This is a genomic window from Photorhabdus aegyptia (assembly GCF_000612035.1).
GTDB lineage: Bacteria > Pseudomonadota > Gammaproteobacteria > Enterobacterales > Enterobacteriaceae > Photorhabdus > Photorhabdus akhurstii.
This window is the reverse complement of sequence record NZ_JFGV01000026.1, coordinates 1-57,671: the sequence shown is the minus strand read 5'-3', so window position 1 is coordinate 57,671 and position 57,671 is coordinate 1. Positions and strand designations below refer to the sequence as shown.

The 57,671-nt window shown below is 44.5% G+C and carries 47 protein-coding genes and 1 pseudogene (1 of these 48 running past the window's edge); 29 read left to right on the top strand and 19 right to left on the bottom strand.

The genetic code is table 11. The features are described from left to right. Positions 1–1,039 carry the 5' portion of a ShlB/FhaC/HecB family hemolysin secretion/activation protein gene (locus BA1DRAFT_RS10085; protein ID WP_036778459.1) on the bottom strand. The gene continues 641 nt to the left of window position 1, outside the view, so the window shows 1,039 of its 1,680 coding nt (coding positions 1–1,039); it begins with the start codon at positions 1,037–1,039; the stop codon falls past the left edge of the window. A 249-nt stretch (positions 1,040–1,288) separates the two neighbouring features. Here BA1DRAFT_RS10085 and BA1DRAFT_RS23080 point away from each other — a divergent pair. Next, positions 1,289–1,417, top strand: a pseudogene (locus tag BA1DRAFT_RS23080) (amino acid ABC transporter substrate-binding protein); the annotation flags it as partial. A 55-nt stretch (positions 1,418–1,472) separates the two neighbouring features. On the opposite strand, the gene BA1DRAFT_RS10080 reads toward BA1DRAFT_RS23080, so the two are convergent. Next, positions 1,473–2,936 carry an ArnT family glycosyltransferase gene (locus tag BA1DRAFT_RS10080; protein ID WP_036778456.1) on the bottom strand — a complete coding sequence of 488 codons (1,464 nt, stop codon included), beginning with the start codon at positions 2,934–2,936 and terminating at the stop codon, positions 1,473–1,475. Between the two features lie 192 nt (positions 2,937–3,128). Between BA1DRAFT_RS10080 and yihI the strand changes: the two genes are divergently transcribed. The 4 genes from yihI to BA1DRAFT_RS10050 all read left to right on the top strand — a co-directional run bounded on the left by yihI (position 3,129) and on the right by BA1DRAFT_RS10050 (position 11,191). After that, positions 3,129–3,638, top strand: a complete 510-nt coding sequence (gene yihI / locus BA1DRAFT_RS10075; protein WP_036778455.1) for a Der GTPase-activating protein YihI — start codon at positions 3,129–3,131, stop codon at positions 3,636–3,638. A gap of 193 nt (positions 3,639–3,831) precedes the next feature. After that, entirely contained in the window at positions 3,832–5,205 is a 1,374-nt protein-coding gene (gene hemN, locus BA1DRAFT_RS10065; RefSeq protein WP_036778453.1) for an oxygen-independent coproporphyrinogen III oxidase, read from the top strand. 1,466 nt (positions 5,206–6,671) lie between these two features. After that, positions 6,672–9,878 (top strand): Eco57I restriction-modification methylase domain-containing protein, encoded by a 3,207-nt coding sequence (locus BA1DRAFT_RS10055; protein WP_036778449.1) that lies wholly within the window; start codon positions 6,672–6,674, stop codon positions 9,876–9,878. 23 nt (positions 9,879–9,901) lie between these two features. Continuing rightward, the gene (locus tag BA1DRAFT_RS10050; RefSeq protein WP_036778447.1) at positions 9,902–11,191 is read left to right on the top strand and encodes an ISL3 family transposase; all 1,290 of its coding nucleotides are present in this window, start codon (positions 9,902–9,904) and stop codon (positions 11,189–11,191) included. A 65-nt stretch (positions 11,192–11,256) separates the two neighbouring features. Here the strand turns inward: BA1DRAFT_RS10050 and glnG are convergent, their stop codons facing one another. From glnG to glnA, 3 genes are all read right to left on the bottom strand, one after another. After that, the gene (gene glnG, locus BA1DRAFT_RS10045; protein ID WP_036778445.1) at positions 11,257–12,726 is read right to left on the bottom strand and encodes a nitrogen regulation protein NR(I); all 1,470 of its coding nucleotides are present in this window, start codon (positions 12,724–12,726) and stop codon (positions 11,257–11,259) included. Between the two features lie 9 nt (positions 12,727–12,735). Beyond that, entirely contained in the window at positions 12,736–13,785 is a 1,050-nt protein-coding gene (gene glnL, locus BA1DRAFT_RS10040; RefSeq protein WP_036778444.1) for a nitrogen regulation protein NR(II), read from the bottom strand. Positions 13,786–13,938: 153 nt separating this feature from the next. After that, positions 13,939–15,348 (bottom strand): glutamate--ammonia ligase, encoded by a 1,410-nt coding sequence (glnA, locus tag BA1DRAFT_RS10035; RefSeq protein ID WP_036778441.1) that lies wholly within the window; start codon positions 15,346–15,348, stop codon positions 13,939–13,941. 398 nt (positions 15,349–15,746) lie between these two features. Here glnA and typA point away from each other — a divergent pair, with 398 nt between their 5' ends. Beyond that, complete coding sequence (gene typA / locus BA1DRAFT_RS10030; RefSeq protein ID WP_036778438.1) at positions 15,747–17,585, top strand: ribosome-dependent GTPase TypA; 1,839 nt, start codon at positions 15,747–15,749, stop codon at positions 17,583–17,585. 62 nt (positions 17,586–17,647) lie between these two features. On the opposite strand, the gene BA1DRAFT_RS10025 is transcribed toward typA, so the two are convergent. The 3 genes from BA1DRAFT_RS10025 to BA1DRAFT_RS10015 all read right to left on the bottom strand — a co-directional run bounded on the left by BA1DRAFT_RS10025 (position 17,648) and on the right by BA1DRAFT_RS10015 (position 20,600). After that, positions 17,648–18,217 carry a disulfide bond formation protein B gene (locus BA1DRAFT_RS10025; protein ID WP_036778436.1) on the bottom strand — a complete coding sequence of 190 codons (570 nt, stop codon included), beginning with the start codon at positions 18,215–18,217 and terminating at the stop codon, positions 17,648–17,650. 14 nt (positions 18,218–18,231) lie between these two features. Further along, complete coding sequence (locus tag BA1DRAFT_RS24035; RefSeq protein WP_036778468.1) at positions 18,232–18,384, bottom strand: DUF5993 family protein; 153 nt, start codon at positions 18,382–18,384, stop codon at positions 18,232–18,234. A 761-nt stretch (positions 18,385–19,145) separates the two neighbouring features. Continuing rightward, positions 19,146–20,600, bottom strand: a complete 1,455-nt coding sequence (locus tag BA1DRAFT_RS10015; protein WP_036778433.1) for a carbon starvation CstA family protein — start codon at positions 20,598–20,600, stop codon at positions 19,146–19,148. Positions 20,601–20,756: 156 nt separating this feature from the next. Here BA1DRAFT_RS10015 and yihX point away from each other — a divergent pair, with 156 nt between their 5' ends. The 3 genes from yihX to fabY all read left to right on the top strand — a co-directional run bounded on the left by yihX (position 20,757) and on the right by fabY (position 22,980). Further along, positions 20,757–21,383 (top strand): glucose-1-phosphatase, encoded by a 627-nt coding sequence (gene yihX, locus BA1DRAFT_RS10010; protein WP_036778430.1) that lies wholly within the window; start codon positions 20,757–20,759, stop codon positions 21,381–21,383. 169 nt (positions 21,384–21,552) lie between these two features. After that, on the top strand, positions 21,553–21,990 hold the full coding sequence (gene dtd, locus BA1DRAFT_RS10005; protein ID WP_036778428.1) for a D-aminoacyl-tRNA deacylase: 438 nt from the start codon (positions 21,553–21,555) through the stop codon (positions 21,988–21,990). A 72-nt stretch (positions 21,991–22,062) separates the two neighbouring features. Then, positions 22,063–22,980, top strand: a complete 918-nt coding sequence (fabY, locus tag BA1DRAFT_RS10000) for a fatty acid biosynthesis protein FabY (protein ID WP_036778427.1) — start codon at positions 22,063–22,065, stop codon at positions 22,978–22,980. Positions 22,981–23,060: 80 nt separating this feature from the next. On the opposite strand, the gene BA1DRAFT_RS09995 is transcribed toward fabY, so the two are convergent. Continuing rightward, complete coding sequence (locus tag BA1DRAFT_RS09995) at positions 23,061–23,483, bottom strand: NUDIX domain-containing protein (protein ID WP_036778425.1); 423 nt, start codon at positions 23,481–23,483, stop codon at positions 23,061–23,063. 170 nt (positions 23,484–23,653) lie between these two features. Beyond that, positions 23,654–25,363 carry an AsmA family protein gene (locus tag BA1DRAFT_RS09990; protein WP_235201021.1) on the bottom strand — a complete coding sequence of 570 codons (1,710 nt, stop codon included), beginning with the start codon at positions 25,361–25,363 and terminating at the stop codon, positions 23,654–23,656. Positions 25,364–25,926: 563 nt separating this feature from the next. Here BA1DRAFT_RS09990 and BA1DRAFT_RS09985 point away from each other — a divergent pair. Next, on the top strand, positions 25,927–27,468 hold the full coding sequence (locus BA1DRAFT_RS09985; protein ID WP_036778466.1) for a 4-hydroxyphenylacetate 3-hydroxylase family protein: 1,542 nt from the start codon (positions 25,927–25,929) through the stop codon (positions 27,466–27,468). A gap of 103 nt (positions 27,469–27,571) precedes the next feature. On the opposite strand, the gene BA1DRAFT_RS09980 is transcribed toward BA1DRAFT_RS09985, so the two are convergent. After that, complete coding sequence (locus tag BA1DRAFT_RS09980) at positions 27,572–28,957, bottom strand: uracil-xanthine permease family protein (RefSeq protein WP_036778421.1); 1,386 nt, start codon at positions 28,955–28,957, stop codon at positions 27,572–27,574. 242 nt (positions 28,958–29,199) lie between these two features. Between BA1DRAFT_RS09980 and gltS the strand changes: the two genes are divergently transcribed. From gltS to BA1DRAFT_RS09965, 3 genes are all read left to right on the top strand, one after another. Beyond that, on the top strand, positions 29,200–30,408 hold the full coding sequence (gene gltS, locus BA1DRAFT_RS09975; RefSeq protein WP_036778419.1) for a sodium/glutamate symporter: 1,209 nt from the start codon (positions 29,200–29,202) through the stop codon (positions 30,406–30,408). Positions 30,409–30,892: 484 nt separating this feature from the next. Then, positions 30,893–31,660, top strand: a complete 768-nt coding sequence (locus BA1DRAFT_RS09970) for a Fic family protein (RefSeq protein WP_036778416.1) — start codon at positions 30,893–30,895, stop codon at positions 31,658–31,660. 652 nt (positions 31,661–32,312) lie between these two features. After that, the gene (locus BA1DRAFT_RS09965) at positions 32,313–33,056 is read left to right on the top strand and encodes a class I SAM-dependent DNA methyltransferase (protein ID WP_036778413.1); all 744 of its coding nucleotides are present in this window, start codon (positions 32,313–32,315) and stop codon (positions 33,054–33,056) included. Positions 33,057–33,287: 231 nt separating this feature from the next. Here BA1DRAFT_RS09965 and BA1DRAFT_RS09960 read toward each other — a convergent pair whose 3' ends face one another. Both BA1DRAFT_RS09960 and BA1DRAFT_RS09955 read right to left on the bottom strand, forming a co-directional pair. Then, positions 33,288–33,581: a type II toxin-antitoxin system RelE/ParE family toxin gene (locus BA1DRAFT_RS09960; RefSeq protein ID WP_036778412.1), complete on the bottom strand. Its 294-nt coding sequence runs from the start codon at positions 33,579–33,581 to the stop codon at positions 33,288–33,290. A gap of 2 nt (positions 33,582–33,583) precedes the next feature. After that, positions 33,584–33,853, bottom strand: a complete 270-nt coding sequence (locus BA1DRAFT_RS09955; RefSeq protein ID WP_012776389.1) for a type II toxin-antitoxin system Phd/YefM family antitoxin — start codon at positions 33,851–33,853, stop codon at positions 33,584–33,586. An 851-nt stretch (positions 33,854–34,704) separates the two neighbouring features. On the opposite strand from BA1DRAFT_RS09955, the gene BA1DRAFT_RS09950 reads away from it, so the two are divergent. Both BA1DRAFT_RS09950 and BA1DRAFT_RS09945 read left to right on the top strand, forming a co-directional pair. Further along, positions 34,705–36,015 carry an RCC1 domain-containing protein gene (locus tag BA1DRAFT_RS09950; protein WP_036778411.1) on the top strand — a complete coding sequence of 437 codons (1,311 nt, stop codon included), beginning with the start codon at positions 34,705–34,707 and terminating at the stop codon, positions 36,013–36,015. Between the two features lie 82 nt (positions 36,016–36,097). After that, positions 36,098–37,414, top strand: coding sequence for an RCC1 domain-containing protein (locus BA1DRAFT_RS09945; RefSeq protein ID WP_036778410.1), 1,317 nt, complete (start codon positions 36,098–36,100; stop codon positions 37,412–37,414). A gap of 629 nt (positions 37,415–38,043) precedes the next feature. Here BA1DRAFT_RS09945 and BA1DRAFT_RS09940 read toward each other — a convergent pair. From BA1DRAFT_RS09940 to recG, 3 genes are all read right to left on the bottom strand, one after another. After that, a complete protein-coding gene (locus BA1DRAFT_RS09940; protein WP_036778409.1) occupies positions 38,044–38,304 on the bottom strand; it encodes a hypothetical protein in 261 nt (86 codons plus the stop codon). A gap of 96 nt (positions 38,305–38,400) precedes the next feature. Next, on the bottom strand, positions 38,401–38,679 hold the full coding sequence (locus BA1DRAFT_RS09935; RefSeq protein ID WP_036778406.1) for a hypothetical protein: 279 nt from the start codon (positions 38,677–38,679) through the stop codon (positions 38,401–38,403). Between the two features lie 656 nt (positions 38,680–39,335). Beyond that, positions 39,336–41,417 carry an ATP-dependent DNA helicase RecG gene (gene recG / locus BA1DRAFT_RS09930; RefSeq protein ID WP_036778404.1) on the bottom strand — a complete coding sequence of 694 codons (2,082 nt, stop codon included), beginning with the start codon at positions 41,415–41,417 and terminating at the stop codon, positions 39,336–39,338. Positions 41,418–41,857: 440 nt separating this feature from the next. Between recG and BA1DRAFT_RS09925 the strand changes: the two genes are divergently transcribed. The 12 genes from BA1DRAFT_RS09925 to BA1DRAFT_RS09870 all read left to right on the top strand — a co-directional run bounded on the left by BA1DRAFT_RS09925 (position 41,858) and on the right by BA1DRAFT_RS09870 (position 53,476). Next, a complete protein-coding gene (locus BA1DRAFT_RS09925; protein ID WP_036778403.1) occupies positions 41,858–42,424 on the top strand; it encodes a tyrosine-type DNA invertase in 567 nt (188 codons plus the stop codon). A gap of 426 nt (positions 42,425–42,850) precedes the next feature. After that, positions 42,851–43,486, top strand: a complete 636-nt coding sequence (locus BA1DRAFT_RS09920; protein ID WP_036778401.1) for a fimbrial protein — start codon at positions 42,851–42,853, stop codon at positions 43,484–43,486. Positions 43,487–43,603: 117 nt separating this feature from the next. Then, positions 43,604–44,347 (top strand): fimbrial biogenesis chaperone, encoded by a 744-nt coding sequence (locus BA1DRAFT_RS09915; protein ID WP_036778398.1) that lies wholly within the window; start codon positions 43,604–43,606, stop codon positions 44,345–44,347. Continuing rightward, complete coding sequence (locus BA1DRAFT_RS09910; RefSeq protein ID WP_235201020.1) at positions 44,331–44,951, top strand: fimbrial protein; 621 nt, start codon at positions 44,331–44,333, stop codon at positions 44,949–44,951. The genes BA1DRAFT_RS09915 and BA1DRAFT_RS09910 overlap by 17 nt, the downstream gene beginning before the upstream one ends. Positions 44,952–45,012: 61 nt before the next feature. Beyond that, positions 45,013–45,714, top strand: coding sequence for a fimbrial protein (locus BA1DRAFT_RS09905; protein WP_036778397.1), 702 nt, complete (start codon positions 45,013–45,015; stop codon positions 45,712–45,714). 163 nt (positions 45,715–45,877) lie between these two features. Continuing rightward, the gene (locus tag BA1DRAFT_RS09900) at positions 45,878–46,441 is read left to right on the top strand and encodes a fimbrial protein (protein WP_152544301.1); all 564 of its coding nucleotides are present in this window, start codon (positions 45,878–45,880) and stop codon (positions 46,439–46,441) included. Between the two features lie 56 nt (positions 46,442–46,497). Next, positions 46,498–47,235 (top strand): fimbrial biogenesis chaperone, encoded by a 738-nt coding sequence (locus BA1DRAFT_RS09895; RefSeq protein ID WP_235201019.1) that lies wholly within the window; start codon positions 46,498–46,500, stop codon positions 47,233–47,235. A 29-nt stretch (positions 47,236–47,264) separates the two neighbouring features. Continuing rightward, on the top strand, positions 47,265–48,059 hold the full coding sequence (locus BA1DRAFT_RS09890) for a fimbrial biogenesis chaperone (protein ID WP_036778394.1): 795 nt from the start codon (positions 47,265–47,267) through the stop codon (positions 48,057–48,059). 91 nt (positions 48,060–48,150) lie between these two features. Then, positions 48,151–50,886 carry a fimbria/pilus outer membrane usher protein gene (locus tag BA1DRAFT_RS09885; protein ID WP_235201017.1) on the top strand — a complete coding sequence of 912 codons (2,736 nt, stop codon included), beginning with the start codon at positions 48,151–48,153 and terminating at the stop codon, positions 50,884–50,886. A 119-nt stretch (positions 50,887–51,005) separates the two neighbouring features. Next, a complete protein-coding gene (locus tag BA1DRAFT_RS09880; protein WP_152544300.1) occupies positions 51,006–52,364 on the top strand; it encodes a hypothetical protein in 1,359 nt (452 codons plus the stop codon). Between the two features lie 131 nt (positions 52,365–52,495). Continuing rightward, on the top strand, positions 52,496–52,987 hold the full coding sequence (locus tag BA1DRAFT_RS09875; RefSeq protein ID WP_036778391.1) for a CaiF/GrlA family transcriptional regulator: 492 nt from the start codon (positions 52,496–52,498) through the stop codon (positions 52,985–52,987). Between the two features lie 96 nt (positions 52,988–53,083). Continuing rightward, positions 53,084–53,476, top strand: a complete 393-nt coding sequence (locus BA1DRAFT_RS09870) for a hypothetical protein (RefSeq protein ID WP_144408126.1) — start codon at positions 53,084–53,086, stop codon at positions 53,474–53,476. 23 nt (positions 53,477–53,499) lie between these two features. Here BA1DRAFT_RS09870 and spoT read toward each other — a convergent pair whose 3' ends face one another. The 3 genes from spoT to gmk are packed head-to-tail and all read right to left on the bottom strand — an operon-like array spanning position 53,500 to position 56,588. Continuing rightward, positions 53,500–55,617, bottom strand: a complete 2,118-nt coding sequence (gene spoT / locus BA1DRAFT_RS09865) for a bifunctional GTP diphosphokinase/guanosine-3',5'-bis pyrophosphate 3'-pyrophosphohydrolase (protein ID WP_036778387.1) — start codon at positions 55,615–55,617, stop codon at positions 53,500–53,502. Positions 55,618–55,634: 17 nt separating this feature from the next. Continuing rightward, complete coding sequence (rpoZ, locus tag BA1DRAFT_RS09860) at positions 55,635–55,910, bottom strand: DNA-directed RNA polymerase subunit omega (RefSeq protein WP_011144672.1); 276 nt, start codon at positions 55,908–55,910, stop codon at positions 55,635–55,637. A gap of 54 nt (positions 55,911–55,964) precedes the next feature. Beyond that, a complete protein-coding gene (gene gmk, locus BA1DRAFT_RS09855) occupies positions 55,965–56,588 on the bottom strand; it encodes a guanylate kinase (protein WP_036778385.1) in 624 nt (207 codons plus the stop codon). Between the two features lie 274 nt (positions 56,589–56,862). Between gmk and BA1DRAFT_RS09850 the strand changes: the two genes are divergently transcribed. Together BA1DRAFT_RS09850 and BA1DRAFT_RS09845 are read left to right on the top strand one after the other, a co-directional pair. After that, the gene (locus tag BA1DRAFT_RS09850) at positions 56,863–57,045 is read left to right on the top strand and encodes a type II toxin-antitoxin system HicA family toxin (protein ID WP_036778383.1); all 183 of its coding nucleotides are present in this window, start codon (positions 56,863–56,865) and stop codon (positions 57,043–57,045) included. 31 nt (positions 57,046–57,076) lie between these two features. After that, the gene (locus BA1DRAFT_RS09845; RefSeq protein ID WP_036778381.1) at positions 57,077–57,514 is read left to right on the top strand and encodes a type II toxin-antitoxin system HicB family antitoxin; all 438 of its coding nucleotides are present in this window, start codon (positions 57,077–57,079) and stop codon (positions 57,512–57,514) included. Positions 57,515–57,671: the final 157 nt, after the last annotated feature.

The window sequence follows — 57,671 nt, the reverse complement described above, 5'->3', positions numbered from 1 at the left end:
GACGGCGTGTCAGCCCCATATCCAATGCCAGTTTCTGTTTTCCATCACGATATAGCGTCCGGTTTACTGCCAGCCGGTGAGTCTGGCTGTCACCTGTGTAGCGATAGGTTTGTGAACCCGTCGGGATATTTTGAAAAGAATCATTCCATGCATATTGATAACTGAATAACCAGTAACCATAAGGAACCGTCACATTGGTGGAGAGGCTGCGGCTTTGATGGCTATTGCGGAAGTCACTGTTGTGGCTGGCAGATAATGACCACTGGTCTGCAAGGTGTAATGGATTATCCAGATTCACGCTGGTATTGATTTGCCCGACGCCGGTACTTTTTTGACCACTATTATCCGCTCCCAAACTGGCACTAATGGGTAAGCGAATCGATGTTCGTTTTAAAATAACTGCGGAATAACCCGATTGTTTTCCCGGCTGAATATCAATGGTCACTTGTTGAGACGGCAGGCGGTTTAAACGCTCCATGCCTTGTTCAATATCTCGCAGGTTAAGCGTTTTACCCACTATGCTCGGAAAAGCCATTTTCAACGAGAGAGGTGTTTCACCGTCCAGGCTGACTGATTCAACTTTGCCTTCATTGACCGTAATAATAAGAACGCCGGAGGATAAATCCTGTGCGCTGAGTTCGGCCCGGGAAGTGACATAACCCCGTTCAATATATGCATGAGTGGTTTTTCGCACCAATGCATTAATGTCCTGCAAAGATAAGCAGTGGGATAAATAAGGGTGGGTTAAGTGCTGTTTGACTGATCGAGGCAGGCTTTTTGCGCCGTCAAATTCAATCCGGTGAATGGTGTGGCAGATAGATTCTGCTGTACTCGGCGCCACATCGGGTAATGGAGATAAGGTGATGCTGTTGCGCAGCGTTTCCCGTTGCTGTTGGGCCTGTTGCAGCAATGCTTTTTGTTGTTGCGTGATCGCTTCTTGAGCCGCAGGGTTGATCGGTGTTGAAGCATGGGCTAGTTCAGAGATTGCTAGCAGCATAAGCCCTGTTAGGCTTCGGTGATAAAGAAAACGGCTTCCCATAGATAATCTTGATAGTTTAATAATAACATAATTAAACTATTCTAATGTGGTATTATTCTCTTGTCTGGAAGAGATAGTATAAAATGTGATCGAGATCGGTTATTTAATCCTGCTAATGGGGAATCTGATATATTAAATTCCGAAAAGTGGCGACAGGGATGGAGATATCATCTCCTTACTCCAACCCGAGTTCTTTTAACTTCCGTGTAATAGTATTGCGTTTCCAACCTGGCAGTCGTGCAGTATCAGCGCGAGCATTATCCGACAGCCAAAGTGATCTCTTATGACGACACATCTCTGGCCTTTGCTGCGCTACGTAACGATAATGTACAAGCCATTACGCAGGATGATGCTAAGTTAGTCGGCCTGTTGGCTAATAGCGCATGAAAAGTTGAAAGCCTGTTAAGATCAGGCTTTCAATTTGCAGAGAAAACTACTGATATTTTTCCGGTGACACAAAACCTACACAGACTATTGTTGGCTTAGTTTCAGGTTCGGGCTGGAAAAGGAATTCTTCCTTACTATTTATTCTTAATTTTGACCAGTCTTGCAAAACACTGTGAAAATCTTCTTGCTCGCAGGTTTTTCCCTTTGCGCCTACCAGAATAGCGCCGTCACGTGCAATATCGCTTTCCTTAACATGGCGGTTGTAGATATTCGGCGCCTGTTCTTCTAACGTCCAAGGTTGGATCGTTTCTGGCTGACTTGGGGCGTAGACAGTCAGCCACTGATGTAAGTATTCACCTCCGACATAATGGAGCGGAGTTGGATAGAGTTGATGCCAGTGTTGTTCCAGTTGCCGGGAAAAGTCTTTGATGCCTTCGAATTTATGGCCCGCACCGCGAATATTGGTTGCCATAATCAACACATATCCCATCGCAATCAATATTGCGACGACAATCAGCCCTCTCAGGGTATTGCGTAGTGGTTTCTGTGGAAAACGGGTAATAGAACCAACCAACAGCGCTGATGAAACAGACATAAAGGGGTGCAGCCATTCTGTCATTCTTCCGCCTTTATTGAATGAGAACCAGCAGTAGATAATCAGTAATGGCAATAGAATAACCATGTTTACCAGTCGGTTCGGTTGTTCCTTCGGCCAGCTAATACGGCCGCCAAGCTGGTAAATAATAATGCCAACGATAATCAGTGGATAAAATACTGATAATAGCGATCGGGTGGTATGTAGATTAAATCCGCTATCTATTTGTGAATCTACCCATTTGAATGCGGCAAAATCATTGTGCCACAACCACCAGAAGTTAGGCAGGACCAGCATAAACCAGATAACCAAGGCGATATAAAGCGCGGGTTGGCGGTAACATTGGCGAACTTTAGGTACAAATAGCGTCAACAGAAAAACCGAGCCAACCAATGCCAATGTGGAATATTTTCCCATTGTCGCCAGCCCGGAACTGAGAGCAAATGCCAGCCACCAATGTGGATTGTCATACACGGCTCGCAGAAAGAACAACATAATCCACGGCCAGAGCATAATTAGCAGATAATTATCGTTATATGGGATGATATCGAAGTTAATAATACCGGACAGGTTCAATGTCAGCATGGCGAGCCATGCCAGCTCTTTTTTCCCTGTCAGCCGAAATGCCAGGTGCCATACACCGAGCATGCCAATCGCGATAGCGGTAAAGTGAATGAAATACCAGTAAAAACTCAATGAAACACCGCTTATATGGATAGCAGGCAGCATCATTACACCAACTAACCACGGATTTTTAGGTGAACCCCATTCGCCGTTTTTCCCCCAATTCAATGCTTCGACGGCATCATAAGGCACGGTTGGATCGAATGAATAACTCACTATCATCCATAACAAAGCATAACTAACTACCCACAAGTAAACGGATTTATAACAAGAAGTATCAAAAATAGGCATATCGATTGATCATTTATTGAAGGTTAAGATTAATAGGATATTCGTTGGTGATTAAACCATGCATGAATGATAAGAGATTTTGGCTATATTTTTTTAAAGATAAAGAGCTATTCGCGGCGCTTTTCTATACGTGCGGTTTCTGTTAGATTCCGGCGCAGCAATACCCTGATAAACCAAATTGAGTAACAGGCTATGAACTCGTTAAAGAAAAAAGCACCAGCCAAAGCATCTGCTGGTAAACAGAAAAGAAAAAGTCGCGAAGAATTAAATGCGGAAGGGCGTGCACGTAAGCGTGAGAAAAAACATCGTGGCAATTCGCCCGGTAATCGCTATCAGGAGCAAAGTGGTGATAAACATCAGTCAGGTAAGCAGCAACGTGATCCACGTCTTGGCAGTAAAGTACCTGTTCCGCTGATTGTTGGGGAACAACCGACAAAACCTGTCGTTGCTAATAAAGTTGAGACAAAACCACGTTTGTCGCCACAGCAAGAATTAGCCATGTTGGAAAATGACGATCGTCTGGATGCATTGCTGGAACGTCTGGAAAATGGCGAAAGTCTGTCTAAAGAAGAGCATGACTATATTGATACCACGCTAGATCGAATTGACGCTCTGATGGAAGAGTTGGGGATTCAACTGGATGAGGAAGAGAACGAAGAAGAGCGGCAGGATGACATTATGCAACTGCTGAAAGGTAAATAATTTAATCTCCCATGATCAAAGGCGGATTAACCCTAATAACCATACTAATAGTATGTTATTTGCTATGGTTATTGGGTAAACTATGGCGATTATCGCGGCGTAAAACCCGGCTGCGCAGCGTCACAACAGCGCAACATATTAAGCATATGAAAGCGTTACGTTTTGGTGGGCAAAAACATCGGAAGGAATAAGCATGTCTGAGCAAGCCATCGTTTGGGATCTGCCTTTGATCCAGAAATACAATTATTCCGGTCCCCGTTACACTTCATATCCGACGGCATTGGAATTTAATCAACAGTATGATAATGCGGCATTTATCCAGGCTGCTACCCGTTACCCTGAACGACCGCTTTCTCTCTACCTCCATATCCCGTTTTGCCATAAGCTCTGTTATTTCTGCGGTTGTAATAAATTGGTCACCCGTCAAAAGCATAAAGCGGATGAATATTTGCAATGGCTTGAACGGGAAATTCATGATCGGGCGAAGTTGTTTTCTGATCGTAAAGTGAGTCAGATGCATTGGGGCGGTGGTACGCCAACTTATCTTAATAAAAACCAAATCAGTAAATTGACGGGATTGTTGCGCCACCATTTTGATTTTCTGCCCGATGCTGAAATTTCTATTGAAATTGATCCGCGTGAAATTGAACTGGATATGATTGATCACCTGCGCGGTGAAGGTTTTAACCGTCTGAGCATGGGGGTGCAGGATTTCAATAAAGAAGTACAGCGTCTGGTGAATCGTGAACAGAATGAAGAGTTTATCTTTGCTTTGGTTGCCCGTGCTCGCGAAACGGGTTTTCATTCCACCAGCATTGATCTGATCTATGGTTTGCCGAAACAGACGCCAGAAAGTTTTGCTTTCACTCTGGAGCGAGTATTAGCGTTATCACCGGACAGAATGAGTATTTTCAATTATGCTCATTTGCCGAATTTATTTGCCGCTCAACGTAAAATTAAGGAACATGATTTACCGAGTGCTGAGCAAAAGCTGGATATATTGCAAGAAACAATCGCAACGCTGACAAACAATGGCTATCAGTTTATCGGCATGGACCATTTTGCTCGCCCGGATGACGAACTGGCGGTAGCTCAGCGAGAAGGGAAATTACATCGCAATTTTCAGGGTTATACCACTCAGGAAGAGTGTGACCTGCTAGGCTTGGGAGTTTCTGCTATCAGTATGTTGGGCGATAGCTATTCTCAAAATCAAAAAGAGTTAAAAACCTATTATGCGGAATTAGAAAAACAGGAGCATGCTTTATGGCGTGGTTTAACGCTGTCCCAAGATGATTGTATTCGTCGTGATGTTATTAAAGCGCTAATCTGTAATTTTCGTCTAAATTTTATCGATATTGAGCAGCAATATGAACTGAGTTTTACCCGCTATTTCGCGGAGGATTTGCAATTATTAGCGCCACTGGTTGAAGATGGACTGGTTGAAGTGAATGAGAAACAGATCTGGGTAACGCCGCGAGGCCGGTTACTGATTCGTAATATCTGTATGTGTTTTGATATTTATTTGCGCCAACAGGTTCGCCAGCGCCAGTTTTCAAGGGTGATTTGATTGTTCAGAGGGTGGTTTTTAAATAAAAAGGTTTTAACCTCGTTAAAGTCTTTTTATTTTACATTTGAATATCCGGTTTTACGGTTTTCATTTAACCTCATTTACCTAATATCTGTTTAAATAAAATGGTAATTACACAATTTAAATTACAGTCTCAAAGAAAAAAACGTTATTTTCAACGAGGTTTGTCAGCGGTCTGAGCTAAGCGTATATGCTTAGCTTTTTTTTCTTTCACTTAAATATGTAAGAACAAGAAATAGAACGACAATTACAATACTTCCTATTAAAGATGCAATCCACCATTCATCGGGGAAGAAATACACTGATACAATCCCACATATAAAAATGGCTATAACGGGCATATTTGACTACAATAATTCTTTAATAAATACATAAAAAAGATTTTTGAACCACCTTTTGCTAAATATTTTATTTTTCATATATAAATTCAATCATCCATCATATGTGCAAGTACGCGAGCAACTTCTTCTTCGCTGACCTGCTTATTCCTAAAAGTCTGATGTATTATATTTCAGGCTTTTGGTGAGTACGCAATAAGCTAAAACAACAATAACCGGCCAAATAAGTATAAGGACCGAAACCCATAATGACCAATGCCATACATTTACCACCAAAACTAAGCTACATATAAAAATAGCAATAATAAGAGGCAAAAACTTAACAAGTAGACAAAAAACGTAAAGAGATGCTATAACAGCGGCCACTTTGGCTGGAATCTCCCACAATCCAAAGTAATCACGGAAAACATAAAAATTGATCGACAATACTTGCATCATCCCAACGAAAAGAGAGTAAAACAAAATAATCGCAAAAATAATCCGGCACCACTTCATCATCTTAAACCAACCTTATAATTACTAGTCTGAATATAAATCACAACAGAGGTTGTGATTTTTTTAAATTAAGTTTTTGCTCACTTAATGAGGCAATAACAGTAGCTTGAAATATTGCGTATTTCTTTGAGTATTTTTTATTGTGCGATACAGACACACAAAACACCTCCATATTCGGTCAGAGTTAAATCGCTACATACTCCTTGCTTTGGTTGTGTGTCCTACATTCTCAATTAGGTATATCAGGATTTCTGAGGTTACTGAGTTTCCCCTTATCAAGAAGCGCTATTTTTTCAGATACGCTCTGTTCACTTGGACAAAATTGTCGTTTTCAATTGGGGGGTGATAGATACTGCTCAATCTTGCCTTTTGTCGATTCTATTATCTCGATTGATCGTAAATTAATCACGTTTGATACTGGTTTTATCAGATATAATACAGCCAGTCAATCAGTTATGAAGATCCCTAACTTGCCGAATTGTTGACACGGCATTCTGTATTGGTCAGCCTTATCTGGTTAAATTTTTTAAAATCGGATTATACGGTTGATGCTATTATTGTTCAGGTTCATAATTGGGAAAATTTTTACACCGGTTTATAAGGTGGTACGTAATGGGCCAAGAGGCATACGAAGCTATTCAGGAAAAGCGCCTAAAGCCTTGGAAAGGTGAAGAGGAAGTTCGATACATTTGGATGAAGGCGATAGAAGATGCTACTGGATTTCATTTGAATGCTGAGCGCGGGCGTAAAGACTCAAGCTATAATCACGTAATCATTGAATTCAAAGCGCCGGGTTTGTTTCGTGGCAAGAAGGATAGCGCTGGCTTCAAAAATGCCATAGAAGAACGACTTCTGCCATATATACAGTGTGAGTCAACGAAAACAGGAATTCCCGAATCTGATTTCATTGGAATAGCTATTGACGGTGAGCACATTTGTTTTGCTCAGGTCCATGGTGATCAGATTCATACTCAACACTTGATTCCCTTTTCAACCTATGCGGTCGATTTGGTGATTGACGCTTTTGTCTCCGATACGCGAAAAGCCTTAACAACTGAGAACCTATTAGCCGATTTTGGACATGGGTCAGCAAATGCCCGTGAATTTATGCAAGCTATGTCTGATGGTTTGCTTTACTACTTAAAACAGCAAGGCAACAACAAAGTTAAAATGCTTTTTGAGGAGTGGAGAACTTTGTACGGCCAAGTTGCTGATATGTCGATTTCACAAACAGAGGCTATTAATAAAGAGATTGCATTTATCTGGAATGGTTGGCCGGAAGATTCTACATCCGCACGGCTATTTGTCATTCATACTTACAATTCGATTCTCATCAAACTGTTAGCTGCCGAGATTGTATCAGCACACGGATTAACATCATCGACTCAACCTGCTCAGAGTATGTCGGCGCAAAAAGATGATGATGAGCTGGTTAATTATTTAGACTACTCTGTCGAGAAATCGGCCATTTTCAGGGAAGCGGGCATTAACGGTTTTGTCGAAGAGGCTATTTTTAGCTGGTATATTGGCCTTGCTAGAAACAAGGTTGTTCCGGCGTTACTACCTTCCTTGAGGCGGTTGCTTTCGGTTCTATCGTTATATCGGCTTGATCATTTATCTAGGACAAGGGATGTTTTGCGAGATCTATACCAAGGTCTTGTTCCTGGCAAACTCCGGCAGAGCCTTGGTGAATTCTACACCCCAGATTGGTTAGTTGATTTTACGCTTCAGAGAGCTGCTGACGACACATTATTGGAGCAGCGTGTGTTAGATCCTACCTGTGGATCTGGGGCATTCTTACTGGCGGTGATCCGTAAAAAGCGTGAGCTGGCGGCAATACAAGGATGGAGTGTGTCTAAGGTCATCAAAAACCTATGTGATAGTGTATGGGGTTTTGATTTGAACCCGCTTGCTGTTCAGACTGCTCGTGTAAATTTCCTGATGGAAATTGCAGACCTTCTCGCTGCATGCCCAGGAATGGATATTGAGGTTCCTGTACTAATGGCTGATGCCATTTATTCACCTGCGGAGATCCCCTCTGGAAAAAATAGAATTGTTGAATACAACATCGGAAGTCAGGTAGCCAAACTGAATATTCACTTGCCTGTTGAGTTAGCCTTAAACAGGGAACGTCTCGATTTTGTTTTTGAACGAATGGGCAAAGACGTTGTGCAGGGATTAGAGTTTGATAAATCCAGTCAAAAACTGATAGCAGCAAGTATAGTCACCCAAGAAGAGTTATTAAACTGGTACAAGCCACTCCGACACACCTATGATCAAGTGTTAAATCTACACAGAAAGCAATGGAACGGTATTTGGTTCCGGATTGTCAGGAACTTCTTCTGGTCAGCGGCAGCAGGTAAATTTGATTTAGTTATTGGCAATCCTCCTTGGGTTAGATGGTCAAAGCTACCTGACCTTTATCGTGAACGTGTTAAACCAACGTGTGAAGACTATGGTATTTTTTCTAAGACCAGGCGTCATGGTGGGAATGAACTTGATATATCTGCCATGATAACCTACACAGTCTCCGATAAATGGCTGGATATAGGTGGCAAACTAGCGTTTGTCATCACTGGCACACTTTTTAAGAACCCATCGTCAGCAGGTTTTAGAACATTTAAATTAGATTCACAGCGAGAGGATTCTCTTTATCTTCAACCATTGTCTGTTGATGACATGAAGGAATTGAAACCATTTGAAGATGCAAGCAATCACACGTCTGTTGCTCTGTTTCGAAAATCCATCGTCTCTGTACAATACCCCGTGGCTTACAAGGTATGGTCAGCTAATCTTGGCCACAGGAAAGCTATTAGGCCCTGCACACCTCTTGATGACGTGCTGAAAGCTATTTCTCATACGACAAAAGAAGCATTTCCGGTTGGTGATGAAGGTTCTCCGTGGGCAATTCTTGCTCCTGGGCGCTTCAACGCGATTAAATATCTATCATCACCGTGTAAATGGACTAAAGGACGGAAAGGGATCACCACGGATCTTAACGGAGTTTATTTTGTTCCAATCTTGCAAAACAACGGCGCTCTCGTTCAGATTCAAAGCCGCCCGGAGGCTGGACGGAAAGACATTGGGCCACAGAAAACTCAGTGGGTAGAGCCCAATATGCTTTATCCTTTAATTAAGGGAGCAAGTGATTTTGATGAATGTTACTTGAAACTTGATGCTCCAGACTACGATGATGTTGAACAAAGACTGTTTACGTTCGTACCAAACACAGGTATTTCAAATGCAGAGTACGAGAGTGCGGATGTACAGTTGAATTCCCCTAAGATGAAAAAAACCTTAGCATGGTTTAAAGGGTTCGAGAGACTGTTACTGGAACGTTCTACCTATCGTCGTCAAATGAAAGGCGCTCCTTACCATGCTGTTTATAATGTTGGCGATTACACCTTCAAACCATGGAAAGTGATATGGCCAGAAATGTCCTCATCGTTTTATGCAGCGGTTGCAAGCCTTCAGAATGTACCTGTTGTTGGTGAACGTGTTTATATTCCAGATCACAAAGTATACTTTGCGTCCTTTGATAACAAAGAAACAGCATATTATTTGTGCGGATTATTGAATTCATTAACTGTTCAAGAATGGATTAACAGCCACAATGTATCCATTCAAGTTGCGGATGTATTCAAACATCTATCATTACCTAATTTTGATATTACTAACACGATGCATACTAACCTTGCAGAGCTTGTTGAAGAGGCTCATCAGTGTCACGACAAAACAGAACGCCAGAAAATTATCAAGCGAATAAAATCGGTCGCGGAGGATGTTTTGATCACCTGGAGTGTAACGCTCGTAGAATAACTGACAAAGATAAGTTGGCTATTATGGCAAACATCCTTAACTGGCCTGATTATATCGTCCTGTCTGTCTCCGAACTGGAGCATGATTACCGGGTACATGTAGGGACGGCCAACCCACCTACTCACTGCATCCACTGCAAGCATCCTGAAATCGTTGGTTTTGGCCGTCGTGATGAGGTGATCATGGATACTCCTGTCAATGGCAAGCGGACAGGGATTATACTGAATCGCCGCCGCTACCGTTGTCAAATATGTTGTAAGACGTTTATGGAACCAGTACCACACAAGGATGGTAAGCGGCAAATGACTCACCGTTTGATCCAATACATTGAGCGTGAGAGTCTACGCCGCACCTTCTCCAGCGTAGCAGAGGACGTAGGTGTGGACGAAAAGACGGTTCGTAATATATTTCACGACTCCTGCGAGAGACTGGAAAAGACCTTTAATTTTGAAATGCCTAAATGGCTGGGTATTGATGAAATCCATATCATAAAACCCCGGTGTGTTATCGCCAATATCGAGCTGCAAACCATTGTTGATATGCTTGATAACAATAACAAAGCCACTGTTATGCGCTACCTAACTAAACGAAAAGATCGCTATCAGGTGCGTTATGTCGCTATGAATATGTGGCGACCATACAGAGAAGCAGTGGCTACTATGATCCCTGACGCTACGGTTATCATAGATAAGTTTCATGTTGTCCGTATGGCGAATGAGTCACTAGAAAGAGCACTAAAGGCCATCAGAAGCGGCTTGACAGCTCAGCAGCGTCGAAAACTGATGAAAAATCACTTTGTGTTGCTGAAACGTCGCCATGAGCAGACAGATGCTGAATATATGCGATTCTCTGACTGGATACTCAACTATCCCGACTTGGGTTATGCTTACGAGTTGAAAGAGTCATTTTTCGGCATATGGGACTGCAAAAATAGGTACGAGGCACAGCAAGCCTACTATGTTTGGCTTAGACAGATAACACCTGAAATGAAGGTGTATTTTGACCCACTCGTTAAAGCTATAGATAACTGGCATGATGATGTTTTTGCTTACTTCGACCACCCGATCACTAATGCTTATATAGAGAATCTGAACAATTTGATTAGAGTGGTGAACCATGTTGGTCGTGGTTACAGTTTTGAAGCATTGCGAGCTGAAATACTGTTTACTAAGGGCTTTCAGCAGAGCAAGAACCCCCACTATCAACATCAACGGATTCCTGAGCAGGCATGCGGACCAGAGTCGGAAACGTCAATAAATTACGGTGTAGATATATCAGCACTGGTAAGAGAGATAGAAATGGGGCGATTATAGCCCTGTTTCAACCATAAAATTGGGGTATCCATAAATAGGCAATAGCCTGATTTGCGAATATATCCTTACTCCAACCCAAGTTCTTTTAACTTCCGTGTAATAGTATTGCGTCCCCAACCTAGCAATCGTGCAGCATCTTGTTTATGGCCTTTAGTATGCTTAAGTGCACAATCAAGTAAGGTACGCTCCAATAATGGTAATGCTTCAGATAGCAGATCCTGCCGACCATTTTCTAAGGCATTTGTTGCCCACTGGGCAAGGAGCTGCGACCAGTTTTCCGGTATTGTAGTTGTAGGTGTCGTATTTGCGGGTGCGGTATTTATAGGTACGGTATTTACAGATGTTGTTGTGCCGGTTTCGGTATGGTGGGGTTCAAATAATTCAGGCGGCAAATCTTGTACCAGCACCTCCTGGCTTGCGGCCATCACGGTCAGCCAACGGCAGATATTTTCCAACTGGCGAACATTGCCCGGCCAAGGTAAACGCATTAAGGCCATTTCTGCGTCAGGATGGAGAATCTTGGTTTCTACGCCCAACTCTTTGGCGGTCTGTTGTAGGAAATGGCGGGTCAGGCGAGGGATATCCTCCACTCTGTCACGTAAAGGCGGTAATTGCATACGAATAACATTGAGGCGGTGATAGAGATCTTCACGGAATTTGCCTTTCTGTACTAAGCGCTCTAGATCCTGATGGGTTGCCGCGATAATCCGTACATCCACTTTCACAGGAGCATAGCCGCCAATCCGGTAGAACTGGCCTTCCGCCAATACCCGTAACAGGCGGGTTTGAATGTCCAGAGGCATATCACCAATTTCATCTAGAAACAGTGAACCACGATTGGCCTGTTCAAACCGGCCATGACGAACCTGATTAGCGCCGGTAAAAGCCCCTTTTTCATGACCAAATAACTCTGATTCAATCAAATCTTTAGGAATGGCTGCCATGTTAAGGGCAATAAATGGCTTATTAGCTCGTGGACTGTGACGATGTAGCGCATGGGCCACCAGCTCTTTTCCGGTACCGGATTCGCCATTAATCAGGACGCTGATAGAGGAACGAGAGAGACGGCCGATAATGCGGTAAACGTCCTGCATGGCAGGCGCTTCGCCTATCATGTCAGAAACGGGTGTGACGACCTGTGGACTTTTAATTGATTGATTCTGATCGCGAGAGTGGCTAAGCGCTCGTTCCAGCAAGGCAACGGCTTCATCAATATCAAAGGGTTTTGGTAAATAATCAAAAGCCCCTTGCTGATAAGCACTGACCGCAGCATCCAAATCAGAATGGGCGGTCATGATAATGACCGGCAGTAACGGATTGCTCTGTTTGATATTATTCAGCAGGTTTAGTCCATTCATCCCCGGCATACGGATATCCGAAATCAGTACATCAGGAGTGTTTTGGGCCAGTGCGGTCAGTGCGCTATCAGCGTCTGCAAAACTGGTACATTCCATCCCCGCGTTACTTAACGCTCGCTCCAGTACCCAGCGGATTGAACTGTCATCATCGACGATCCAGATTTTTCCCTGTTGCATCGTTATCCTCTATTTCTTAATTGGTAAGTAGATAGAAAATTCTGTGTGCCCCGGCCAACTGGTAAATTCTATTTTGCCGGAATGTTGGTCTATTAAATTGCGAGCAATGGATAGGCCAAGACCTGTTCCACCTTCATGGGCGCTGACCATTGGGTAAAACAAGGTGTCCTGAATTTGTGGCGGGATACCTGGCCCGTTATCTTCCACGTCAATTCTGGCAGCCAGACGATAGCGCTTACCATGCAAGGTAATTTGAAAAGCAGTACGAGTGCGAAGGGTAATGGTCCCTCCCTGTTTTCCTAGCGCTTGCAAGGCATTGCGGGTGATATTCAGTAGCACCTGCTCAATTTGATCAGGGTAGTGGGCCAGTTCTGGCAAACTGGGATCGTAATCTTTTACCAGTGTGACGTTATCCGGCATTTCTAGCGAGACTAGCTGAGAAACCCGTTCAGCAACATAATGAATGCTCTGCTTAATTCGTTCACCCGGATGCTGTGGGCCAAGCAATCTGTCTACCAGATGGCGCAATCGGTCGGCTTGTTCAATAATCACTTGGGTGTATTCCCGCAAAGCAGGATCGGGCAGTGCTTTTGCAAGTAATTGCGCGGCTCCCCTCAATCCACCAAGGGGGTTTTTGATTTCATGTGCCAGCCCCCGAACCAATTCCCGTGCGGCTATCTGCTGAGCTTGTTGTACCTGCTCTTGGCTTAACCGGCGTTGACTATCCATAGGCGCCAGTTCCAGCAAGATGAATTGCTCGGAAATCGGTTGGGCACTGAGCGACATAATGTGAAAGCGGTTATCAACTACTAACGTTACTTCGTTATCAGTAAAACTCTGGCCGCTGACCAGACTAGAGCGCATCAATTCTGTATCCAGTGAGAAATAACTAAACAGTACCGGAAGAGGTGTACCGAATAGTTTACGGGCACTCTGAGCAAATAATTGTAGTGCTGCATGGTTGGCATAACGGATGACGAGATCCGTATCCAGCACCAATACACTGTTAATGAGTGAATTTAATATTTGCCCGCTGTCGGGCAGATTTTCCGTTTTCATCCACACTCCTGCACCTTTTTGGTGCACTTTATCATGTTCGAGCGTAAAACCCAGTCAAAGCCTGAAATTTATATAGCAGGAAAAGGGCCCATCCGAAGATGGGCTAAAGGTTTCACGGCAACAAAAAATGATCAGCGGAAACGGCGCTGCTAATTACACACTGTAATAGAGTTCAAACTCCAGTGGATGCGGTGTCAGACGGACACGTTCTATTTCACTGTTTTTCAAGTCAATATAAGCATCAATGGCGTCATCGGTGAATACACCGCCACGGGTCAAGAATTCACGATCGGCATCCAATGCCGCCAATGCGTCCTCTAGAGAAGAAGCGACAGTAGGGATCTCTTTGGCTTCTTCCGGTGGCAGGTCATACAGGTTTTTATCCATCGCATCGCCCGGATGGATTTTGTTGATGATGCCGTCAAGGCCAGCCATCAACTGAGCAGCGAATGCCAGATAAGGGTTAGCCGCCGGATCAGGGAAACGTATTTCAATACGGCGAGCTTTAGTGCTGGCGACAACGGGAATACGGATGGACGCCGAACGGTTACGGGCGGAGTAGGCCAGCATAACCGGTGCTTCATAGCCCGGAACCAGACGTTTATAAGAGTTGGTTGTCGGGTTGGTAAACGCGTTCAGTGCACGGGCATGTTTGATAATACCACCAATATAGAACAACGCTAGTTCGGACAAACCACCGTATTTGTCACCGGCAAACAAGTTAGTGCCGTTTTTGGACAGAGACATATGGCAGTGCATTCCCGAACCATTATCGCCGACCAGAGGTTTTGGCATAAAGGTGGCGGTCTTGCCGAAATTGTGCGCGACATTATGTACGACGTATTTGTAAATCTGGGTTTCGTCAGCTTTTTTGGTCATGGTGTTAAAGCGAGTCGCGATTTCATTTTGACCTGCTGTTCCCACTTCATGATGGTGAGCTTCCACAACCAACCCCATCTCTTCCATTGTCAGGCACATCGCTGAACGTAAATCCTGAGAAGAATCAACGGGAGGCAGCGGAGCATAACCGCCTTTTACCGCAGGCCGATGGCCTTTGTTGCCGCCTTCGTACTGCGTCCCGGAATTCCATGCAGCTTCGATATCATCGATGTGATAGTAAGAATGGGACATGGCACTACTGAAGCGTACATCATCAAACAGGAAAAACTCAGGTTCTGGTCCGCACAGGACCGTATCTGCAATGCCGCTTGAACGCAGGAAGTTTTCAGCACGTTTGGAGATGGAACGGGGATCGCGGTCGTAGCCTTGCATGGTGCCAGGCTCCAGAATGTCACAACGTAAAATGAGCGTGGCATCGTCAAAGAAGGGATCAAGCATGGCGGTGCTGGTATCTGGCATTAGCACCATGTCGGATTCGTTAATCCCTTTCCAGCCGCTAATTGAAGATCCGTCAAACATTTTTCCATCTTCAAAGAAGTCTGCGTTAACCTGATGAGCAGGGATGGTCATATGTTGTTCTTTGCCTTTGGTATCAGTGAAACGCAGATCGATAAACTTCACCTGATGCTCTTCAATCATGGTTAAAACATGTTCAACGGACATACTCGGTTTCTCCTGGTTTGTGTTGGTCTTGATAAAATTGTCGTGATTAAGACTAAAAGAAAACACAATCACATCGTTTTACCTTAACAAGGCTATTTATACGTTTGCAATCACGAAAAACGTTTGCGAAAAGCATGCCAACTTTTTAACACCTTGCAATATACTGTACCGTGGGCATCCCGGTGATGGAATACCGGAATATTTGGGGAAATTGCACTGTATTGGTGCAACCATATAACTGAGACGCACAATATTAGTGCGTTTATGTCAAAAATGCGTCTATTTATGGGCGTGAAAGGGATCACAATTTCATTGTTATCAAGTTGTTAAGCATAGATTATTGTGATCCTGTTTAGTCCTTCGACCAATGTGTGTACAATAGCGCGCCATTTCTATAAATGCCTGAGGCAAAGTTTGTGATCGAAAAATTGCGTAATATCGCCATTATCGCGCACGTTGACCACGGTAAAACGACCCTGGTTGACAAGCTGCTGCAACAATCCGGTACTTTCGGTGACCGTGCGACAGCGACAGAGCGTGTGATGGATTCCAATGATTTGGAGAAAGAGCGTGGAATTACTATCCTCGCAAAAAATACCGCCATTAAATGGAATGACTACCGTATTAATATCGTAGACACTCCGGGACATGCCGATTTCGGCGGTGAAGTAGAACGTGTTATGTCTATGGTCGACAGCGTATTATTGCTGGTCGATGCTATGGACGGGCCAATGCCTCAGACCCGTTTTGTGACACAGAAAGCGTTCGCTCATGGTTTGAAACCGATTGTGGTCATTAACAAAGTTGACCGTCCTGGCGCACGTCCTGATTGGGTTGTGGATCAGGTGTTTGACCTGTTTGTTAACCTGGGCGCCACTGATGAACAACTGGATTTCCCTATTATCTATGCATCGGCATTGATGGGAATTGCCGGTACTGATCATGAAGATATGGCGGAAGATATGACGCCGTTGTATCAGGCGATTGTCGATCATGTAGAGCCGCCGAAAGTTGACCTGAATGGCGCATTCCAGATGCAGATTTCTCAGCTTGACTATAATAACTATGTTGGTGTTATCGGCATTGGTCGTATCAAGCGCGGTACTGTTAAGCCAAACCAGAACGTCACGATTATTGATGGCGAGGGTAAAACCCGGAACGGTAAAATCGGTAAGGTACTGGGCCACTTAGGGCTGGAGCGTATCGAGAGTGAGCAAGCGGAAGCGGGCGATATCGTTGCGATTACTGGTCTGGGTGAGCTGAATATTTCCGATACGCTGTGTGATACGAATGCTGTTGAAGCACTGCCGCCGCTGGCGGTTGATGAGCCGACGGTGAGCATGTATTTCTGTGTTAACACCTCCCCTTTCTGTGGCCGTGAAGGTAAATATGTCACCTCACGCCAAATCCTTGAGCGTTTGAAGAAAGAGCTGGTTCACAATGTCGCCTTGCGTGTTGAAGAGACAGAAGATCCAGATGCGTTCCGTGTTTCTGGCCGTGGTGAATTGCACTTATCTGTTCTGATTGAGAACATGCGCCGTGAAGGTTTTGAACTGGCGGTATCCCGTCCGAAAGTTATCTTCCGTGAGATCGATGGTCGCAAGCAAGAACCTTTCGAGCAGGTGACGCTGGATATTGAAGAGCAGCATCAGGGAGATGTGATGCAGGCGTTGGGTGAGCGTAAAGCGGATCTGCGCGATATGCTGCCAGACGGTAAAGGCCGTGTGCGCCTTGATTATGTTATTCCAAGCCGTGGTCTGATTGGCTTCCGTACTGAGTTCCTGACGATGACCTCTGGTACCGGTCTGCTGTATGCAACATTCAGCCACTATGATGATATTCGCGCGGGTGAAATCGGTCGCCGTCAGAACGGCGTGATGATTTCCAATGGTCAAGGTAAAGCGGTTGCTTATGCACTTTACAGCTTACAGGATCGCGGTAAATTGTTCCTGGGTCATGGTGCGGAAGTGTATGAAGGTCAGGTGATCGGTATTCATTCTCGTTCTAATGACCTGACAGTTAACTGTCTGACAGGTAAGAAACTGACTAACGTCCGTGCATCTGGTACTGACGAAGCGACAACCTTGTCTCCACATATTAAGAAAACCCTGGAGCAGGCTCTGGAGTTTATTGATGATGACGAGCTGGTGGAAGTGACTCCTGTGTCTATTCGCCTGCGTAAACGCCATCTGACGGAAAATGAACGCCGTCGTGCGTATCGCAGTAAAGAAGCATAATCTTTCCTGCAATACCCATGCTTAGGGCGCCGATGGCGCCCTGAGTTTTTTTAACAAACGAATTATTTACCGAGCAATTGATAGAACGTTGGGTTGTCATCACACTGCCCACCGCCACACTCCAAAATGGTGGAGATTAAATTTGCGGTAATTAATATGACAAATAATCCGATAATAATCTGACCGATAACAGACGTTTTTTGTTTTGCTTCGGTTGTTTTCTCCAGGCTTTTCAATATCAGCATGACGGATATGCCGATAATCGCGATAACTGAGCAAATAAGGGCCCAAGTATAGAAATGTATACCAAAAAGGGCGGAACCATAACCGAGATCACCGGGGGTGATATGTAAAAACACTTGTCGGATCGCAACAATGCCAGTCACGATACAGCCGAGAAGCGACAAGGCATAATGCGCGCTTTTGATACCAAAACACAGATTAAACAGGAAACCAAACCCTATCATGATCATGCCCGCTCGCTGTAGCAGACACAATGGACAAGGGAGTTCTGAAAGGACCAATTGATAATAGAAGGCAAGGGTTAGAACAGCACTGATAGCAAATAATCCAATGAGATTAAATATCATGCCGTAGCTGATCTGTTGTTTTGTTGCTAATACCTGATTCATCAGATTGTCTCCCGTTAAAAAGATAGATTTAACGAATCAGTTGCATGATGGATAAACCAAGCTACAGTCGTCACCAAAAGAAGACCCCACAGGGTATAACTGGTTTTATACTTTCCATATAAGGTGGTAATAGCCGCAAATAATGCGAGTAAAAAAGGTAAAAACATATACATGGTTGATTCTCCAGTTTTCTACAAACATTCAAGACCTTTCCCCGTATTCAGGGTAGGGAATTCATCAAGCTCAGTTTAGGATCGTTTACTTCGATACAAGCGATCAATTATCCAAAGGCACGTTGTCCATTAATGGGTGTCACTCTCTTTGGTATCGCATTTGAAAACGTACAAACCTACATTTATTAAAGCATGGTATTCGAACGGTGTATAATTTAACCCACTATTCGTAGTGTGCTGCTAATAACAATTGTAGTCAATCTTATTTATGTCTGCCACTATTCAGTAGGATCTGCGTGATTATCATTTGGCGAGAGTTTCGATGAGTTGTTTTTTATTTAATAGTTAAGCAGGAAACGATTAGAAACAACGAATCGTACCTTTGCCTGGAAACTTCCTAATTTAACGACTATTCATAGATTTGCTTTTAAAGGGCTTAAACTATCCAATTTTCTACAATTAACCCTCTACCCAGATGAATTCTTTTTCATTGTTTGCCACTATTTTTGTCACTATTTAGTGGGCATTAAGCTTTCATAAAGAAGCTATCCCAGACATTCTCTATGGGGAAATGATACTTTCTTCACTCATTTTTCTGGTCGTAACACTTAAACTGTCAATATTCATGTGATGTTTCGTCTGATATTTGCGGAAGGAATAAATGTTTCTTATCACGGCACAGGAGAGCGACAATTAAAACCCCTCAACTTTTTATCGTGAGGGGCGGTTGTGATATTTAATATCTTCTTGGGTTCTTACTCATTTAATGCTTCGGCGTTTATATTATCGGAAGCCGATTGAGAGCGGATTTTCACAAAGAAAGCAATTGTGACAACCGCCATTGCTGCCAGTCCGATAACAACGGAGATATTCCAGTTTAGCGCAAAACCTTCTGGCGCAAATGCCAGATAGGTGAAGCACACTGCTGTCATAAACATGGCAGGCAGGGTGGTAATCCAATGGAATTTATTGCGGCGCAGCAGCCATGCGGAGGCAGCCCACAGCATGACCATTGCTGTCGTCTGGTTCGCCCAACCGAAATAACGCCAGATGATGTTGAAGTCAGTTTTGGTAATCAGATAACCGACAATAAACATTGGCACACTTAATAACAGGCGTTTAGCCATTTGTTGCTGAGGAATATTCAAGAATTCAGCAATAATCAGCCGGGCGGAACGGAACGCGGTATCGCCAGAAGTAATGGGTAAAATTACTACGCCGAGGATTGCCAGAATACCGCCGACAGTACCTAACAGAGAAGTTGACACTTCGTGAACAACCAGAGAGGCCGTACCCTGATCAATCACGGCTTGCAACGCGTTAGTATCTTCATAGAAACTCAGGCCCAATGTACACCAGATCAGCGCGATAATACCTTCGCCAATCATTGCGCCGTAGAAAACGAAGCGACCATTTTTTTCATTTTGCATACAGCGGGCCATCAGCGGAGACTGAGTGGCGTGGAAACCTGAAATAGCGCCACAAGCAATGGTGACGAACAGCAATGGCCAAATAGGCAGATCTTTCGGGTTAAAGTTAGTGGTGAAATCCAAGCCTTGTGAATAGAAAGGCTTGTCGCTCATCGCTAAACCGACCATCAGCGCGACAGACATAAACAGCAGCAATGCACCAAACAGTGGGTAAAGGCGACCGATAATTTTATCAATAGGAACCAGCGTTGCGAGAATATAGTAAGCAAAGATAACACCGACCCAGATAGCAATGTTATCCCAACCCATTGCCTCTTTCAGCAAGTTATTCAGTAAGCCGGCTGGACTCAAAACAAAGACGACGCCAACTAGCATCAGCAGAATAACAGCAAATATATTCATGAAATGCTTCATGGTTTTGCCCAGTTCGTTACCAACGATAACGGGCACGGATGCGCCGCGGGCACGCACACTGAGCATACCGGAGAAATAATCGTGTACTGCACCGGCAAAGATACAGCCGAATACAATCCACAGCATAGCAAGCGGGCCATAGAGGGCGCCAAGAATCGGACCGAAAATAGGGCCAACGCCGGCAATATTCAGTAACTGAATTAACCAAACTTTTGGGGTGGACATAGCCACATAATCAACACCATCAGCCATAGAAAGAGCGGGGGTTTTTCTTTCTGGTCGAATAGTGAATATCTTTTCGACAATTTTGCCGTATATGAAATATCCAGCCAGAAGAATGCCGATACAGAGGAGGAACCACAACATAAATATAACACCTTACTCGACTTTTTTAATCTGGGTGCTACTTTATCGTTTCGTAAGAAAAATACCGTGAAGTGATTCGCTTTTTACTGGTCCGTACTGTTTTCTAATTGAAAATACGATTAAAGTAAAAAGTTATTAATTAGCCAGGGGGTAATTATGTTATATATCTTCGATATGGGTAATGTGATTATTGAGATTGATTTTAAAAGAGTTTTAGCGGTATGGAGTAATTTGAGCGGGACACCTCTTGCGACTTTGACTAAAAGTTTCTCTATGGGAGAAACGTTTGAAAAACATGAGCGTGGTCAAATTACTGATCTGGAATTCGCTGATACTTTATGTCAGGAAATGAATATTTCACTCAGTTTTGAGCAGTTTGCTACGGGATGGCATGCTATCTTTATTGATATTCGGCCTGAAATCATTCAAATAATGAAGAAATTACGTGAAGCGGGACACCGGGTTGTGGTGTTATCCAACACCAACCGTTTACACCTGGATTACTGGCCGCATAATTATCCTGAAATTGCGGCATCCGCTGATTACCTCTATTTGTCGCAGGATTTGGCAATGCGTAAGCCGGAACCTGATATTTTCAAATATGTGCTTGAGACAGAAGGTTTTTCACCGGATCAAACCGTGTTTTTTGACGATGTGCTGGAAAATGTGGAAGCAGCCAGGGCGTTAGGGATCAATAGCGTTCATGTTGTTGATAGGCAGACCGTGCCGGATTATTTCGAAGCAAGCGGTTTTTCTGAACAAAATGAAGGATTGAATGGATAATATACCCTATGGATTTCAAGATGGATCGCGACGGCAAGGGAGCGAATCCCCGGGAGCATAGATAACGATGTGACCGGGGTGAGTGAGTGCAGCCAACAAAGAGGCGACTTGAAAGATGACGGGTATAGAAGATAGTGTGCTGATGCGACTATCTAAATAAAGGAAAAATATGATCGCGTTAATCCAGCGGGTAACACAGGCAAATGTTGTTGTTAAGAACGAAGTCGTTGGGGAAATTGGTCACGGCCTGCTGGTGTTGCTAGGCGTTGAGAAAGGAGATGATCAACAGAAGGCAAAACGGTTGTGTGAGAAGGTGATAGGGTATCGGATATTCAGTGATGAACAGGACAAAATGAACTTGAATATCCAACAAATCGGAGGCAGTTTGCTAGTTGTTTCTCAGTTTACACTGGCTGCCGATACTCAAAAGGGCATGCGACCCAGTTTTTCTGGCGGCGCCGCCCCAGATAAGGCCGATGAATTATATCGCTATTTTGTTGAACAATGCCGCCAAAGTGGTGTAAAAACAGAAATCGGGCGGTTTGCTGCCGATATGAAAGTCAGCCTGACAAACGATGGGCCAGTCACTTTCTGGTTGCAGGTCTAGCAACCAAAAATAGCCAGTAGAACGCAACCATCCCCGATTAAACATCATGAGCAAAAGAAAGGGGCAGTTTCTATGTATCATCTGCGAGTACCTGAAACAGAACAAGAACTGGAAGCATATTATCGATTTCGTTGGGAAATGTTGCGTAAGCCATTGCATCAGCCTGTAGGCTCTGAGAAAGATGGTTATGACACAATGGCTCATCACCAGATGGTTGTGGATGAGAAAGGTAACCCGGTGGCGGTAGGGCGTTTATATATCAATGCGGATAGTGAAGGAGCAATCCGCTTTCTGGCAGTGCATCCTAACGTGCAAGGTAGAGGGTTAGGAAAATTAATCGCAATGGCCCTGGAATCTGTTGCCCGTCAGGAAGGTGTTAAACGGGTTGTATGCAGTGCTCGTGAATATGCGGTGGAGTTTTTCAGTAAATTGGGGTTTGAAAACCGAGGGCCAATTACTAGCCCACAAACGACGCCTGTTCGTCATTTTCTGATGATAAAGCCGGTCGCGACACTGGATGATATTCTTCATCGGCCAGATTGGTGCAACGAACTGCAACAGGCTTGGTACAAACATATTCCCCTCAGTGAAAAAATGGGGGTACGCATTTCTCAATATACCGGTCAGAGCTTTATTACCACCATGCCGGAAGCCGGGAATCAAAATCCTCACCAAACTATCTTTGCCGGCAGTCTGTTTTCTCTGGCAACCCTGACCGGTTGGGGATTGATCTGGCTGTTGTTACAGGAACGTCAACTAGGTGGTGATATCATTCTGGCTGATGCCGATATCCGTTACAAAAAACCGGTTATCGGCAGGCCAAAATCTGTTGCTGATCTTAAAAATATGAGCGGCGATTTGGCTCGTCTGGCGCAAGGCAGTAAAGCGAGAGTGAAGTTGGATGTGATTGTCAGCGGTGATCAGGGAATCGGTGCGGTATTTACTGGCACTTATATGGTATTGCCGAATGCTTATACGGCTATCGCTTAGATTTTTCAGTGGCATTAGATATGCCACTGGTGGTATTTTTTATATCATCAGTAGCAATAATAAGAGTCGTTTTTATAAAATTAAGCTTCGTTGAGTACACGCAGCATAAAGTCATCAAGTTCACTACGGAAATTGGCTATATTGCTCCATTGGTATTGCGCATGTTCAGGCGAAAGCTTAACTTCACCTGTGCATTTGACATTAAAATTTACCTGGAGGCATCGAGCCTCCTTAATAGAATATTCCACCGCGCTGAGAAAACCAATAACATCATCAAGCAGTAGTCCGGTCTCCTCTTCTATTTCACGAGATAGTGCTTGTAATAGATTTTCTCCTTTTTCTACACCTCCAGAAGGAATTTCCCAGAGATTTGGCGGCGATTCATCAGGCGCTCGTTGTAAGAACAGAATATTGCCATTTTGATCTCTGATGATGCCGCCGACAACAATACGGTCATAATTTTGTAGCGTGTTTTCAATAGATTCAGGCAGTATACACATCATTTCTTGTACCTTGTCACAACTTCAATGGGTAAAATTTAATTGCGTTTTTAACATATCAATATTAATACGGTTTTTCGGCTGATACTGATCGGAGATTTTATTAATGGATTGAAATAGGAAATAACTATTATAAGATTGAATCGGGCACATATGTACCCGAATATTCGTTACTATAGCTTAACAACCGGACAAGTTTCACAGTTTGATGTGGATATTTGCCCCTTATTGATGACTTGAGTTTCGTTGCCTGACTGTTTATTCGTGGCAGTCAATGAACCATCGATAGTACTTTTAATATCATCAGCAGCAAGATCTCCCTGTATTAACAGCGTGAAATTGCCTTTACCCTGTAATTTCAACGGCACCCACCGCCATTGAGGAAAAATCGCTAAATCTGCATTTATCCCCCGGAAATCTAACGTGAATGGCTTCTGTACCTGTTGATCTACAGTGCCTTTTATTTTCAGCAATCCATCATCGGTAGAAGCGTCTAATTGGTCGATGATCAGTTTATTTCCTTCTGTATGTAATTTAAGGTAAGGGCGACGTAATTCAACTTTGTTAAATGTTGCGCTGGTGGCACTGAGATTTGAAGAGCCGCTCCAAATCCCCCATTTCCCCTCTTTCAGTAACTCCATGTCATAGATATAACCGCTGAGAGCGGTAAGCTGGAATGGAAAATCGGGGTTAATATCAATCAATAAGCTGTTATTAATCGTCAGCTCGTTAATGGAAAATCCGGATATCCATTCAGGCAATGATTTTTTCAGTAGCTGATGCCAGTTTTGCGGCAAGGTATAAATTAAACCGGCAACTGTTGCATTGGTGATGTTGAATTGCTTTGTTTGGTGATTCCATTTCCCTTTGACGTGGAATAATCCCTTTTCCCAACGGGAAGTGAGATTGGAAATAGTGAGTTCATTGCCTGCGAGAAGAAGGTGACCAATAACATCGGTGAAATGGAGATCATTTAGCGTCGTATCCATGACATTGAAATCAATGATGCCCTCTTTTGCTTGCCAGCGTCCGTTAGCCAAACCGACATTTTTGACTGAGGCATCCAGATAGTTAGCAGACCAGTTTTTACCTTCCAGCTTGGCATTAGTCAGGCTGAGATCTTTGATGCTGACTGCGGGTAATGTGTTCGCTTTTAGCAATAACTCTTCAAGTGTCATTGGCGTTTGCCAACGAATATTGCTGATAAGTAAATTGCCCCACTGCCAGCTACCATCAGGCCGGCGTTGCCCATTACCCGATACCGAACCTTGTGCCAATATTGCACCAAATGAACGAATAGTCAGGGTATTTTGCTGGTTATCTCCTCGCATAATGACTTTTTCAAGAGAAATATCATTGAAATTCAGTTTGTCAGCACTGAATTGGAATTCCCCATTCCCTGTCAGCTTATTTGATGGTGGGTTCCAGGGGGTGATACCGCCGGTGATGTTTTGCCCTTGAATTTGCCAGTCCGCATTTTCTGACTGAATAGTCATCTGATTAAGTTGCAGAATATTGGCGCTAAAAGGGATGGATTGTGGCTGTCCTTTGATGGTTAATTGGCCCTGTTGCAATAACAGACGCTGAAAATGACGCGGGGAAGTGAATTGCTGCCAGTTGAAATCGAATGCGACAACTTGAGCCGCTAAAATGAAAGTCTGTTGCTGATTGCTAATGACAATATTGGAAAATGCCAGAGTGCCCGGTTGTGACCAGTTATGTTCGATATTGCCGATTTGAACCTGATAACGGCTGTGATGACTCAGCCATTGACTGAGCTGATGCGCTCCCCAGTTGGTCTGTATCACGACATAAACAGTGATTACTGCCAGTATTAGCAGTAATAACAGAGTAACCAGCGATTTTCTTAACCATCTCATCATCAGACTCCAATTTAATCGGCTTATAGCTTCCTTTTATGCCGTAATTTTGGTGTTCACTCAAGAGACAGTGAATAAAAATTATGAGCGAGGAGAAATTATTATTTGTAACATTTGTATAATTTAACAATAGAAATACCAATAAGTCACGGTGTTAGTTGTTATTTATAATGATTTCAGGGTATGTAATGAGGGAAATAATGAATTGTTCTTTATCGTTTTATCCTATTAAAATAAACTTAAGAGATTAATCTTAGTTTAATTGTATTTTTGTTTTTTTCATGCCTAAGTTTTTGTTATTAATAACTTGGCGCGTTTGTGTGAATTTGCTAATAATTATATTGTGTGATTAATATAATCGTTAAATCTATATTTTATTGCATGGAAATATAGCTAATGACATCTGAATGAATTAATGTATGGTTATAAATGGAGTAATGATCTTTTCTCGTCATTCCTTCTATTCCTTTCTCAGTTTGATTGATGATTGGAATAACATTGCATAGTTTATTTTTACCCATTTTCCGGCAAGTAAATAATGTAAGGAATCTTCTATGTCAGAAAACATGAAACAAAAATCGTCGAATGAAGGTAATATCCGCACAACCCGCCCACTTACAGGAAAGGAATTTCTGGATGGGCTAAACGATGGTCGGGAAGTCTGGGCTTATGGTGAACGCATTCACAATGTTGCCGACCATCCTGCTTTTCAAAATCCAGCTCGCGCTATGGCAAAACTCTACGATGCTTTGCACGATCCTGCTCATCGAGATGTACTGACTACGCCTACAGATACGGGGAGTGTTGGTGTGACGCATCCCTTTTTCCGTATACCGCACTCACAGCAGGATTTAATTGCTGATCGCGATGCTATCGCCGCGTGGGCCCGCATGAGTTATGGCTGGTTGGGTAGAAGTCCTGATTATAAGGCTTCGTTTCTTACCTCACTTGGCGTAAGACCGGATATTTATGGTGATTTTGCTGATAATGCAAAAAACTGGTATATCCGCTCACAGGAAAACGTATATTACTGGAATCACTCGATTATTAATCCGCCAATAGATCGTCATTTATCACCTGATGAAATTGGTGATATTTGCGTTCATGTTGAAAAAGAGTGTGATGATGGATTAATTGTCAGCGGCGCTAAAGTTGTTGCCACGGGATCGGCGATGTGTCATTACAACTTTATTGGTCATTACGGTTTACCAATCAAGAAACGGGAATTTGCGTTGGTTTTTACTGTGCCGATGAATTCTCCAGGAGTGAAATTAATTTGTCGTCCCTCTTACTCAATGGCGGCTGATAAAATGGGCAGTCCTTTTGATTATCCGCTCTCGTCCCGATTTGATGAGAACGATACGATAATGATTCTGGATAAAGTGAAGGTTCCTTGGGAAAACGTATTTATCTATGGGGATATAGATAAAGTTTCGTTATTTTTTGCTGAATCGGGTTTTTTCCATCGAGCTATGTTGCATGGTGTGACCCGATTGGCGGTTAAACTTGATTTTATTTCTGGATTGCTCCTTAAGGGGGTTGAAGCTACAGGAACGAAAGATTTTCGTGGCGTGCAAACACGGGTTGGTGAAGTATTGTCATGGCGTAATCTGTTTTGGGCGCTCGGTGATGCAATGATTAAATCTCCAGAGCCTTGGGGTGAAGATGCCCTATTGCCTCGGTACGACTATGGGATAGCTTATCGTTGGTTTATGACGCAGGGTTACCCGCGGGTAAAAGAAATTATTGAACAGGATCTGGGCAGTGCCTTGATTTATGTTAACTCTCATGCTCGCGATTTTTCCAACCCGGAACTGTCTCCTTATCTTGATAAATACATGCGTGGCTCCAATGGTTACAGCGCAGTTGAGCGAGTCAAGCTCATGAAACTGATTTGGGACTCTATTGGTACCGAATTCGCTAACAGGCATGAATTATACGAGCTCAATTATGCTGGCAACCATGAAGTTACCAGACTCGATGTATTATGGGCTTCCCAAGCCTCGGGCTTAGTGGATAAATTGAAAGGGTTTGCTGAGCAATGTATGAGTGAATACGATCTTGATGGTTGGGTTGGTAACGATTTTATTTGGCCTTCTAACTATTAATAGGTAGTAGGCGATAAATCATCATCACGCGCGATGATGAAATATACGTGCGTGATGAATTGATGTTGATTATATGTAACCTGATATCAGATTGTTAGAGAGATTATTTTTCCTGCGGAAACACGAGATTCAGAGTGATGGCTGTCAAACCACCGGCAGCAATACCGGAAGAGAGTAACGTTTTCAGCCAATCAGGAGCGAACTGTAAAATTAACGGTTGTTGAGCAACGCCCATACCAACCGCTAAAGATAGCGCGATAATCATAATTGCCCGGCGGTTAAGTGCCTCTCTAGAAACGATACGGATACCCGACGCGGCAATCGTACCGAACATCACGATAGTGGCACCTCCCAATACCGGTTCAGGGATCTGTTGTACAAATCCTGCCACCGCAGGAAATAGACCTAATAGCATCAACATTAGCGCCACGGCATAACCTACACGGCGGCTGGCAACACCAGTTAGTTGGATAACCCCGTTATTCTGCCCAAAACAAGAATTTGGGAAAGTATTAAATACGGCAGAAAGCATAGAATTTAGGCCGTTAGCTAAAACACCACCTTTAATTCGCTTCATATATAGAGGACCGCTGACCGGTTGCTCGGAAACATCAGACGTCGCGGTAATATCACCGATGGTTTCCAACGAAGTTACCATGAAAATCAGCATCAACGGGATAAGCAGATTCCAGTCAAAAGAAAGACCATAATAGAGTGGTGCGGGAATTGTCATGAGTGAACCATTTTCCTGTACCGTTGCTGGCGGCAGCATACCCATTAGCCAGGCGACAACATAACCGACCGCCATTGCAATCACCAGAGAAGCGACACGCAGATAAGGATTACGCTGGCGGTTCAACAAAACAATCACCGCCAACACAACACCAGCCAGAAACAGATTCTCTGGAGAGCCAAAAGTGTGATTTTCGATAGCAGAGAATCCACCGCCGATAGAGGTCAATCCAACCTGAATCAGAGACAAACCGATAATCATCACCACAACACCGGAAACCAACGGGGTGATAATTCTCCGGGCCAGATGCAATACGCGGGATAACAGAATTTCGGTAACGGATGCCGCCATCAAAGTACCGAATAACGCTGCCATCATGGTAGGAATGTCGGCCCCGCCGTTTTTTAATGCCAGCCCGCCCATAATCAATGGGGAAACAAAGTTAAAACTGGTCCCTTGGATGGAAAGCAAACCAGAACCGACAGGCCCCCAGGTTCGGATCTGGATTAATGATGCCAATCCTGAAGCAAACAGAGACATACTGATAATCCGCTGCGTATCGTGAGCAGGCAACCCTAGCGCTTGGCAGATCAAGATTGCTGGCGTGATGACCGCGACAAACATTGCCAGTAAATGCTGACAGGCAGCAAACAACGTTTGTGGCAACGGCGGCCGATCTTCTAAGCGATAAATCAATTCACTAGCTGGTTTTTTCGGGGGTATTGTTGCCGCTTGTTCGGGGGATGAGCTAAGCATGGTGTGAAATTCCGGGCTGACAAAGAACGCATTTTAATGATCAATTGTGTAAAAGCAATCGTTTGCTTAAAAATCTTGTTAGCTGCTGTGATTCTCTCTGGTCACATTTTTATATGTTTTAACTTGTGTTTGTTGCAGATTTTTTTTCTAATCCAGCGTTGCCTGCTTTTGGCGTTCTCTAAAGGATGAGTATAACGTCGTAATAACTTACATAATTTTAACAATATAGCTGGGGTACATAGATGTATCATCTTGATGTTTATGGCACGCTCGTTGCGTCTGCATTAGTACTATTACTTGGGCGCAAACTTGTACAATCAGTCCCATTTCTTGAAAAATACACCATTCCTGAACCTGTCGCGGGTGGCCTGTTAGTTGCTCTGATTCTTTTAGCGGTTAAACAAACAACAGGCTGGGAAATCAACTTTGATTTGTCTCTTAAAGACCCTTTGATGTTAACTTTCTTCGCCACTATCGGCTTGAATGCCAACCTTGCCAGCCTGAGAGCGGGTGGTAAGGTCCTGTTCACGTTTGTTTTCGTCGTTGTTGGCTTGCTGCTGGTTCAGAACACGGTGGGTATCGCTCTGGCTGAACTGTTAGGTCTGGACCCATTAATGGGCCTGTTGGCGGGTTCTGTTACGCTGTCTGGCGGTCACGGTACAGGCGCAGCTTGGGGTAAGCTGTTTAGTGAGCGTTATGGTTTTGAAAATGCAACAGAAGTGGCGATGGCTTGTGCGACTTTCGGTTTAGTACTGGGTGGTTTGATTGGTGGCCCGGTCGCTCGTTTCCTGGTGAGAAATACAAAAACCCCAGGGCTAAGGGCCGATGATACCGAAGTGCCGACAGCATTTGAAAAACCTTATACCGGGCGGATGATCACAGCATTAGTGATGCTGGAAACGATCGCACTGATTGCTATCTGCTTGATGGCCGGTAATTTTGTGTCTGAATTTCTGCAAGGTACATGGTTTGAATTACCGACATTCGTCTGTGTGTTATTTATCGGGGTTATCCTCAGTAACAGTCTGTCGGTGCTAGGTTTTTATCGAGTTTTTGACCGAGCGGTGTCTGTACTGGGTAACGTGAGCCTTTCCCTATTTCTGGCAATGGCGTTAATGAGCCTGAAATTGTGGCAGATGGCATCGCTGGCATTACCGATGCTGGTCATTCTCACCATCCAGGCTATCGTGATGGCGCTGTATGCAATTTTTGTCACCTATCGGGTGATGGGTAAAAACTATGATGCAGCGGTTCTGGCGGCGGGTCACTGTGGTTTCGGTTTAGGAGCGACACCTACCGCTATTGCGAACATGCAGGCGATTACCGATCGCTTTGGGCCATCCCATGTGGCGTTTCTGGTGGTGCCGATGGTTGGGGCATTCTTTATCGATATCGTTAACGCGATTGTGATTAAACTCTATCTGTTGTTGCCGGTATTCCCGGCGGTGTAGACAAATTGGCAAGATACTGCGCCAGCTATGCAGTTGGTGCAGTATTGTTGTTGTGTTCTTTAGTCATTATTCGCAACTAGGCGGCTACCAAGGGCCGCGCGTGTTCCAATTTGTCAGCCAAAACCTCATTTCATTTTTCCGCTAAGCTATGTTTGTGAAATAATGAATAATTGACAGTATATGGAACACCATTTACATGGTAAATAGTCAGACCGTTGACAAACCTTGTTAAAAATAACGGTGTCCGTGTGCTGCTTAACATCTGCAAAACTGCGCTCTATCGTCTCCTTTCGTCGTTTGTAAATCTTTTCTCCTCATGATTAATTCGCGGATAAATTCGAAATCAATGGCGGCATCGACTTGACGGACCAGATAATTTTTGGGGACCAGCTCGTCAAGCAGGAACGTTTCTGGTGAAATGGTCTTTTACTGTGTTTTACTTATAATTTAGCGCATTCAAATATAGTAAGAAGGATGAACAACGATGAAGCTTTTTAACGCTCTGGGGTTTCGTTGGGACAGATCTTTGGTTCCTCATATTGTTCCGATTCATTCTATTGAGCGGGTATGTTTCCGCTTTCATCGGATGCTACCGGAGTTTGTTTGGGATGCTAGCGTTCTTGAAGGCAATCCTTTTACTTTCCCCGAAGTGAAAACATTATTGGACGGTGTAACCGTCGGTGGTAGGAAGGTTTCTGATCAGGAGCAAGTACTGAATCTCGCAGAAAGTTCCAGATGCCTGTTATCTCTGGTGAAAAGAGGTCAATTTGAGTTGACCAAGGCTACGTTTACTGAACTTCATAGCATAGTTGCTCGCAATGAAGCTTTGGAATGGGGAACATTCCGTGGAGAAGGGCGGGAGACCAACTACACCCCAGATGTTAGTTTAGGTGAGTGTGGGCGGCATATTCCGTTACCTACCGTATCAGGCGCACCAGAATTGAACCGCATTTTTCAAGCCGGTGTGGCGGCATTGGATGAGTGTCAGTCTTTTGAAAAGGGAATCGCATTCTTCCTTTTTGGTGCGTTACAGCAATTTTTCTTTGACGGTAATAAACGTACTTCCCGTTTCATGATGAACGGTATTTTGATGTCAAACGGTATAGACGCCATCAGCGTGCCTGCGGCGAAAATACATGAGTTTAACGAAAAGATGGTCCGCTTCTACCTGAGCAAAGATGCCACTGAAATGATGGCGTTCCTAGTGGATTGTCACCCAGATGCAGAGCAAATTCGAGCGGCGAATAGATGAAATAATATTGGCAACCGGACAGGAGTAGTCATTCTGATAATAATACTTCTATCGCCTCTATCTATGTGACCGGGGTGAGTGCAGCCAACAAAGAGGCAGCTTGAAAGATAGCGGGTATACCGTTAAACATTAAAGGATGGAAATAGTTCCTCAAATAACGACGGATCATTGGCATCTCTTTATTGTTTAAACGACATAATTATTATAAGAATAATAGTTTCCACAAAACATATCATAGGTGTTTTATATTTATCTTATTTCCTCATATTTATCCAAAAATCAACCAGCATTAAAAAATTATATCTAATTCATCGCTAACGCATTAATATAAATAACATTTCATAATTCTTCTACGCGCGAATTTACTAACCTATTGTTATACATGGAATTATGAATGATATAAACGTAGAGCTATTTTGGAATCTTATTTATAACAAGAGAAAAACTTTCAGTAATTATTAATTCTTACTCAATAATATATTTCTTCGATAAATATACCCTATGGATTTCAAGATGCATCGCGACGGCAAGGGAGTGAATCCCCGGGAGCATAGCAAACTATGTGACTGGGGTGAGCGAGTGCAGCCAACAAAGAGGCAACTTGAAAGATGACGGGTATAAAGTATTTTGGCCTTTAGCTAAGGATAACAACATGAAAGATAACACTTTATATGGCCCTATTGCACATCTTTACGAGAGCTTTTCAGATGCTACTGACCATATCAAAGTAGAAATCAGAACTATCTTCAATCTGGCAGGAGATATACACGGGAAATCAGTGTTAGATTTAGCCTGTGGATATGGCCTCTTTAGTCGAGAATACAGAAATCGTGGCGCGTCGAAAGTCATTGGAGTCGATATATCAGAAAACATGATAGCGATTGCGAAAAGCAAATCACAACAATACGGTGACGATATCGAATTTCACGTAAGAAATGTCTGCAAGATGGAGTCGGAGTCATTTGGCAAATTTGACATAGTTAATGCAGCCTGGTTATTTTGCCATGCAGAATCTCTTGAAGACCTTGAAACTATGTTCCGTGTCATTGCCGCTCATCTCAAGCCTTCCGGTAAATTAATTGCGTATACCTTTGAACCTGATTATCGATTAGAGAAAGGGAATTATGAGAACTATTGTATAAAAATTCTGAGTGAAGAGCCGGTGAAAGACACCACTCTCGTGAAAGCTGAATTTCTTACCACACCACCCAGCCCTTTCACTATGTATCGTTGGAGTCGTGAACAATATCAAGCAGCGATCCAAAAGGCAGGGTTCAAACAATTTAAATGGCAAAAACCCATGCTGTTAGAAAGCGATATTGAGGCTCATCCCCCAGGTTTTTGGGATGATTATCAACGAAATTGCCTTGATACCGCTCTTGTTTGTCAGTTTTAACAAAATAATCCCCGAGATCTGTTGTCTTTCCTATACAAATCCCCCGATGAAGATCGCGGGATTTTTTTGAATTTCCCTCGTCCCGCTAAACAACTCTTCCTGACCTCCAGCCGGGATTCAGGTTTCTGAGGAAAACGGCGCTCGGGTAACTCACTCAAGCATCTGATAAAAAAGTTTAGCTGCTTATTTTATTGCTGATTAAATAAAGCGTCCCACGTTTTATCTCTTCATTTATAGATGGTTATGTGGATCTTGCGTCTGATGCAACACTGCCAACACTTCAATACCAGTCGGAACTTCCCGGTAGTAAATAATGTGGCTCTCTACGGGGAAACTCAGCACACCAAAATAAAGATCCTCACTGCGATCACGACCGGGGGATGGATGACGATCAAGAATTTCCGTCATAGTCACACGTAACGAAGTTGAATAAGCTTCCGCGACATTCGCCCCCCATCGGCGCATAGAATAGAGTTTGATTGCACGAATATGCTCTCTGGCTTTCTTTGTAAACCGGACACTCATCCTTAAGCCTTACCCTCAAGTTCATCAACCGTCAACGGTGCAAATACATCATCAATACTATGCAATTCGCCACGATCAGCTTGTGCAATAGATTCAGCCAGAACGGCTTTTAAATTCTGTAACTTGAGCTGTGCGAACTGATCATACTCTTCAGGAGAGATAACCACGGCTACACGCTTACCATGCTTACTAATTTCTACAGGTTCACGCTGAACTTTCATAAGCAGATCACCAAACTGGTTCTTAGCTAGTTGTGCGGGAATAATTTCCATACATCACCTACCGTCTAAAATGGCTCGAATAGCTATTATAGCTAAAGATGCATGGAGCTACCAGTAATCAAAATAGCTAACCGCCAACCAAGATGACTTTTGGGCACCAACGGTTTGTCGGACTCTCTCACGCAACAAGGCATGCTGATATTTCATTTTTGCCTTTACTGATGAGGAGTGTCTCAACAACATAAATGAGCGTCAATTTACCCGCGCCATTTGGTTCCGCAATGATTATCAATTAGTTTCCGAGAAACTTCGTCATTCAGGACTTAAAGAATATAGTGAATATGATTAGTTAATTTATTAAGTGTTATTTTGTTATTGCAGACCATTAACCAATGACTGAGAAAAATATAATAATTCAACTATCGAGTATTTACTTGAAATTTTATTATTCCCGTGCTCTACGAAATAGTTTTTAATGTAAATCCTAAAGAAACAAAGTAACTCATTTCTTTATAAATAGAAAATATATTTCGCCCCTCTTGGTGATTTTTGTTCTTTGCTTTACAGATAATACTTAGTAGATTAAGTTACATGTATGCGTATTAATAAAAGTAGCAATAAGGATGTACATCCCCCCTAAATTCTGTTGCCCAAGTCTCATAATTTTAATTTTTACGCTTTATCGATAAAAAATAATCTAAAACCAACTACCAAAAAATCAATTTAGTATTAACCTATAATTGTCAGTCGATAATTTTTTTCTATTATCTTCTTCATCAAAGAATAGTTAGTACTAAATTGCAGTAGAAATTCAGCTTAACCCGCAAGGGATAGGTTTTATGGCATAGATTCCCCTGTGGGTAAGAAGGTTAATCCGATATCACCATCATTAGGAGAATAATATGAATCAAAATAACGAACCCTCACCAAACATGGATGCCGAAGGTAATCCTATCAAGCAATATTGGCAACCGGACCGAAATAGCTCCTCTGAGAATAATACTTCCATCGTCTCTAATAACGAGTCAACCGCCATGTTATTGCCAAGTGGCAGAGTGATGACTTGGGGAAATGATTATAGTAGCCAAATCCCGCCTGACATTGCCGAATTGCAGGATATCGTCAGTATCAGTGCAACAAGTGAGGCTTTCGCGGCTCTGCGGAAAAACCGTAGCGTGGTCACTTGGGGGAATGAGGATAAAGGTGGTCAAATTCCACCAGAAATTGCCAAATTGCAGGATATTGTCAGCTTGAAGGCAACAGATTCTGCTTTTGCGGCCCTGCGGGTAAACGGTAGTGTGGTTGCCTGGGGCGATGAGAATTTCGGCGGTCAGGTTCCACCAGAAATCGCCAAATTGCAGGATATTGTTAGCTTGAGTACGACAGGTTCCGCTTTCGCGGCTCTACGGGAAAACAGTAGTGTCGTCGCTTGGGGAGATGAATATTCTGGCGGTAAGGTACCGCCTGAGATTGCAGAGCGGCAAGATATTGTCAGCCTGAGTTCAACAGTAAACGCATTTGCCGCCCTGCGGGCAAATCGGAGCGTGGTCGCTTGGGGACTTGAGAATTGGGGCGGGCAGGTTTCGCCAGAAATTGCCCAGTTGCAGGATGTTGTCAGCCTGAGTGCAACAGACTCTGCTTTCGTGGCCCTGCGGTCGAACCGCAGTGTAGTCGCTTGGGGCTTCAAAAATTCGGGCGACCAGGTTCCGCCTGAAATTGCTAACTTGCAGGATATTGTCAGTATCAGTGCAACAGGAACTGCATTTGCAGCCCTGCGGGCAAATCACAGCGTCGTCGCTTGGGGAAGCAAATATTCGGGTGGCAGTATTCCGCCCGAAATTGCTCAACTACAGGATATCGTCAGTCTGAGCACAACATATGGTGCTTTCGCGGCCTTGCGGGCAAACCGCAGTGTAGTTGTTTGGGGAGGCAATGGTATTTCAGCCCCGCCCGAAATTGCCGAATTGCAAGATATTGTCAGTATCAGTGCAACAGAAACCGCGTTTGCAGCCCTGCGGGCAAATGGTAGCGTAGTCGCTTGGGGATATGGCAGTTATCAAGGCAACCAAATTCCAGCCGGGATAGCCCGATTACAAGATATTGTCAGCCTGAGTGCGTCAAAAAACTCATTCGCCGTATTGCGGGCCAATGGTCGGAAAGTAGCCTGGGGTTCTGCTTACGACAATAACTTGCATCATGAATATGAAAATTAATTAACCCATTGGGCAAAGGTCTTACGGTACAAACCTCTTGTGGGTAAGGTAAATCCAATATGACCTTATTTAGGAGAATAAAATGAACCAAAATGACGATTTCTCACTAAACGGGGATACCCGCAGTAATTTTATAAATCAATACCGACAATCCGGTATAAATAGTAACTTTGATGACAAGATCTCCAGCGTTTCTAACGGGGCCAGCGCCATGTTATTGCCAAATGGCAGAGTGATCGCCTGGGGAGATGAGCGTTATGGGGGCCAAATCCCGCCCGAAATTGCTCAATTGCAGGATATTGTCAGTCTCAGTACAACAAGCTCTGCTTTCGCGGCTTTGCGGGCAAATCGTAGCGTAGTCGCCTGGGGGCTGAAAGATCGGGGCGGCGAGGTTCCGCCAGAAGTTGCTGAATTACAGGATATTGTCAGCATAAGTGCAACAAGAGGTGCTTTCACAGCCCTGCGGGCCAACCGCAGTGTAGTCGCTTGGGGGGCTTCGGACTCTGGCGGACAAATCCCGCCAGAAGTTGCTAAATTACAGGATATAGTCAGTCTAAGTACAACAGGTTTTGCTTTCGCGGCCCTGCGAGCCAACCGTAGTGTAGTCGTCTGGGGGGACAGCACTTATGGAGGTGAAATCTCTCCCGAAATTGCCAAATTACAGGATATTGTCAGCATAAGTGCAGGAGGTAGTGCATTTGCAGCCCTGCGGACAAATCGTAGTGTGGTCGCCTGGGGACTACTAAGCTCAGGGGGGCAAGTTCCACCAGAAATTGCCAGACTACAGGATATTGTTAGCCTGAGTTCAGCAAGTTCTGCTTTTACAGCTCTGCGGGCCAACGGTAGTATAGTTAGCTGGGGGATTGACAATTGGGGTGGCCAAGTCCCTCCAGACATTGCCAAATTACGAGATATTGTCTGCCTGATTGGTGGATATTGTGCTTTCGCGGCCCTGCGGGCCAACCGTAGTGTAGTTGTCTGGGGGAACAGTTTTTTTGGAGGTGTAATCCCGTCCGAAATTGCTACATTAAAGGATATCGTCAGCGTGGAAACAACAGGTTCTGCCTTCTCGGCCCTGAGAGCAGATCGCAGCGTGGTCTCCTGGGGTATCGATGGGGGAGGTAGTATCAGAGTCCCATCCGAAGTCGCCAAATTGAAGGATATTGTCAGCTTGAGAGCAGGTTCTGATATTTTCGCGGCCCTTCGGGCAAATGGTAGTGTGGTTGCTTGGGGATCCCCAAGATTGAATGCCCAGGTCCCCCCTGGAATAGCCCGATTACAAGATATTGTCAGCCTGAGTGCATCGGGAGGTTCATTCTCAGTCCTGCGGGCGAATGGAGAAAGATTAGCCTGGGATGTTGGTAACGATAATATAGTACACAGTGAATATGATGATTAATCCACTGTCATTATAAATTACTAAAAACCCTAAAACCAAGGCTGAGCTATAATACCTCGGTTCAGCCTATCGTTTATTCAATTTGAAATATTAGCTTTCCTGCTCTTGTTATTACCGAAGTAACTCACTTTTTTATAAATAGAAAATATACTGCGCCCTTTTTGGTGAGTTTTATTCTTTGCTTTATGGTTAATACTTAGTAAATGAAGTTACATGTTTACGTATTAATGAGATTAGCCATAAAGATGTACATCTTTATTAAATTATTCTGCTCAAACCTCATAATTTTAATTTTACTCATTATCGATAAAAATAAACTAAAACCAACTACCAAGAAACAATTTAATATTAACCTATAGGTATCAGGCGATAATTTTTTCTATTATCTTGTTCATCAAATATTGGGACTAAGCACCTAGTCTGGAAATGCTGGCAGAGGAAGTTGATAAAACAACTGATTAATTATAAAGAGGCTGGAGATATCTTTATCAATCAAGCAGAAAAACAAGCATTAGGGGAGAAAGTAGCAAACCGTTGAATATAAATAGTTCAGGAATGGAGATCCCATTCCTGATTATGGTGATTTAATTTTGTCTAACACTCAATTAAATCGGATGACAAGTTCTCATTTATTTCTCTTGATGAGATATATTGGTGCCGCTATCTTGTACATAATCATCAAAAATAATAATAAAACTGTTATGAGAAGCAGAATATGATTTTTCAATACCTTTCTGTATTACTGACAATATAAAACTATGCGTATCGGAGAGATCCCACACCTTGACATCTTCACAATCAAGAGCTAAATATTCCTCTCTACCTTCCTCTCCACATTTATTAACCGAAACTTTAACCGGTTCAGTTGAGAGATTTTTAACATAAATCATAAATCCTCCACTATATCAATAATGAATATTTACCATTAAATTCAAAGGTATACGAACAAAAATTAAATTAAAAAAACTAGTGCGATAATAAGTTTTTTAGGCAGATGGTATCGAATATAAAGAGTCTATCCGGCTACCGTTATTTACAACTGAGTTATCATAAATAATCACGTAGCCATTTAATCTTATTGAATATAACAATGTAACACTATCTTTTCGTGCTACTGACATTAAAAAACCGCGCTGATCTGATCTATTCCATTGAGCCACCTCTCCTTTATTAATTTCAATATATTCGTCATTACCTTCATCACTACTCCATTTACTAATTGCAACTTTAACCACATTCTCTGAAAGACTTTTGACATAAATCATATTAAACTCTCCATTATATCAACGTAGATTTATTTAGCTCTAATTTAAAAACATCCTAATATGTACCATAACGAAATATAAGTATAGATAAGAAAACCAATAAAACTACTATTATTTGCGTGACCTCCATCAAGGTTTTATACTTCGAAAAGAAAATATTTAAAATTAAATTCATTGAGTTAATAGAAATATTTACTATTTAAACTTAGTAATTCAATGTTACATTAATTAAAATTTCCTATCATAGATTTACATCTATTCTCGTTTTAACCTTTGAGCATAATGTTGCGCTAATACCGTACACATCATCAACTTAATTTGATGAAAAATGTCGGAACCACCTGTCACCCTAGTTAGCTGATAAAAGACTTCGAATAGTGACACGTCGTATCAATTAATCCGAGGTATTAGATTCGATTTTTTAAGAAAATAATAAAAAACCATTTATATTTTATGGGGATATGTTTTAACGCTGATGCTAATTTAGGAATAATTGTGGTTCTATTTTCCATTCCTTTGGCAATAATGCATTATCAATTTAATAGAATAATTAAAAGAAAGCTCTGTTACAGAGCATCTTAATTATTGGATAAAACCAGATATCCGTATTTTTGGCGGCGTTGAGAAACGACAAGTCCGTTCCGACATGTTCTCAATCACGCATTACCATAATGTACCCGTTCTGGTAGCCAGCGTTCAATCAAGGCACGGGCATGTTCAGGATAATGCTGGTGGAGATGTCGGGCAATACGCTGAACTTCCGGCAACATTCCCTGATCTCTTAGCAAATCAGCCACCTTAAATTCCGCATTCCCAGTTTGGCGTGTTCCTAATAACTCCCCGGGGCCGCGAATTTCCAGATCTTTTTGTGCGATAACAAAACCATCGTTACTGTCTCTAAGCACTTGCAGGCGAATTCTGGCGGTACTGCTCAGCGGCGTTTTGTAAAGTAGAACACAATGAGAAGCGATAGCGCCACGGCCAACTCGTCCGCGTAATTGATGAAGTTGCGCCAAGCCGAGCCGTTCCGGGTTATCAATAACCATCAAACTGGCATTCGGCACATCCACGCCCACTTCAATAACCGTTGTTGCAACCAGAAGCTGTAATTCGCCACGCTTGAAAGCCTCCATCACTGCCTGCTTTTCTGCGGCTTTCATGCGGCCATGCACCAGCCCGACTTTCAGTTCCGGTAAAGCAAGAGTAAGTTCTTCACTGGTGGCTTGCGCAGCTTGAGCTTCCAGCACATCGGAATCTTCAATCAGCGTACAGACCCAATAGACTTGTCTATTTTCATCAAGGCAGGCGTTTCTGATCCGTTTGATAATCTCTTCACGGCGTGTATCCGGGATCGCAACGGTTGTCACCGGCGTTCTCCCCGGTGGTAATTCATCAATAATAGAAGTATCGAGATCCGCATAAGCGGTCATGGCTAAGGTACGGGGAATCGGGGTGGCCGTCATAATCAATTGGTGAGGATGAAAACCCTGTTCACGTCCTTTTTCCCATAAAGCCAGACGTTGATGCACACCAAACCGATGTTGCTCATCAATAATCACCAGCGCCAGACCGGAAAACTTCACTTGTTCCTGAAACATGGCATGCGTACCGACAATCATGGCGGCTTGGCCGTTGGCAATGGCTTCTTGTTGCTTCTGACGCGCTTTCCCCTTTTGCTTACCCGCTAGCCAGCCGACTTGAATACCCAACGGTTCCAGCCATTGCCGAAAGGTATTAGCGTGTTGTTCTGCCAGTAGTTCAGTCGGCGCCATCAAGGCGACCTGTTTACCATGCGCAATGGCACGCAACGCAGCCAATGCGGCAACCAGCGTTTTTCCTGAACCTACATCGCCCTGAATCAGTCGCATCATGGGAACATCTTTTGCCAGATCCTGTTCAATTTCCGAGACAACCCGTTGTTGCGCATGAGTTGGAGAAAATGGCAGGCGATTAAGGAATTGCGGTTTTAACTTGTCCTCAGTCGGCAATGATTGAGCGTGATAGCGTTGTACGCCAGCTCTGACGGCTAACATACTCAAATGGTGAGCTAAAAGTTCTTCCAGAACCAGACGGCGATAAGCTGGGTGCCTGCCGGTTTCCAGATCCGCCAGCGCAATATCTGGTGTTGGGCGGTGCAGAATATGCAGTGCTTGCGGCAGACTAATCATGGAGCGGCTAAGCTCTTCCGGTAAAAGTTCATTGATTGTACAGGTATCCAACAATTTCAGTGCTTGATCAATGAGATTACGCAGCGTCGCCTGACGAACACCTTCTGTTGTCGGGTAAATCGGGGTTAATGTCTCTTGAAGCTGTACATTTCCAGTATGATTTTGAATCTTATACTCAGGATGAATCATTTCGGCACCCTGACTGCCTCTTCTGATTTCACCGTAGACAACAACCTGTTTCCCTTTCGCCAGATTGTTTCTCATTGCCGCCGAAAAGTTAAAAAAGCGTAGTGTGAGCACGCCGGTGCCATCGCTAATTTTGCAGATCAGGGTTCGGCGACGACTAACAGTAACATCGGTACGCAGGATTTCACCTGTGACGGTGGCGGAAATATCCGGTAAAAGATCATTAATAGTATAAAGGCGTGTCTGGTCTTCATAACGCAGCGGGAAATGCAGCAGAAGATCCTGCAAATTAACCAGCCCTATTTTTGCTAATTTGGCGGCCTGACTTGCCCCGACGCCACGCAGGGAAGTCAGAGGGATGGCATCAAGCAATGGGCCTCTCATAAGGTTTCTTTTATCTCCATTAATTGCATGGCAGTCCATCAGGTTTCACAGGTCACGGCCTGAGCCTGTTTACCATCCATAATAATACAGACGAGTTTAATGTAATCAATGGAATATTTTCCTCTGTAACTGGTTGAAAACCATATCAATACCTTAAGAGTAAGCCGCTATAACGAAAAAGGCGATTTGTAACGACAGGTTCTTGTAGCCTGTTTTGAATAATCTGCCCTGTCAGTCAAATGTAAACTAACGTGCTTGCGAGGTGAAAAAATAATCAAAAAAGGTGTTTAAATTTTGCCCCATATCTGTATAACCTCTTGTAGCCTCGGTGAACAATAGGCCATCGTTTTGGGTAGCGGTGTCTATTTTATCCTAGCTTATATCTGTTCTAAACGGGATATCGCCGGGTTGTGCTATCAATATATTTTGGAGAAATAATCATGGGCCAAAGAAAATATCTGACTCAATCAGAAGTAGAAAGCATGTTGGAAATGGCGAAAGTGGGGCCTAATCCAGAACGGAATTACTGTCTGGTGTATATGAGCTATATCCACGGCTTTCGTGTTAGCGAAGCCAGGCATTTGCGGTTATCTGACATGGAGTTAAAAGAAAAATGCCTATATATCAGGCGATTAAAAGGCGGGTTTTGTACTAACCATCCCCTTTTGCAGCGTGAAGTTAAGGCGATTAAGGCATGGCTTAAAGTGCGCAAAACTTTTCAGGGCGCTGATAGTGATTGGTTATTTCTATCGCGTTGTGGGAAACCACTGACTCGCCAGCGCATCTATCAGATTATCAACCAGTTAGGGCAACGTGCGAATATCGCGGTAGAGCCTCATCCACATATGTTGCGTCATGCCTGCGGTTTTGCCCTTGCAGATCGAGGAATCGATACCCGGCTAATACAAGACTATCTTGGACATAAAAACATTCGCCATACGGTACGTTATACCGCGAGTAATGTTGAACGTTTTCAAGGAGTTTGGGGCGTAAAAGGTAGGCGTTAAGGTACGACAGTTAGGACCATTTTGACTATCGAAACACGATCGCCTAGAAATTGTACTAAAAGTTTTCTAATAAAAAAAGAGATAGATTTGTATATATTTGTAAAACTCAATAATCCTACCACAGAAACATTCCAATAATCCACTCTTTTTATTACAACATGCAAAAACATTGCCCTTTTGTTGTCACTTTAGCAAAATTTTTGTTTTTAATTTTAGGATAGGTAAAGATGATATCCTTAAAATTTGCGAAATAATCGCATATTAACTCTGTATGGTGCTGTTTTTATACAGAAAAATAGCTATGTTTCGATAGTCAAAATGGTCCTAATTGACAAATTTTTGTACAGCTGGATGCCTCTGTTTATCAAAACATGATGCGCGAGCTTAAATCAGACTTTAGTTAGGTAGTTAAAAGAGATTAATGAAATGAAAAAGATATTAAAGATAAGCGTCGTGGCGGCGTTGGTTATGGGGGCAGCTTCGGCAGCTTCGGCAGCTTTGGCAGATGGGGAGGAAAATAAAGGGGGGCATAATGCCACAGTAACTGTTACTGGTACTGTCTCAGATGTGACATGTGACATTACCAGTGGTGTAAAAAACGGTGATGTGAGTTTGGGTAACCATAAGCCAGGTGAATTCAATCCTGGTGAGGGTAAATTTGTGGGCATGCATGTTGTTAATGGATATGAAACTTTTGCTGTTGGTGTCAGTGGCTGTGATGGTACTGTTACGGCAAAAAAATCGCTTAAGCTGTTGGTGTCAGGGACTACGATAGGAGCAAGCACTGACATATTTAATGATGGTCAGGGTAATGCGGAAGGGCAAACTCCAAATGCGGGTGTTGCATTAACCTATAAGGTTGATGGTTCTGCTGATGGAACGGAAGAGCTTCTTAAGAAAGACAGCCGTATCGTATTAGCTTCATCAAGTGATAAAACTCCTAAAGCGGCAGATTTTAATAACAAGTCTGTGGTCTTTAAAGCTTATATGGCGTCAACGACTGATAAACCATCTCCTCAGCACATTCATGCCCCTCTTACTTTTTCCATAGCGTATGAATGATTATTGATTCAATAACCAGCCTGAGGAGCCTTTCTTCAGGCTTCTTTGGTTGCAAATTCTGGATGATTGAAACGGTGTTTTATAAACCGCCATTGGCTGAGTGAAAAGAGAAAAATGATGATCCATAAACTCCGACTTCCTAACATCATAGTAAAAAGCCTTGTATTAGGTGCGTTTTTATTCGCGTCACAGAGTCAGGCCGAAGGCGGGTTTGGCATCGATGCTACACGTATTATTTTCTTACAGGATAAAGCTGCAACAACAGTCTCAGTACGCAATACAACAACCAATATCCCTTACTTGGTGACAACTAAGATTACTCGCACCGTTGACGGTAAGGGTAAAGCGCCTTTTTACGTCACGCCTCCTTTATTCCGTTTGGAGCCTAAGGGAACCAATGTTCTGCGCATCTTAGGCGATACCAGTAAGCTGCCGACTGATCGGGAGAGCGTCTTTTATTTTAATGCCTCTGCTATTCCCGGTAGTAATAATCCTCCGGGCCAGCGTTCTGAAAGCGCACAAATTGGCGGTGGGATAACTTATGCCATCGGCAATACCATCAAACTATTTTATCGGCCAACGGGATTGGTGGGAACGCCGGAGCAGGCATACAAAGCCCTGCGCTTTACCCATGCTCCCGATGGCATTCAAGTTAGCAACAATTCGCCTTATCACATCAGCTTTACCCAGATCAAAGTTGATGGCGTACCGGTGAAGTTTTCTGAAAGTCATCCACAAATGCTGGCGCCTTTCAGTAGCCATGTTTATCCCGCTCAAAATAATCAGAATAAAAAGAAAGTGGAATGGGCGGTGATTAGCGATCTCGGCGGTGGAGAGAACTTCAATGGTGAAATTCAGTAAAGCCGGTATCTCAAGGATTCAGCGTCTACGTGGGTACCTGAATTACATCGGCATGGGAGGAGTTTTGTGGCTCTCTTCCGGTCCCTTGTGGGCAGCGAATTCTGCCATCGCCACATTTAAGGCCGACATTGCCTACGGGACGTGTGATATCGCTGTGGATAACAATAATATCGATTTGGGCAAAGTGCAATTTGCCAGCTTGGTATCAGGGAACGCCTACGGGGAAACCAATCTCACTCTGAGAAATTGCTCAGATGTGATCGATGCAAACAGGGTTGCTCCTGCGATTACCATTAGCGGAGAGCATTTTGGTACGAGTGATAACACGCTGTTTCGTAGTCAAAACAGCGAAGATTCGGTTTCAAAGGCCGTGGGCGTCACGGTGCGCTTGAAGAAGCTGAATGGAACGGAATGGTCCTCAAATATAGCGGATAGTGAACCATTTTATCTGGCGGATAAAGGCACAGTCATAAATGCTCAAACTCCTTCTGTGCCGGTGAGGTTTTCACTGGTATGCGCCCCGGCGGCAGGGGAGACGATAATGGTCTGTAAAAAGCCAGGAAGAATTTATGCCAACGTGAATTTTACATTTGATTATCGTTGAGTTTGCAGTGCGATTCATTAACAGAATAGCTGTAAGCGAGAGAGTTTTAAGGTGGACCAAAGTGACAAGGCGAGAAAAAAACAGAGTGGATGACCAACCCGCTTTTCTGAGTAATGGCGGCTGCTCGACGTTGCGTATGGTGATGCTCCGGCTTTGTTGGGGGATATTAGTTTTGCTGTTCTTGGCAGGCGGCGTCATGGCTGCATCTGAAGATCCTAAAAAACCATTCCCATCAACGCAATCGAGTGGGATAAACGTAGAACTGCTCATAACTGTTGTGCCTGAACCTTGTGACGTAGGGATCAGTGGTAGTGATATCAATGGTTCGGAGCTGAATTTCGGCTCTCTGCCAGCGGCGGAGTTCAGTCAGGCAGGGCATATATCAAACCCCAGAAGATTTACTCTGGAATTAACCAATTGTGGTGATCCGGATGTTGCACCGAACGCACCTGTTATCACTGTGTCAGGAAACACCATCGACGCTGAACAAGGTGCAATATTCCGTGATCCTGTCTCTGGTTCCGATGATAACGCCTCTGAGGGGTTGGGATTTATTTTTTACTTAGGGGGTGGTAAAGAGAAAAAAATAGGTTGGGATAATGTGGTAATAAATAATCATGAGAATCGCCTTGATTCGCTATTTTTTGATGATGGTCGTGCACAGCTTCCAGTAACAGTAGCGGTTGCGCGTGGAAAAGATAGTAAGGTTATTCGGCCTGGCTCATTAATTGCGCGAGTCGCGTTTACCTATTCTTATCCCTGAGATGCGGTTGATCACAGATGATAAAAATGGGGACCAATGAGGGGAAGAGAGTTAGATGAAAGCGAAAAATAACACTCTTATAAAGCGTGAGTTAATAACATGTCACAGCAGAACGAAATATTCGTTACTCATCATGGTGCTGATTGGATGGATCATCGCTTGTGTGTCTTTGTCGGTTCAGGCGGATGGTAAGAATGTTGAGATCACAATTAGAGGCAATCTGTTGCCTCCGACTTGTGCGTTGAGTGTGAATGGTAAGTACGGCGGCGCTGGTGGTTATACCGGTCTTATGTCCCAGGTCTATGCGAGTCAACTTAGAAATAGCAAATATGTGGAAAGCTCCGCCTTAGACTTGGAATTTCAGCTCAGTCACTGTAGTCCAGGCCAATCGCCAGCGTTGTACATATGGAGTAGTAATTTTGTCACACAAGATCCGGAACTGTTCATGCCAGTAGATGGTGGTACTACCAAGGGAGTGGGGATTAGGTTACAGGATCTTAGCAACCAGCAGTTTGTAGAGGTGAAACCTAGCAATAAGCCGTTTCAGGTGTTGCTACCGTTCGCGAAAGATGGAGCGACGAGGACGTTCAGGGCTTATGTGGGAGGTTTAGGCGACAAAAATAATCCAGCAACGTGTAAAACTGAGAGTAACGGGACCAATGTGTTATGCGGAGGAACTGCGAATGTGCGGATACATTTTGAGTTTTCGTATGAACACTTGAAGTAGATAACGTTATCAGCCGGGTGTAGTTGAGGAAGAGTGTCTGAGATGAAGTGGGATATATGAAAAAGCTGATAATCATGGGGATGCTGGGGATATGGGTGGTTATGGCGTCGTCGTCAGCACACGCAGGTCTGATGTTGAGGAAGACACGCATTATTTATCAGCAGGGTGACAAGGTGCAAAGCATCTCACTGCAAAATTCGGGCGAAGAGGTCTATCTGGTACAAGCTGCGGTGACGCCGTGGGATAACTCAAATACCCGTTCATCGGAGTTTACGGTGCTACCCCCGTTGTTCCGTATGGAGGGCAATAGCTTGAATGTGATGCGCCTTGTTCGTACCGGTGGTGATTTTCCTGCTGATCGTGAGTCTCTGTTTCGTTTTCGGATTAATGCGATCCCGGCGAAGAAAACAACTGATGACAGCAAGGAAAATAGCGACGGGAAACAAGGGGAGATTGGCGCGTCGCTGTCTATCTCGTTGGGGATGAATATAAAACTTATCTACCGGCCGGATAAGCTGCCGATGACGCCGGAACAGGCCCGTGGTCGGCTGACGTTTACACAATCAGGCAATAGTGTGGTAGTGACCAACCCAACACCGTATTACCAGACTTTTGCTCAACTGAAATTTGACGGCAAGGCGGTGGATTTTGACAAAGCCCCGTCAATATTGACGCCTTTCGGCCAGACGACTTTTCCCCTGGCAGGCAAGGTTGGCAGTAAGGTGGAATGGTCGATGATCACCGATATCGGCGGGGTGAGTAAGCTACAGAGCGGTACGTTACAGGCTGACTGAGTATATTTTGAGAATTGGAAGAGCATCACATGGCGGAGCGTAAGGTTTTAATAAAGCAGAGGGTGACGTCTGTGTTATGCGCTCTGGCAATGATATTACCGGTTTTGCCACTGAGGGCGGAAGAGGGCCTGATGGGGGCGTTATATATCAATGATGCCCGTGTGCTTTACCTTGAATCATTCAACAATGGCGTTCCTTCAACATTCATCAATAACAGCGACAGCAATTATCTGATTCAGTCAACGGTACGGGAATTGGACCCTGCCACCGGTTTACCGCTGGATGCTAAGGCGCCATTTATTGTGATTCCGCCTATTGCCAAGGTGGATGCGCATGAACGGCAGGTGCTGAAAATCCTGCGTACCGGTGGGGATTTTCCTAAGGATCGGGAATCTCTGTTTTTTCTGAATGTGCGTATGTTGCCTTCTGAGAAACCATCATCGGTATCTAAGAGTTTCTCCGGCAAGATAAAAATGACGACGGCTTTGGCGGTAAAAGTGTTCTATCGTCCTGAAGGGTTGCCAAAAGAGGGCGTTGCCGGTGCGGTGAAACAATTAAGCGCGTCAGTAAAAGAGAGTGTTGTGACGCTGACTAATCCGTCGCCGTTTTGGATAACGTTGCAGGCTTTACAGGTGAATTCGTTTGCCGTACCGGATCAGGATTTATTTAGGATGGTGCCGCCATTTGGTCAGCAGAGCTGGTCACTGCCAGTGGGCAAAATGTCCCTTGGTAATAATGTCACGGTATCGTGGCGTGCTATTGGTGAATTTGGGTTAAGCACCGATGAAGAGAGTCGATCTATTGTTGTATCTGGCAGTGGTTAATAACGATGTCGTGGTTAATAACAATATTGCAGATACCGACAGAGTAGATATTAAGTTGAATATATTTAAATAAGAGATGGCGATTTTAACAATGAAAATGTTAATTCCGGTGATAAGCTGCCGTTTAGAGCGACCGCCTATTTATCATCGTGTAAATCAAAATATTTCTGTTTCTCTGGCGCTATCAAAGTGCCCGGTGAAATTGCGCCTTTCTCTGGTTTTCTGTCGGATGGTGCTGGCGTTTGTGACTGGATGGAGTGCTCAGGCGATAGGACGCGACTATTTTGACCCGGCCTTATTGGACTTTGGTTCGAATTCAGGGCAAACGGTGGATTTATCACAGTTTGAAACCGCCGGAGGTCAGGCGCCTGGGACTTATCGTGTTGACATTTACGTGAATGGCACTTTTTTTGATTCACGGGATATTACGTTCCAGCGTCATGGCGACAGCGAGCTGGTCCCGGTATTGACGCCAGATTTGTTAGATATGGCCGGTGTCAATATCAGCGACACACCGGCACTGAAAACCTTGCCGCTGGATAAGCCGATAGGGAGTCCGTTAGGTAAATTGATTCCTCAGGCTACGGCCCGCCTGAACTTTTCCCAGATGCGGTTAAATTTGAGTATACCCCAAATAGCGATGAAGCCTTCAACCAATGGTCAGGTTGACCCGAAATTATGGCAAGAGGGCATCCCGGCTTTTATATTGAACTACAGCGTCAATGGCAGTCAGAATCAACGCTCGCAATTTGGTAATAAACAGACTAATCAGAGTCTGTTCGGTAGCTTCAATTCTGGATTGAATCTCGGGGCCTGGCGTCTTCGTAACACGGCGACCTATTCTTATAGTACCCAAACTTATAACCGGTATGACTCACTCAATGACGCAATGAAAAAAACCACCCAATCCCGGCAACGGTGGAACTTCCTGCAAACCTATTTGCAGCGGGATGTGGTGGCGTTACGCAGTGATCTGACGATAGGGGATACTTCGACCGGCAGTGTGGCGGGGCAGGTATTTGATGGTTTCCCCTATCGTGGGATTGGGCTGGCCACCAGCGATTCGATGATACCGGGTAGGCAGAGTGGTTTTGCGCCGATTATCAGTGGGATAGCTAAATCTAACGCGCAGGTGACGGTGACACAGAATGGCAGTGTGATTTATCAAACCAATGTCGCGCCGGGTCCATTTCGGATCACAGATTTGGTGGGTAGCAGTACCGGCGGGGATTTACAGGTGACGATCACCGAGGCTGATGGTACCCATCATGGGTTCAGTCAGGCTTATTCTAGCCTGCCGATGATGTTGCGGCAGGGGCAATTCAAGTACGAAGCGGCGGTAGGGCGCTATCACACCAGTGGGTATAGTAGCGGCGGGCGTAAGCCAGTGTTTGGCATGGTATCAATGATTTATGGTCTGCCCGCCAACGTCACATTATACGGTGGGGGATTGGTAGCGCAATCGTACCAGTCTGCGGCGCTGGGGACCGGGCTTTCCCTTGGTATGATGGGGGCATTATCCGCGGATATCACCACTTCTCGGGCGCGGTTGAAAAATATGGCGGATATTCAGCGCGGAGAATCTTACCGGGCTAAGTATTCGAAAAGTATGCTGACCTCCGGCACGACGGTGGATTTAACCGCGTACCGCTATTCAACACGTAATTACCTCAGTTTTTCCGATGTTAATACCCAAGGTTACACGGTTTGGGGGGAGCTTCCCTCTTGGATGTCTCAGCGACGTCGTAGCAGTTGGCAAATGAGATTGAGCCAGTCATTGCCGGGTAACTATTCCCTGTGGCTCAGTGGTCAGCGGGATAACTACTGGGGCAGTTCTAAAACTAACACCACCCTGTCGATGGGATTGAGTGGTTCTTTCTACCGTGTGGGCTGGGGGCTTAATTACAGCATCGATCGCATACGCGGCAACGGCGACTGGCCCGAGAACCGACAAGTTTCATTGAACGTCAACATTCCTCTGAGTCTGTTTGGCTCTTATGCGGCGCTGAGCAATGCGTATGCCAACTATAGCTTGTTCCACGATAGCACGGGGCGCAGCAGTAACCAGTTAGGTTTGGGCGGTTCATTGCTGGATGACAATAGTCTGTCCTGGAGTGTATCGCAAAGTCAGGCGAATAAAGGGCAGGGAAACAGCGGATCAGTATCAATGGGATACAGTGGTTCCCTTGGGCAGGCTAACCTGGGATACAACTACGATTCATCGGGCGGGCGAGGGGTGAACTACGGAGTTAGTGGCGGATTGATCGCCCATCAGCATGGTGTCACGTTGGCATCGCGTATTGGTGATGCGGCGGTATTAGTGCGGACGTCGGGGGTTGGCGGTATTCGTGTGATGAACTCCAACTCGATTTCGACTAATCATTGGGGATATGCGGTGGTGCCTTATGCTCAGACGTACAGCCGTAATAGTATCAGTTTAGATCCGTCATCGCTGCCGGAAGGGGCTGACATGGCACAAGGCAGCAAGAACGTATTCCCGACCAAAGGGGCGGTTGTGATGGTGGATTATCCTGTACGTATCGGGCAGCAATTGCTGATGAATTTGCTCTATCACGGTAAGCCGGTACCGTTTGGGGCAATGGCGGGGCTTAAAGGGGATACAGCAACCAATCTGGCGGCGATCGTCGGGGAAGGAGGACAAGTGTACCTGAGTGGTATGCCCCCTAGTGGGGTACTCAAAGTGAAGTGGGGCAGTGCGCCGGACAGTCAGTGCGAGGTGGTGTTTAACCTGGGGCCGCCGCCGGTAAAAGCGAAGCAAGATAAGAGCTGGAGTCCCATGAGGCAATTGAACGAAACCTGCCGTTAAGATGGCAAGGTTAACATGAGGTGGTGCACAGAACCTGATGTGAATAACCATCGTTATTAGAGGAAGAGGAACCGCTGAAAGGTGGATGTAATCTGGCCGGGATGGGGGGAGATCAACGAATGAAAATTTCTAATATGGCAACTGGGAAGTTACTCCCGGTTGGGCAGCCGATGAATACGAAGAAGACGTTTATTAACAAGATAAAACAGGATATTGGTTGGATGGTGGTTCGTTGCCGTGAATGGCCGATATGGATGGCAATGATATGCCTATTCGTGGGTATTTTTTCTTCTCCCTCAGTGTTTGCCGATCAGTCCCGAAATTGGAATGCTGATGTAGCTTTGAAAGCTTTGGGGCCTGAGCGGATGGTAAAACGGAGTGATGGAGTCATCAATTACCCGGCAGCGGGTAAAGCGACCTTAGATCTGTTTCAAATTCATAGTATAAGGGATATGGTTCATTACACCACTTCGTATGATGATAAGCTTCTGAGTGAGGTCCGGTTTCAGCTCAGAGTACGCGGGGAAATTTTTAAAGTCCCGAGAGTGGTCTCAGGCAGTTACGAATGTACAGTTATGGCCAAAACTAAATTTTCTAGACAGTATCCAAATGATGCCAATTCAAAAGGAACAGCCATTCAACACTTTACGGTGAATCTTGATAAGCCATACCCCAATGAAAATCTTTCCGATTCAGCACAGCTTGAGCCGGAACATCCTAATGATAGAGGTGATTGGATGAGAGCACATGAAAGAATAAGTGACCTCTATTTTGATGTGTCTTGCCGAGGGGTAAATTTTTCATGGCAGCGAAATCCTGATGAAAAAGTCGAATTCAATCGTGACGATAACTCACCAATTTTGAGTGTCCTAATTGATGGAGAAGAGCTTATGTCGTGGTCCAAACCAACTCTTCCGCCTATCAAAGACCCGGTGACAGTACTGGACCCGCCGGTTTGTGGTTTAGATGCTGGCGCCCATGAGCCTGACCATAATGCTGTTGTGGGGGCAGCGGAGATAGGAGAGGTTCTCCGGTCGTCCGGGCCATATCCGGTACAGCTCCTAACAGGTGGATTCACCGGGTTTGGTGGACTGTTTACTCTGAATATTACATGCAAGGTGAGCGATAAGAACAGTGCCGGTGGAGTGGCCACTATGCGGTTTTCCGCCCCACAGTTAGCTGATAATAATGAAAGTATCGTAGTGCCTGGCTTCGATGACGCGTTGAGGATTAAAGTGGTACCGACTTTGATAGGTGGGAATACTAAGTTGGCGGCGTCAAACGCGATGGGTAGGCCAGTAAAATTTGGTTTTCCCACGAACCCGGCGGACGTTCTGTACTTTACTGTGGGTGATACGCCAAACACCTATGTATCCCGAAACCGATTTGAGGCGACAGTTTGGCAAGTAAAGGCGTTAGACCCTGGTACTTTTGGTGAATTTCAGACCACGATGAACGCAACGTTAGTCGTACGATAACGCCTACGATGGCAGGGTATTTAAATATGGCATGGTGGCTTAGCCGCCTAAGTGCTTCATCTCAATAAATCACACTATTTCATTTCTCATGTGGTAACCGATCGACCAGTTAGTCACCAGGGGAGAGTAAAATGACAATCAATGTTAATGATTCAATGGCGCTTCAAATGAGCGGCAGTCAGGCTGATTTGCCCGGAAATCAGACTATTACTGGCAAGCAGAGTAATCATGGGACTTTTCGTCTGCCTGTCTGCTTGTCTCATTTGAATGATACACCGTTGTACATGGCGGTCGCGTATTGGGGGTTATTGAAAGGGCGAGGATTTACCAAAAGTGAAATCAGTCAGGTGTTTCGGGTGTCGGAACGCCGGGCAAGGGATGTGATGAATTATATCTACAATGAGCGGAGTGATGTGATTTCCTGTGAAAAAGTCTTCTTTCGTGAAAAACATGGGAGTCGGCGTCTGATGCTGATTGTCACAGCAGTCGCTAAACCTATGCCCCAGAGGAACCAGACACTGGTGACAAAAACGGTGAAGTCGGCGCATTCCCGGACATCATCACAGATTAATCATATGCGTAGTTGGTTTTTGCAACGCGCTTGCGGTCCATTTATTTCTTAACGGTCCGTTTTATTTCAGGGGTATGACACAGGTGGCTGTCTGGCGGGATATGGTGGAGGATGCGTTTTTATCGATTCTGTGGGTGATGCCTTATGGATGCTGATAAGCCGAGTGGTATTGGTTATCAGCATCGTATTGTTCACTGTCTGTGGGCTGTTATTGGGTAACAAAGTTCGCCACTCCCGGTATCCCCGTATGCTGCTAGCGTATTGGTGCCGGGCATGGATTTTGCCGCTATTGTTTATTGCAATTGGGTTGGTGTTAATGTTTGGCGTGGAGGGTGAGGGGTGGTTAGGTCGCATACTGGATGAGGTTGATTCCGTATTGATGGGCCTATTCCTTGAGCATCGGAATGACGCGCCGTCGGCTCTGTATCCGGCGCAGTCATCGACAGTGGTCTCTTGTGGGGCGGCGGTGGATAGCGCTGTTGGCTGTTCGCTTGCGGATCTGCCCGGTGTAGAAAACGATAATCAAAAGAAGATTCCCTGAGTAACGAGGGGAATCTATCCGGTTTAGTTTCTGTTACGGCTGACTCGCATCACATCCGGCATAATGCGGATTTTGCGCATAATATTCGCTAACTGGATGCGGTCCTTGGTGGTCAGCCGGATAAAAGCGCAGTAAACACGGCCATCTTTCTCTTCTGTGTTCATGCTCTGAATATTGGAGTTTGCCGCGTTAATCGCGGCGGTCAGATTTGCCAGCGCCCCTTGATGGTTAAACATATCCACTTTTATTTCAGCAATAAAATCACTGCTAACATCTTTATCCCACTCTACCGCCATAAATTTCTCCGGCTCTTTCTGATAGCCGCGAATATTACGACAGGATTCATGGTGGATAACCAACCCTTTGCCGGGGCTGATATGGGCGATAATCGGGTCGCCAGGGATCGGCCGGCAGCATTTGGCGAAAGTGATCAGCACACCGTCAGCGCCTTTGATCGGTAATTTACGTGCTCCGCTGTTATTGCTACTGGTGCTTGCGCTGCTCTCCTGCGCGCCTAGCAGGTTGCGGGCGACGACGATACTCATGGTATTACCAAGCCCGATTTCAGCCAGCAGATCCTCTATTGTCGCGAGTTTCATTCTCGTCAACTCTTTATTGATATTTTCCTGTGGAATATCAACCAGCTTTTTCCCATTGCCCAATGCGTGATTTAGCAGGCGGCGACCTAGCCCAATCGAATCTTCCCGCTTAAGGTTTTTTAGCAATTGACGAATTTTGGCGCGCGCTTTTGAGCTGACGACAAAGTTTAGCCAGGCGGCGTTTGGCCGAGCGCCCGGCGCGGTAATAATCTCAACTGTCTGGCCGTTGGTCAGCGATTGCGATAATGGATATGGCTGGCGATCAACTCGCGAACCGACACAGGCATGACCAATATCGGTGTGTACGGCGTAAGCGAAGTCAACCGGGGTAGCGCCTGCGGGTAATTCCACAATGCGCCCTTTCGGGGTAAAAACGTAAATCTCATCAGGAAACAGATCAGATTTAACGCTTTCAATAAATTCAAAAGAGTTGCCGGCGCTTTGTTGTAATTCCAGCAGGCTCTGCATCCAGCGTTGTGCGCGAACTTGCGCGGCGGTGCTCGACTCTTTCTGTTCCTTGTAGGCCCAGTGTGCCGCGACGCCCATTTCAGCCATTTGATCCATATCTTCGGTGCGAATCTGGATTTCAACCGGTACGCCGTGAGGGCCAATCAGAGAAGTGTGCAAGGATTGATAGCCGTTGGCTTTAGGGATGGCGATATAATCTTTTATTCTGCCTGGACGGGGTTTATACAGGCTGTGCATCTGCCCCAAAACGCGATAGCAGATATCAACATTGTTGACGATGACCCGAAAGGCATAGATATCCATAATGGAATGGAAACGCTGCTCTTTGAGGTGCATTTTCTGGTAGATAGAGTAGAGATGTTTTTCCCGCCCGCTGACTTTGCATTCAATATTGGCTTCGGCCAGTCTGCCTGCGATTTCAGACAGAATTTTCTGGATCATCTCTTTACGGTTGCCACGGGCTGCTTTTACCACCTCTTTGATAACCCGGTAACGGTTAGGGTGAAGGGCCTCAAACCCAAGCTCTTCCAACTCGGTTTTCAGATGGTGAATACCCAAACGATGAGCCAAGGGGCTGTAAATCTCTAACGTTTCCCGGGCGATACGACGGCGTTTATCTGGACGTAACGCCCCGAGAGTACGCATATTATGGGTACGGTCTGCCAGTTTGATCAAAATGACGCGAATATCCTGCACCATCGCCATGATCATTTTGCGGAAGTTTTCCGCCTGCGCCTCTTTTTTATCGCGGAAATTGAGCTTATCAAGCTTGGAAACCCCCTCAACCAACCCGGCGACCACCGGGCCGAAAGGTTGGGCGATATCTTGAAAGGTGGCGGGCGTGTCTTCAATAACATCATGCAATAAAGCGGCCATCAGTGTTTCATGGTCGAGACGCATTTCGGCCAGAATACAGGCGACCGCGACAGGGTGCGTAATGTAGGGTTCGCCACTGGTGCGGGTTTGCCCGTCATGGGCATCCCGCGCGACAGTGTAAGCCTGCTTGAGGAGTTCAATTTGACTCCCAGGCAGATATTTTTGGATAAGCAGATTCAGGCTTTCGAACAGATACAAGGCAGACCTACCGTAGATTAACGACGACTTTCCGCGATAGCGGAAACCGCCTGCATTTCCGCGGCTTCCTGCTCTTGTTGTTCCTGGCGCTCACGGACATCCAGGATCTTACCGTTAATCAGCCCCTCTTCCACTTCACGCAGAGCGATAACCGTCACTTTATCGTTCTCTTCCGCCACCAGCGGGTCTTTACCGCCTGTTTGCAGTTGACGCGCTCGACGAGCGGCGACCAACACCAGGTCAAAACGGTTACCAATTTTTTCTACAGCGTCTTGAACAGTTACGCGTGCCATATGTGTGCGACTCCACAGGTAAAGAAATGACTGGGCATCATACTGAAATTGGGTTCAGTCTGCCAATAATTTGCTGATTAAAGCATCATGCCGTTGCGCCTGGCGCTCCCGATGCAGGCGTTCTGAACGGATGATGGTGTGCAGATCGGCCAATGCAGTATTGAAATCATCATTAACGATTAAATAATCATACTCGTTATAGTGAACCATTTCTGCAACGGCCTGCTCCATACGTTTTTCAATAACGTCTTCACTGTCCTGCCCTCGGCCACGCAGACGGCGACAAAGCTCTTCCTTCGACGGCGGCAGGATAAAAATGCTGCGGACAGATGGCATTTGTTTGCGGATCTGCTGTGCTCCTTGCCAATCGATATCAAGAAAAACATCAACCCCACTGGCAAGGGTTTCTTCAATCACTTTCCGGGATGTACCGTAATAATTATCAAAAACACGAGCATGTTCCAGAAATTCATTATTATCGATCATCTGGTGAAAGGCTTCTTCGGTGATAAAGAAATAGTGTTCACCATGATTCTCACCGGGGCGCATTGCACGTGTGGTATGGGAGACAGAAACCTGAGTATCATACAAAGGTTGAGTTTTTAATAAAGCCTGAATCAGACTTGATTTACCCGCCCCGCTTGGCGCAGAGACAATATATAACGTGCCTTGGATCATGATGGTGTCTTGGTTGATTGGATAACAATAACAATGAAGCAGAATAAAATTCTTTTACAGTATACACGTACCTGCTTATATGTGTCGCGTTGCCGATGCATTTCTGCCGAAATTTTGTTGGCGAAGGATTGCTAATGGGTATTTTGTATCGTTAGGGGGAGTTCTTTGCTTAGAATTTTGCTCTATGAGTTATCATAACTGTTGTTAAATGAAACAAAAATGTTGTATTTATTGTTTTATGTGTCATGATTGCTTGGTCGAGAAGGAGACATGAATGAAATACAGTGAGTTCCGCCGATGGCTAATTTCTCAAGGGGTTCTAATCGAGAAGGCTAGGGGTGGAGGAAGCCACCGAAAGGTATCTATAAATGGTAAATCGTCGGTTTTCCCCGATCATGGCTCCAAAGAGATCCCTGAACCATTGAGGAAGAAAATAATGAAGGATCTGGGGCTTTAAGTTCCGGTTATCTATCTTAAAGAGAGGTATTATGTTTAATTATCCGATAAAACTAGAATATGACGAAGAGACAGGAAGCTATGTGGCTAGTTGTCGTGATCTTCCCTTATTCAACTCAGTAGGTGACTCAGTTGATGAAGCTCTTCTCGAATCTATTGATGGGTTGGTTACGGCTATTGCTATAGAAATTGACAAACGTCGGCCTATACCTGAAGCATCCGTGTTGGAGGCAGGTGAATACATCGTCAGTCTTCCTATTCTCGTCGCAATGAAAGTGGCATTGCATAATGCAATGATAGAGACAGGAACACGCAAAGTCGATCTTGCTCGACGATTAGGGCAAAAGGGGCCACAGATTGATCGGCTTCTTGATGTTGAACATTCATCAAAGGTTGAAGTTGTTGAATTGGCCTTGCATCAATTAAACAGAAAGTTAGATATAGCGGTTAATACTACATTACATCATTAAATAAAATATCACATGAGTTGAAATATTTTGCGAATGAAAGTAATTGAAAGAGTAACATGAACAAGTAAGCCAATAATATGATTAAGTGTGAATGAAGAAAATGGGAGTGTTAGAAATTCTGTGTCATTCCAGTAATATATCTCAAAAAGGAATGATA

What these genes read in the sequence shown, in the direction of transcription:
- BA1DRAFT_RS10055 (WP_036778449.1), top strand. Translation starts at nt 6,672, where the DNA reads ATGGGCCAAGAGGCATACGAAGCTATTCAGGAAAAGCGCCTAAAGCCT.
- BA1DRAFT_RS09955 (WP_012776389.1), bottom strand. Translation starts at nt 33,853, where the DNA reads ATGGAAATTATTCCCGCACAACTAGCTAAGAACCAGTTTGGTGATCTG.
- BA1DRAFT_RS24035 (WP_036778468.1), bottom strand. Translation starts at nt 18,384, where the DNA reads ATGTTTTTACCTTTTTTACTCGCATTATTTGCGGCTATTACCACCTTA.
- fabY (WP_036778427.1), top strand. Translation starts at nt 22,063, where the DNA reads ATGTATCATCTGCGAGTACCTGAAACAGAACAAGAACTGGAAGCATAT.
- BA1DRAFT_RS09910 (WP_235201020.1), top strand. Translation starts at nt 44,331, where the DNA reads ATGGTGAAATTCAGTAAAGCCGGTATCTCAAGGATTCAGCGTCTACGT.
- BA1DRAFT_RS09995 (WP_036778425.1), bottom strand. Translation starts at nt 23,483, where the DNA reads ATGATGTGTATACTGCCTGAATCTATTGAAAACACGCTACAAAATTAT.
- gmk (WP_036778385.1), bottom strand. Translation starts at nt 56,588, where the DNA reads ATGATCCAAGGCACGTTATATATTGTCTCTGCGCCAAGCGGGGCGGGT.
- dtd (WP_036778428.1), top strand. Translation starts at nt 21,553, where the DNA reads ATGATCGCGTTAATCCAGCGGGTAACACAGGCAAATGTTGTTGTTAAG.
- typA (WP_036778438.1), top strand. Translation starts at nt 15,747, where the DNA reads ATGCCTGAGGCAAAGTTTGTGATCGAAAAATTGCGTAATATCGCCATT.
- BA1DRAFT_RS10050 (WP_036778447.1), top strand. Translation starts at nt 9,902, where the DNA reads ATGGCAAACATCCTTAACTGGCCTGATTATATCGTCCTGTCTGTCTCC.
- BA1DRAFT_RS10025 (WP_036778436.1), bottom strand. Translation starts at nt 18,217, where the DNA reads ATGAATCAGGTATTAGCAACAAAACAACAGATCAGCTACGGCATGATA.
- glnL (WP_036778444.1), bottom strand. Translation starts at nt 13,785, where the DNA reads ATGAAAACGGAAAATCTGCCCGACAGCGGGCAAATATTAAATTCACTC.
- rpoZ (WP_011144672.1), bottom strand. Translation starts at nt 55,910, where the DNA reads ATGGCACGCGTAACTGTTCAAGACGCTGTAGAAAAAATTGGTAACCGT.
- BA1DRAFT_RS09890 (WP_036778394.1), top strand. Translation starts at nt 47,265, where the DNA reads ATGGCGGAGCGTAAGGTTTTAATAAAGCAGAGGGTGACGTCTGTGTTA.
- BA1DRAFT_RS10015 (WP_036778433.1), bottom strand. Translation starts at nt 20,600, where the DNA reads ATGTTGTGGTTCCTCCTCTGTATCGGCATTCTTCTGGCTGGATATTTC.
- BA1DRAFT_RS09875 (WP_036778391.1), top strand. Translation starts at nt 52,496, where the DNA reads ATGACAATCAATGTTAATGATTCAATGGCGCTTCAAATGAGCGGCAGT.
- BA1DRAFT_RS09990 (WP_235201021.1), bottom strand. Translation starts at nt 25,363, where the DNA reads ATGATGAGATGGTTAAGAAAATCGCTGGTTACTCTGTTATTACTGCTA.
- BA1DRAFT_RS09985 (WP_036778466.1), top strand. Translation starts at nt 25,927, where the DNA reads ATGAAACAAAAATCGTCGAATGAAGGTAATATCCGCACAACCCGCCCA.
- BA1DRAFT_RS09960 (WP_036778412.1), bottom strand. Translation starts at nt 33,581, where the DNA reads ATGAGTGTCCGGTTTACAAAGAAAGCCAGAGAGCATATTCGTGCAATC.
- BA1DRAFT_RS09925 (WP_036778403.1), top strand. Translation starts at nt 41,858, where the DNA reads ATGGGCCAAAGAAAATATCTGACTCAATCAGAAGTAGAAAGCATGTTG.
- BA1DRAFT_RS09915 (WP_036778398.1), top strand. Translation starts at nt 43,604, where the DNA reads ATGATCCATAAACTCCGACTTCCTAACATCATAGTAAAAAGCCTTGTA.
- BA1DRAFT_RS09950 (WP_036778411.1), top strand. Translation starts at nt 34,705, where the DNA reads ATGAATCAAAATAACGAACCCTCACCAAACATGGATGCCGAAGGTAAT.
- BA1DRAFT_RS09885 (WP_235201017.1), top strand. Translation starts at nt 48,151, where the DNA reads ATGAAAATGTTAATTCCGGTGATAAGCTGCCGTTTAGAGCGACCGCCT.
- BA1DRAFT_RS09945 (WP_036778410.1), top strand. Translation starts at nt 36,098, where the DNA reads ATGAACCAAAATGACGATTTCTCACTAAACGGGGATACCCGCAGTAAT.
- glnA (WP_036778441.1), bottom strand. Translation starts at nt 15,348, where the DNA reads ATGTCCGTTGAACATGTTTTAACCATGATTGAAGAGCATCAGGTGAAG.
- BA1DRAFT_RS09940 (WP_036778409.1), bottom strand. Translation starts at nt 38,304, where the DNA reads ATGATTTATGTTAAAAATCTCTCAACTGAACCGGTTAAAGTTTCGGTT.
- BA1DRAFT_RS09920 (WP_036778401.1), top strand. Translation starts at nt 42,851, where the DNA reads ATGAAAAAGATATTAAAGATAAGCGTCGTGGCGGCGTTGGTTATGGGG.
- BA1DRAFT_RS09965 (WP_036778413.1), top strand. Translation starts at nt 32,313, where the DNA reads ATGAAAGATAACACTTTATATGGCCCTATTGCACATCTTTACGAGAGC.
- glnG (WP_036778445.1), bottom strand. Translation starts at nt 12,726, where the DNA reads ATGCAACAGGGAAAAATCTGGATCGTCGATGATGACAGTTCAATCCGC.
- recG (WP_036778404.1), bottom strand. Translation starts at nt 41,417, where the DNA reads ATGAGAGGCCCATTGCTTGATGCCATCCCTCTGACTTCCCTGCGTGGC.
- BA1DRAFT_RS09935 (WP_036778406.1), bottom strand. Translation starts at nt 38,679, where the DNA reads ATGATTTATGTCAAAAGTCTTTCAGAGAATGTGGTTAAAGTTGCAATT.
- gltS (WP_036778419.1), top strand. Translation starts at nt 29,200, where the DNA reads ATGTATCATCTTGATGTTTATGGCACGCTCGTTGCGTCTGCATTAGTA.
- BA1DRAFT_RS09880 (WP_152544300.1), top strand. Translation starts at nt 51,006, where the DNA reads ATGAAAATTTCTAATATGGCAACTGGGAAGTTACTCCCGGTTGGGCAG.
- BA1DRAFT_RS09870 (WP_144408126.1), top strand. Translation starts at nt 53,084, where the DNA reads ATGCTGATAAGCCGAGTGGTATTGGTTATCAGCATCGTATTGTTCACT.
- hemN (WP_036778453.1), top strand. Translation starts at nt 3,832, where the DNA reads ATGTCTGAGCAAGCCATCGTTTGGGATCTGCCTTTGATCCAGAAATAC.
- BA1DRAFT_RS09850 (WP_036778383.1), top strand. Translation starts at nt 56,863, where the DNA reads ATGAAATACAGTGAGTTCCGCCGATGGCTAATTTCTCAAGGGGTTCTA.
- BA1DRAFT_RS09845 (WP_036778381.1), top strand. Translation starts at nt 57,077, where the DNA reads ATGTTTAATTATCCGATAAAACTAGAATATGACGAAGAGACAGGAAGC.
- yihI (WP_036778455.1), top strand. Translation starts at nt 3,129, where the DNA reads ATGAACTCGTTAAAGAAAAAAGCACCAGCCAAAGCATCTGCTGGTAAA.
- BA1DRAFT_RS09970 (WP_036778416.1), top strand. Translation starts at nt 30,893, where the DNA reads ATGAAGCTTTTTAACGCTCTGGGGTTTCGTTGGGACAGATCTTTGGTT.
- BA1DRAFT_RS10080 (WP_036778456.1), bottom strand. Translation starts at nt 2,936, where the DNA reads ATGCCTATTTTTGATACTTCTTGTTATAAATCCGTTTACTTGTGGGTA.
- BA1DRAFT_RS09895 (WP_235201019.1), top strand. Translation starts at nt 46,498, where the DNA reads ATGAAAAAGCTGATAATCATGGGGATGCTGGGGATATGGGTGGTTATG.
- yihX (WP_036778430.1), top strand. Translation starts at nt 20,757, where the DNA reads ATGTTATATATCTTCGATATGGGTAATGTGATTATTGAGATTGATTTT.
- BA1DRAFT_RS09980 (WP_036778421.1), bottom strand. Translation starts at nt 28,957, where the DNA reads ATGCTTAGCTCATCCCCCGAACAAGCGGCAACAATACCCCCGAAAAAA.